Annotated in this window: 57 protein-coding genes, 1 rRNA gene and 1 pseudogene; 26 read left to right on the top strand and 33 right to left on the bottom strand. The window is 34.8% G+C overall.

What is annotated here, in order from left to right; all coding sequences use genetic code 11:
* Positions 1–91: ribosomal RNA gene (locus EC501_RS10290) — 16S ribosomal RNA — on the bottom strand; the annotation flags it as partial.
* Positions 92–415: 324 nt separating this feature from the next.
* A complete protein-coding gene (locus EC501_RS10285; protein WP_122972206.1) occupies positions 416–1,315 on the bottom strand; it encodes a DMT family transporter in 900 nt (299 codons plus the stop codon).
* Between the two features lie 109 nt (positions 1,316–1,424).
* On the opposite strand from EC501_RS10285, the gene EC501_RS10280 reads away from it, so the two are divergent.
* Complete coding sequence (locus EC501_RS10280; RefSeq protein WP_406928001.1) at positions 1,425–2,150, top strand: MgtC/SapB family protein; 726 nt, start codon at positions 1,425–1,427, stop codon at positions 2,148–2,150.
* Positions 2,151–2,163: 13 nt separating this feature from the next.
* Positions 2,164–3,174 carry a cation diffusion facilitator family transporter gene (locus EC501_RS10275; RefSeq protein WP_122972205.1) on the top strand — a complete coding sequence of 337 codons (1,011 nt, stop codon included), beginning with the start codon at positions 2,164–2,166 and terminating at the stop codon, positions 3,172–3,174.
* 46 nt (positions 3,175–3,220) lie between these two features.
* Here the strand turns inward: EC501_RS10275 and EC501_RS10270 are convergent, their stop codons facing one another.
* From EC501_RS10270 to pruA, 3 genes are all read right to left on the bottom strand, one after another.
* Positions 3,221–4,384, bottom strand: a complete 1,164-nt coding sequence (locus tag EC501_RS10270) for an iron-containing alcohol dehydrogenase (RefSeq protein WP_122972204.1) — start codon at positions 4,382–4,384, stop codon at positions 3,221–3,223.
* Between the two features lie 75 nt (positions 4,385–4,459).
* On the bottom strand, positions 4,460–5,704 hold the full coding sequence (locus EC501_RS10265; protein WP_122972203.1) for a Glu/Leu/Phe/Val family dehydrogenase: 1,245 nt from the start codon (positions 5,702–5,704) through the stop codon (positions 4,460–4,462).
* A 240-nt stretch (positions 5,705–5,944) separates the two neighbouring features.
* Positions 5,945–7,492, bottom strand: a complete 1,548-nt coding sequence (gene pruA / locus EC501_RS10260) for an L-glutamate gamma-semialdehyde dehydrogenase (protein WP_122972202.1) — start codon at positions 7,490–7,492, stop codon at positions 5,945–5,947.
* A gap of 170 nt (positions 7,493–7,662) precedes the next feature.
* On the opposite strand from pruA, the gene EC501_RS10255 reads away from it, so the two are divergent.
* Positions 7,663–8,970 (top strand): AAA-type ATPase lid domain-containing protein, encoded by a 1,308-nt coding sequence (locus EC501_RS10255; protein ID WP_122972201.1) that lies wholly within the window; start codon positions 7,663–7,665, stop codon positions 8,968–8,970.
* Between the two features lie 34 nt (positions 8,971–9,004).
* Here the strand turns inward: EC501_RS10255 and yugI are convergent, their stop codons facing one another.
* Positions 9,005–9,376: a S1 domain-containing post-transcriptional regulator GSP13 gene (yugI, locus tag EC501_RS10250; protein WP_122972200.1), complete on the bottom strand. Its 372-nt coding sequence runs from the start codon at positions 9,374–9,376 to the stop codon at positions 9,005–9,007.
* 233 nt (positions 9,377–9,609) lie between these two features.
* On the opposite strand from yugI, the gene EC501_RS10245 reads away from it, so the two are divergent.
* Positions 9,610–9,819 carry a helix-turn-helix domain-containing protein gene (locus EC501_RS10245; protein ID WP_122972199.1) on the top strand — a complete coding sequence of 70 codons (210 nt, stop codon included), beginning with the start codon at positions 9,610–9,612 and terminating at the stop codon, positions 9,817–9,819.
* A gap of 44 nt (positions 9,820–9,863) precedes the next feature.
* Here the strand turns inward: EC501_RS10245 and EC501_RS10240 are convergent, their stop codons facing one another.
* A complete protein-coding gene (locus EC501_RS10240; protein ID WP_174232680.1) occupies positions 9,864–10,124 on the bottom strand; it encodes a DUF1871 family protein in 261 nt (86 codons plus the stop codon).
* Between the two features lie 74 nt (positions 10,125–10,198).
* Here EC501_RS10240 and EC501_RS10235 point away from each other — a divergent pair, with 74 nt between their 5' ends.
* Positions 10,199–11,380 carry a MalY/PatB family protein gene (locus EC501_RS10235; protein WP_122972197.1) on the top strand — a complete coding sequence of 394 codons (1,182 nt, stop codon included), beginning with the start codon at positions 10,199–10,201 and terminating at the stop codon, positions 11,378–11,380.
* Between the two features lie 41 nt (positions 11,381–11,421).
* Here EC501_RS10235 and EC501_RS10230 read toward each other — a convergent pair whose 3' ends face one another.
* Entirely contained in the window at positions 11,422–11,640 is a 219-nt protein-coding gene (locus EC501_RS10230; protein WP_122972196.1) for a hypothetical protein, read from the bottom strand.
* A gap of 26 nt (positions 11,641–11,666) precedes the next feature.
* Positions 11,667–12,254, bottom strand: a complete 588-nt coding sequence (locus tag EC501_RS10225; RefSeq protein WP_122972195.1) for a peptidylprolyl isomerase — start codon at positions 12,252–12,254, stop codon at positions 11,667–11,669.
* Between the two features lie 219 nt (positions 12,255–12,473).
* Here EC501_RS10225 and EC501_RS10220 point away from each other — a divergent pair, with 219 nt between their 5' ends.
* Positions 12,474–13,691 (top strand): MFS transporter, encoded by a 1,218-nt coding sequence (locus EC501_RS10220; RefSeq protein ID WP_122972194.1) that lies wholly within the window; start codon positions 12,474–12,476, stop codon positions 13,689–13,691.
* Between the two features lie 102 nt (positions 13,692–13,793).
* The gene (locus tag EC501_RS10215; RefSeq protein WP_122972193.1) at positions 13,794–15,644 is read left to right on the top strand and encodes a transglycosylase domain-containing protein; all 1,851 of its coding nucleotides are present in this window, start codon (positions 13,794–13,796) and stop codon (positions 15,642–15,644) included.
* Between the two features lie 43 nt (positions 15,645–15,687).
* Here the strand turns inward: EC501_RS10215 and EC501_RS10210 are convergent, their stop codons facing one another.
* The gene (locus EC501_RS10210; RefSeq protein WP_122972192.1) at positions 15,688–16,245 is read right to left on the bottom strand and encodes a DUF5366 family protein; all 558 of its coding nucleotides are present in this window, start codon (positions 16,243–16,245) and stop codon (positions 15,688–15,690) included.
* A 172-nt stretch (positions 16,246–16,417) separates the two neighbouring features.
* On the opposite strand from EC501_RS10210, the gene EC501_RS10205 reads away from it, so the two are divergent.
* From EC501_RS10205 to mnhG, 7 genes are read left to right on the top strand one after another with little or no spacing between them, the layout of a single operon-like run.
* Entirely contained in the window at positions 16,418–18,829 is a 2,412-nt protein-coding gene (locus EC501_RS10205; protein ID WP_174232679.1) for a Na+/H+ antiporter subunit A, read from the top strand.
* Positions 18,826–19,248 (top strand): Na(+)/H(+) antiporter subunit B, encoded by a 423-nt coding sequence (locus tag EC501_RS10200; protein WP_122972190.1) that lies wholly within the window; start codon positions 18,826–18,828, stop codon positions 19,246–19,248. The genes EC501_RS10205 and EC501_RS10200 overlap by 4 nt, the downstream gene beginning before the upstream one ends.
* On the top strand, positions 19,248–19,589 hold the full coding sequence (locus tag EC501_RS10195) for a Na(+)/H(+) antiporter subunit C (RefSeq protein WP_122972189.1): 342 nt from the start codon (positions 19,248–19,250) through the stop codon (positions 19,587–19,589). The genes EC501_RS10200 and EC501_RS10195 overlap by 1 nt, the downstream gene beginning before the upstream one ends.
* Positions 19,582–21,072 (top strand): Na+/H+ antiporter subunit D, encoded by a 1,491-nt coding sequence (locus EC501_RS10190; RefSeq protein WP_122972188.1) that lies wholly within the window; start codon positions 19,582–19,584, stop codon positions 21,070–21,072. Before EC501_RS10195 ends, EC501_RS10190 begins: the two co-directional genes overlap by 8 nt.
* Positions 21,073–21,552 (top strand): Na+/H+ antiporter subunit E, encoded by a 480-nt coding sequence (locus tag EC501_RS10185; RefSeq protein ID WP_122972187.1) that lies wholly within the window; start codon positions 21,073–21,075, stop codon positions 21,550–21,552.
* Positions 21,549–21,830, top strand: coding sequence for a Na(+)/H(+) antiporter subunit F1 (locus tag EC501_RS10180; RefSeq protein WP_122972186.1), 282 nt, complete (start codon positions 21,549–21,551; stop codon positions 21,828–21,830). Before EC501_RS10185 ends, EC501_RS10180 begins: the two co-directional genes overlap by 4 nt.
* The gene (gene mnhG, locus EC501_RS10175) at positions 21,814–22,185 is read left to right on the top strand and encodes a monovalent cation/H(+) antiporter subunit G (RefSeq protein ID WP_122972185.1); all 372 of its coding nucleotides are present in this window, start codon (positions 21,814–21,816) and stop codon (positions 22,183–22,185) included. Before EC501_RS10180 ends, mnhG begins: the two co-directional genes overlap by 17 nt.
* A gap of 56 nt (positions 22,186–22,241) precedes the next feature.
* On the opposite strand, the gene EC501_RS10170 is transcribed toward mnhG, so the two are convergent.
* Together EC501_RS10170 and EC501_RS10165 are read right to left on the bottom strand one after the other, a co-directional pair.
* A complete protein-coding gene (locus tag EC501_RS10170; protein WP_241559314.1) occupies positions 22,242–22,442 on the bottom strand; it encodes a hypothetical protein in 201 nt (66 codons plus the stop codon).
* 74 nt (positions 22,443–22,516) lie between these two features.
* On the bottom strand, positions 22,517–24,025 hold the full coding sequence (locus EC501_RS10165) for a leucyl aminopeptidase (protein WP_122972183.1): 1,509 nt from the start codon (positions 24,023–24,025) through the stop codon (positions 22,517–22,519).
* Positions 24,026–24,163: 138 nt separating this feature from the next.
* Between EC501_RS10165 and EC501_RS10160 the strand changes: the two genes are divergently transcribed.
* A complete protein-coding gene (locus EC501_RS10160) occupies positions 24,164–24,649 on the top strand; it encodes a divergent PAP2 family protein (RefSeq protein WP_122972182.1) in 486 nt (161 codons plus the stop codon).
* Positions 24,650–24,809: 160 nt separating this feature from the next.
* On the opposite strand, the gene EC501_RS10155 is transcribed toward EC501_RS10160, so the two are convergent.
* The 4 genes from EC501_RS10155 to EC501_RS10140 form a co-directional block, all read right to left on the bottom strand.
* Positions 24,810–25,139, bottom strand: coding sequence for a YuiB family protein (locus tag EC501_RS10155; RefSeq protein ID WP_122972181.1), 330 nt, complete (start codon positions 25,137–25,139; stop codon positions 24,810–24,812).
* 104 nt (positions 25,140–25,243) lie between these two features.
* Complete coding sequence (locus tag EC501_RS10150) at positions 25,244–27,043, bottom strand: carbon starvation CstA family protein (RefSeq protein ID WP_122972180.1); 1,800 nt, start codon at positions 27,041–27,043, stop codon at positions 25,244–25,246.
* 175 nt (positions 27,044–27,218) lie between these two features.
* Complete coding sequence (locus EC501_RS10145) at positions 27,219–27,716, bottom strand: NUDIX hydrolase (RefSeq protein WP_122972179.1); 498 nt, start codon at positions 27,714–27,716, stop codon at positions 27,219–27,221.
* Positions 27,717–27,852: 136 nt separating this feature from the next.
* Positions 27,853–28,227 carry a HesB/IscA family protein gene (locus EC501_RS10140; protein ID WP_122972178.1) on the bottom strand — a complete coding sequence of 125 codons (375 nt, stop codon included), beginning with the start codon at positions 28,225–28,227 and terminating at the stop codon, positions 27,853–27,855.
* 206 nt (positions 28,228–28,433) lie between these two features.
* Here EC501_RS10140 and EC501_RS10135 point away from each other — a divergent pair, with 206 nt between their 5' ends.
* Positions 28,434–29,141: a DUF2225 domain-containing protein gene (locus EC501_RS10135; protein ID WP_122972177.1), complete on the top strand. Its 708-nt coding sequence runs from the start codon at positions 28,434–28,436 to the stop codon at positions 29,139–29,141.
* Positions 29,142–29,188: 47 nt separating this feature from the next.
* On the opposite strand, the gene EC501_RS10130 is transcribed toward EC501_RS10135, so the two are convergent.
* Positions 29,189–29,425, bottom strand: coding sequence for a NifU family protein (locus EC501_RS10130; RefSeq protein WP_122972176.1), 237 nt, complete (start codon positions 29,423–29,425; stop codon positions 29,189–29,191).
* A gap of 85 nt (positions 29,426–29,510) precedes the next feature.
* On the opposite strand from EC501_RS10130, the gene EC501_RS10125 reads away from it, so the two are divergent.
* A complete protein-coding gene (locus EC501_RS10125; RefSeq protein ID WP_122972175.1) occupies positions 29,511–29,840 on the top strand; it encodes a YuzD family protein in 330 nt (109 codons plus the stop codon).
* Positions 29,841–29,918: 78 nt separating this feature from the next.
* Here the strand turns inward: EC501_RS10125 and EC501_RS10120 are convergent, their stop codons facing one another.
* A complete protein-coding gene (locus tag EC501_RS10120) occupies positions 29,919–30,992 on the bottom strand; it encodes an NAD(P)/FAD-dependent oxidoreductase (protein WP_122972174.1) in 1,074 nt (357 codons plus the stop codon).
* 196 nt (positions 30,993–31,188) lie between these two features.
* Between EC501_RS10120 and EC501_RS10115 the strand changes: the two genes are divergently transcribed.
* The gene (locus EC501_RS10115) at positions 31,189–31,425 is read left to right on the top strand and encodes a YuzB family protein (protein ID WP_122972173.1); all 237 of its coding nucleotides are present in this window, start codon (positions 31,189–31,191) and stop codon (positions 31,423–31,425) included.
* 51 nt (positions 31,426–31,476) lie between these two features.
* On the opposite strand, the gene EC501_RS10110 is transcribed toward EC501_RS10115, so the two are convergent.
* Together EC501_RS10110 and EC501_RS10105 are read right to left on the bottom strand one after the other, a co-directional pair.
* A complete protein-coding gene (locus tag EC501_RS10110; protein ID WP_122972172.1) occupies positions 31,477–32,250 on the bottom strand; it encodes a TIGR01457 family HAD-type hydrolase in 774 nt (257 codons plus the stop codon).
* Positions 32,247–32,699 carry a DUF86 domain-containing protein gene (locus tag EC501_RS10105; RefSeq protein WP_122972171.1) on the bottom strand — a complete coding sequence of 151 codons (453 nt, stop codon included), beginning with the start codon at positions 32,697–32,699 and terminating at the stop codon, positions 32,247–32,249. Before EC501_RS10105 ends, EC501_RS10110 begins: the two co-directional genes overlap by 4 nt.
* Positions 32,700–32,790: 91 nt before the next feature.
* On the opposite strand from EC501_RS10105, the gene EC501_RS10100 reads away from it, so the two are divergent.
* Positions 32,791–33,057: a DUF3055 domain-containing protein gene (locus EC501_RS10100; RefSeq protein WP_122972170.1), complete on the top strand. Its 267-nt coding sequence runs from the start codon at positions 32,791–32,793 to the stop codon at positions 33,055–33,057.
* A 41-nt stretch (positions 33,058–33,098) separates the two neighbouring features.
* Here EC501_RS10100 and EC501_RS10095 read toward each other — a convergent pair whose 3' ends face one another.
* The 7 genes from EC501_RS10095 to EC501_RS10065 form a co-directional block, all read right to left on the bottom strand.
* Positions 33,099–33,452, bottom strand: a complete 354-nt coding sequence (locus EC501_RS10095; RefSeq protein WP_122972169.1) for a YutD family protein — start codon at positions 33,450–33,452, stop codon at positions 33,099–33,101.
* 128 nt (positions 33,453–33,580) lie between these two features.
* The gene (gene lipA / locus EC501_RS10090) at positions 33,581–34,498 is read right to left on the bottom strand and encodes a lipoyl synthase (protein WP_122972168.1); all 918 of its coding nucleotides are present in this window, start codon (positions 34,496–34,498) and stop codon (positions 33,581–33,583) included.
* Positions 34,499–34,624: 126 nt separating this feature from the next.
* Entirely contained in the window at positions 34,625–35,362 is a 738-nt protein-coding gene (yunB, locus tag EC501_RS10085; protein WP_406928197.1) for a sporulation protein YunB, read from the bottom strand.
* An 89-nt stretch (positions 35,363–35,451) separates the two neighbouring features.
* Complete coding sequence (locus tag EC501_RS10080) at positions 35,452–36,555, bottom strand: HD-GYP domain-containing protein (protein WP_122972167.1); 1,104 nt, start codon at positions 36,553–36,555, stop codon at positions 35,452–35,454.
* 56 nt (positions 36,556–36,611) lie between these two features.
* Positions 36,612–37,976 carry a bifunctional metallophosphatase/5'-nucleotidase gene (locus EC501_RS10075; RefSeq protein WP_122972166.1) on the bottom strand — a complete coding sequence of 455 codons (1,365 nt, stop codon included), beginning with the start codon at positions 37,974–37,976 and terminating at the stop codon, positions 36,612–36,614.
* Between the two features lie 103 nt (positions 37,977–38,079).
* On the bottom strand, positions 38,080–38,901 hold the full coding sequence (locus tag EC501_RS10070) for a sulfite exporter TauE/SafE family protein (protein ID WP_122972165.1): 822 nt from the start codon (positions 38,899–38,901) through the stop codon (positions 38,080–38,082).
* Positions 38,901–39,758, bottom strand: a complete 858-nt coding sequence (locus tag EC501_RS10065) for a DUF72 domain-containing protein (protein ID WP_122972164.1) — start codon at positions 39,756–39,758, stop codon at positions 38,901–38,903. Before EC501_RS10065 ends, EC501_RS10070 begins: the two co-directional genes overlap by 1 nt.
* A 418-nt stretch (positions 39,759–40,176) precedes the next feature.
* Here EC501_RS10065 and EC501_RS10060 point away from each other — a divergent pair, with 418 nt between their 5' ends.
* The 4 genes from EC501_RS10060 (at position 40,177) to EC501_RS10045 (ending at position 43,373) form a co-directional block, all read left to right on the top strand.
* A complete protein-coding gene (locus tag EC501_RS10060; protein WP_122972163.1) occupies positions 40,177–40,878 on the top strand; it encodes a phosphoadenylyl-sulfate reductase in 702 nt (233 codons plus the stop codon).
* Between the two features lie 31 nt (positions 40,879–40,909).
* A complete protein-coding gene (gene sat / locus EC501_RS10055) occupies positions 40,910–42,049 on the top strand; it encodes a sulfate adenylyltransferase (protein WP_122972162.1) in 1,140 nt (379 codons plus the stop codon).
* Positions 42,050–42,062: 13 nt separating this feature from the next.
* Positions 42,063–42,665 carry an adenylyl-sulfate kinase gene (gene cysC, locus EC501_RS10050; RefSeq protein WP_122972161.1) on the top strand — a complete coding sequence of 201 codons (603 nt, stop codon included), beginning with the start codon at positions 42,063–42,065 and terminating at the stop codon, positions 42,663–42,665.
* Between the two features lie 165 nt (positions 42,666–42,830).
* Complete coding sequence (locus EC501_RS10045; protein ID WP_122972160.1) at positions 42,831–43,373, top strand: hypothetical protein; 543 nt, start codon at positions 42,831–42,833, stop codon at positions 43,371–43,373.
* A 139-nt stretch (positions 43,374–43,512) separates the two neighbouring features.
* Here EC501_RS10045 and EC501_RS10040 read toward each other — a convergent pair whose 3' ends face one another.
* The 3 genes from EC501_RS10040 to EC501_RS10030 form a co-directional block, all read right to left on the bottom strand.
* Positions 43,513–46,107 (bottom strand): polynucleotide kinase-phosphatase, encoded by a 2,595-nt coding sequence (locus EC501_RS10040; RefSeq protein ID WP_122972159.1) that lies wholly within the window; start codon positions 46,105–46,107, stop codon positions 43,513–43,515.
* A 3-nt stretch (positions 46,108–46,110) separates the two neighbouring features.
* Entirely contained in the window at positions 46,111–47,463 is a 1,353-nt protein-coding gene (locus EC501_RS10035; RefSeq protein ID WP_122972158.1) for a 3' terminal RNA ribose 2'-O-methyltransferase Hen1, read from the bottom strand.
* 273 nt (positions 47,464–47,736) lie between these two features.
* Entirely contained in the window at positions 47,737–48,555 is an 819-nt protein-coding gene (locus EC501_RS10030; RefSeq protein ID WP_122972157.1) for a glycerophosphodiester phosphodiesterase family protein, read from the bottom strand.
* A gap of 278 nt (positions 48,556–48,833) precedes the next feature.
* Between EC501_RS10030 and EC501_RS10025 the strand changes: the two are divergent.
* Together EC501_RS10025 and EC501_RS10020 are read left to right on the top strand one after the other, a co-directional pair.
* Positions 48,834–48,986, top strand: a pseudogene (locus EC501_RS10025) (DinB family protein); the annotation flags it as partial.
* A 793-nt stretch (positions 48,987–49,779) separates the two neighbouring features.
* On the top strand, positions 49,780–50,502 hold the full coding sequence (locus EC501_RS10020; protein WP_122972155.1) for a hypothetical protein: 723 nt from the start codon (positions 49,780–49,782) through the stop codon (positions 50,500–50,502).
* Positions 50,503–50,708: 206 nt separating this feature from the next.
* On the opposite strand, the gene EC501_RS10015 is transcribed toward EC501_RS10020, so the two are convergent.
* Both EC501_RS10015 and EC501_RS10010 read right to left on the bottom strand, forming a co-directional pair.
* Positions 50,709–51,053, bottom strand: coding sequence for a YhjD family protein (locus EC501_RS10015; protein WP_122972154.1), 345 nt, complete (start codon positions 51,051–51,053; stop codon positions 50,709–50,711).
* Complete coding sequence (locus EC501_RS10010; RefSeq protein ID WP_122972153.1) at positions 51,050–51,271, bottom strand: transcriptional regulator; 222 nt, start codon at positions 51,269–51,271, stop codon at positions 51,050–51,052. The genes EC501_RS10015 and EC501_RS10010 overlap by 4 nt, the downstream gene beginning before the upstream one ends.
* A gap of 547 nt (positions 51,272–51,818) precedes the next feature.
* Between EC501_RS10010 and EC501_RS10005 the strand changes: the two genes are divergently transcribed.
* The gene (locus EC501_RS10005) at positions 51,819–52,064 is read left to right on the top strand and encodes a helix-turn-helix domain-containing protein (RefSeq protein ID WP_122972152.1); all 246 of its coding nucleotides are present in this window, start codon (positions 51,819–51,821) and stop codon (positions 52,062–52,064) included.
* A gap of 277 nt (positions 52,065–52,341) precedes the next feature.
* Here EC501_RS10005 and EC501_RS10000 read toward each other — a convergent pair whose 3' ends face one another.
* A complete protein-coding gene (locus EC501_RS10000; RefSeq protein ID WP_122972151.1) occupies positions 52,342–53,436 on the bottom strand; it encodes a hypothetical protein in 1,095 nt (364 codons plus the stop codon).
* Between the last annotated feature and the right edge of the window lie 213 nt (positions 53,437–53,649).

Here is a 53,649-nt window from a genome sequence, read left to right as displayed (position 1 = left end):
AAGGAGCAAGCTCCTTATCTGTTCGCTCGACTTGCATGTATTAGGCACGCCGCCAGCGTTCGTCCTGAGCCAGGATCAAACTCTCCATAAAAGAAAATTTGATAAAGCTCTAAATTTACACCGGCATCATAATGATGTCCAAAATTTTGTTTCAACTCTTAAGTTAAAACTGTATTTCATTAACGTTTTGTCGTTCAGTTTTCAAGGTTCATTTTGTCACCGTTTAAATAAGCAACTTTTATATTATAACATTCCAACAATGTTATTTCAAATATAATTTCACTTACTCTTCAAATAGTAACTTTTATATTATAAGTTATCCTTCACTATTAGTCAATTATTATTTTGAAATACTTTTTCAAAACATTCACGTCGTTAAGGACAAGTAATAATATACTATAACCAAGAAAACTAATCAAGCACTTTTTTTAAAAAACTTCTTTAATATTTTAATATCAAGTACAAAAAGGATAATACCAGCAATTACAATTAATCCTCCAACAATTTGGGTTGTCATTAGATCCTCTAAAAAAATAAAATAAGCTAAAATTGCAGCTCCAATTGGTTCGAATAATACCGCTACCGAAATAACATTTGTACTTACCCATTTTACCGCCCAATTAAATAACGTATGTCCTAATAAATTTGGGATGATTGCTAATAATAAAAACCAAACCCATGTCATCGATGGATAAGGACCGAAAGACTCTCCTTTTATGAGTACATAAAAGAATAGACAGATTGTACTTATTGAGTAGACTACCATCGTATATGTAATTAAAGAAATTCGTTTTCTTACATCTTGTCCAAATAATAAATAACCAGTTATAAGTCCACAAGCAATTAAAGCTAACATATCCCCATAAAGGGCATTTCCACTCACCCGAAAATCTCCCCAACTAATTAACACACTTCCCGAAATGGCTATTATCCCTGAAACAATTGTCTTTAGTGATAATTTTTCTTTAAAAAACAGATACGTACCGATAAAAGCAAATAACGGTTGTAATGTTACTAACACTGTAGAACTTGCTACGGACGTGTAGTTTAGTGACTCAAACCATAAAATGAAATGAAATGCTAAAAAAATACCTGCAATTGAGGAGAAAATCCAATCCCTTTTTGTTAAAATTTTTATTTCGCCTTTAAATTTATAAAAAAACAACGGACTCATAATTAATATGGAAAAAAGCATTCGGTAAAAAGCAATGACTCCAGCATCAGCTTCTGCTAACTTCACAAAAATTGCAGATAACGAAATTGAAATAACACCTATCAATATTGGAATGTATGGATGTATTTTTGGTTTTTCCAAAATTAGATAACCCCCTTGGATAAATTTTGCTATATTAATAAAATAAGACATTCATTCATATTCTGTCATTTATAACCAATGTTATCAACAAGAAAAAGGAGGACCATTATTGGGTATTCTATTTTTAAACGAACCTTTCTCCTACGAGATTATTGTGAAGCTTATTATCGCTGCAATATTAAGTCTAATAATAGGAATTGAAAGGGAATTAAAAAAGAAACCAGTTGGCTTAAAAACCAGTTTAGTTATCGCTACCTTCAGTTGTTTATTAACGATTATTTCGATTGAAACTGCATATAGTACACCTAGTCGGGACGATATTAATATTACAATGGACCCCCTACGACTCGCAGCACAAATTGTTAGCGGCATAGGTTTTTTAGGTGCAGGTGTCATTTTGCGTAAAGGTAATGATAGTATTACTGGATTAACAACAGCTGCAATGATATGGGGTGCAGCTGGGATCGGAATTGCCGTTGGAGCTGGTTTTTATATAGAAGCATTCGCTACAGTAGTCATTGTTGTAATAGGAATCGAACTAATTGCTCCTTTTTTATTAAAAATTGGTCCTAAAAGATTGCGTATGAAAGAACATGTTTTAAAAGTAAGGTTAACGGAAGAAGAAAATATTCAACACCTTCTTAACTTTATGAAAGAAAATGAAATGTATATAGATAATATTCGTATTAAAGATATACCTGTATCGACAGAGCTTTTTTTATACGAGGTAGATATTCGTTTTTCAACTTTATTCCGAACTGATACGCTCTATATCTATCATACATTGCATTCATTACCATATGTACAAAAAATTGAATTAGAAAATCTAGGATAATGGAGGAAATGTAATGGGTGAATTTTTCAAATTATTAAAGGGTGGGAATAAACCATCCCTTGTTGCAGCATTTGTAAACCTTTTTTTAGGAATTATTAAAGGAGTTGCCTATTTCTTTACAGGGAACGTAGCTATGTTTGCCGAGATGATGCATTCATTAGGTGATGCTGCTAACCAATTCTTCGTTTTTGTCGGTTCTGCCCTTTCTAAAAAAGCACCAACTAAACGCTTTCCTAACGGTTTCGGACGTGTTGTAAATTTAGTCTGTTTAGGCGCCGTATTAATCGTCGCAATTCTTTCTTATGAAACAATTAAAGAAGGGTGGCATCACTTTAGACATCCTGCTGAAAATTCTGAAGGAATATTAATCGCATTAGGTGTTTTATTTTTAGGGATTGTATTAGAAGCAGTTGTACTTCATAAAGCTGCAAAAGAAGTATTGCATGAAGTAGGTCAAGAACATGCTGGTTTAATGGCTATTCCAAAATCAATCGCTTATTTAAAACGTGCTAAACCTGCAACAAAGCTTGTGTGGATGGAAGACGCGGTTGCGACTAGCGGAAATGTACTTGCCTTTCTCGCTATTGTAATTGCTTATTATACCGGTTTCCACGCATTAGAAGGTATCGTTTCGATGATTATCGGTGCAATGATGTTCTATGTCGTCGGACGTGTATTTTTAGATAATGCCCGCGGAGCAATTGGCGAAACAGATGAAGAAATGTTTGTTCATATTGGAAATCTTGTGATGGAAGATCCGAATGTAACGGATATTAAAAGACTTGAAGTAGTTAAAGAAGGGGAATTTCTACATGTTGATCTCGTTGCAGAAACAGATCCTAACAAATCATTAGCCTATTTAGATGATGTACGAGATCATTTAGTTGAATTAATTATGAGTCAAAAGGGTGTTTCAAAAGTGACGATTTCCTTCGACGAAGAAGACGGCATTACGGAATGGAAACACCATTTGCAAGAAAAGAAAATTAACAACGCTAATTCAAAAGAAGATCCTTCGAAATAACATAAAGCCCCTTGCACTGAGAATCTTAGTTGCAAGGGGCTTTTCATTATAAAGACATTTCTAAAATAGCTCGGACATCTTCAGCTTGTAACGTTTTAAATCTACCGAATGGACCGTTTACCATCGATTTTTCAACAAGAACGTCTAATTTGGAATCATCAATATCGTAGTCCGCAAGACGACTTGGAGCACCTATCGATGTCCAAAACTCTCGTAATCGTTCAATACCTTCTAATGCCACTTCTTCTGCTGATTTACCTTCTGGATTTACATTAAATACCCGTGTTGCTAAACCTGCAAAACGTTCTGGATTAACCGAAACATTGTGTCGCATCCAGTTCGGGAAAATAATTGCTAGTCCACCACCATGAGGTATATCGTACACAGCAGAGACAGAGTGCTCTATATTATGTGTTGCCCAATCTCCACGGGAACCCATTGATAGGAATCCATTTAACCCTATAGTTCCTGCGAATAAAATCGTTTCGCGCAACTCATAGTTTTCTAGGTCTTCAATTAATTTTGGTGCAGTGTTAATCACTGTACGTAATACCCCTTCACACATCTCATCAGTAATAGGAGTATTCGTTGCATTATGGAAGTATTGCTCAAATACGTGAGACATAATATCGACCATACCATAGACTGTATGATTTTTCGGTACAGTGAATGTATAAGTTGGATCTAAAATAGAAAATTTAGGAAATACCAATGGATGACCCCATCCGTATTTTTCTTGTGTTTCTTCATTTGAGATAACAGAACCAGAATTCATCTCAGAACCAGTTGCCGCAAGTGTTAAAATTGTACCTAAAGGTAGAGCGTCCACTACATTTGTTTTCTTTACAACAATGTTCCATGCATCTTCATCTACTTTAGCGCCAGCAGCTATTAATTTGGAACAATCAATTACTGACCCGCCACCAACAGCTAGTACAAAATCGACGGATTCTTTTTTACAAATTTCTATTCCTTTACGTGCTGTTTCGACTCTAGGGTTAGGTTCCACACCACTAATTTCAAAAACATTCATATTTAATTCATTTAAAATGGTCATTACTTCATCATATAAACCATTTTTCTTAATGCTTCCCCCACCATAAACGACAAGAACGTTATGTCCGTATTGAGGTAATTCTTGTTTCAGTTGTTCGATTTGACCTTTACCGAAATGCAAACGTACTGGATTGTAGAATGTAAAATTGTTCAAAGTAGACTCCCCTTTATTAGAAAAATAAAAAAGCTATGTAAAGAACTGTTCTTTTACATAGCCCATTTTATATGATTATACCCATCCACGGAAGCGAGAAGCTTCAGCAGTACGACGAACACCAACCATATATGCTGCTAAACGCATGTTTATATTACGAGTTGTCGCAGTAGTATACACATTTTCAAATGCTTCTACCATTTTTCTGTGTAATTTTTCACTTACTTCTTCTGCTGTCCAATAGTAACCTTGGTTATTTTGAACCCATTCAAAGTAAGAAACCGTAACACCACCAGCAGATGCTAATACATCTGGTACTAATAAAATACCACGCTCTGTTAAAATCTTCGTTGCTTCAGCTGTAGTTGGTCCATTGGCAGCCTCTACTACAATACTAGCTTTAATATCATAAGCATTATCTGCAGTAATTTGATTTTCAATGGCTGCAGGAACTAAAATATCACAATCCAATTCCAATAATTCCTGATTCGTAATCGTATTTTCAAATAAAGTTGTAACAGTTCCAAAACTATCACGACGATCTAATAAATAATCAATATCTAAACCGTTTGGATCGTGTAATGCACCATAAGCATCAGAAATGCCGATTACTTTCGCACCTAAATCACTCATAAATTTCGCTAAGAAACTACCAGCATTACCAAAACCTTGGATAACAATTCTTGCATCTTTAATATCAATTCCACGTTTTTTTGCTGCCTCTTGGATAACGATTGTAACACCTTCAGCCGTTGCACGATCCCGTCCTTGAGAACCACCAAGAACGATTGGTTTACCTGTAATAAAACCAGGTGAGTTAAATTCATCCATTCGGCTATATTCATCCATCATCCACGCCATAATTTGTGCGTTCGTAAATACGTCTGGAGCAGGGATATCTTTTGTAGGTCCTACAATTTGCGAAATCGCACGTACATAACCACGACTTAAACGTTCTAGTTCTCCCATTGACATTTGACGGGGATCACAAATAATACCGCCTTTACCACCGCCATAAGGTAGATCAACAATTCCACACTTTAACGTCATCCACATTGAAAGTGCCTTTACTTCGTCTTCACTAACCATTGGGTGGAATCGTACGCCGCCCTTAGTTGGTCCAACTGCATCATTGTGTTGAGCTCGATATGCTGTAAAGACTTTAGTAGTACCATCATCCATTTTCACCGGAATACGAACACGTAACATACGAAGTGGTTCTTTTAAAAGCTCATACATCGATTCTTCATAACCCAGCTTGTTTAACGCTTCCTTAATTACATCTTGTGTTGAAGTAAAAAGATTTAAATTTTCAGCCATCTAGATTCGCCTCTTTAGTAATTATAATGATTTTATATCGCAAACATTGTAACATACTTTAATTGTTATTTGTTTATGAATATCTATACATTTTGTAATCATTTCTTTTTTATTAAATATGGGTCAATTATTATTAATTTAAAAGCATTTTTCATAAGAATATGAGGTTGAATTTTCTTAATGGTATCATACGATAAAAAAGCAGACGCCAAAACGTCTGCTTTTAAGTTTATAAACGAACTAAAGAGTTTCAGAAACCGTTTTTGCTTGCATGTGAAGCTGTAAATAATCTGGGCCACCTGCTTTTGAGTCCGTACCAGACATATTGAATCCACCGAAAGGTTGGTAACCTACTGTTGCTGCTGTACATCCGCGGTTAAAGTAAAGGTTCCCTACATGAAAATCTTCACGAGCTTTTTCTAGGTGGAAACGATTATTTGAAATAACTGCACCAGTTAAGCCATAAACAGTATTGTTTGCAATATCAATTGCTTCATCAAAGTCTTTTGCTTTTGTCATTGCAAGAACTGGACCAAAAATTTCTTCTTGCATAATACGAGCTTGTGGATCTACGTCGCTAAATACAGTTGGGTGAATGAAGTAACCTTTCGAATCATCATAGTTTCCTCCAGCTACTAAACGACCTTCCCCTTTACCAATCTCGATATATTCAGCAATCTTCTTAAACGCACCTGAATCATTAACAGGACCTACGAATGTTTCTTCGTTCGTTGGATCTCCAACGATTAATTCATTCGTTAACTCTACAACACGGTTTAATACTTTTTCGTAAGCTTGGTCACCTACAACTACCGCACGTGAACATGCTGAACATTTTTGACCACTAAAGCCGAATGCACTTGTTACGATAGATTGCGCAGCTAATTCTAAATCTGCATCATCGTCTACTACGATTGTATCTTTACCACCCATTTCAGCGATCACACGTTTAATCCAAATTTGCCCTTCATTTAATACAGACGCACGTTGGTTAATACGTAAACCTACATCGCGAGAACCTGTAAAGCTGATGAAACGAGTACGTGGGTGATCTACTAAGTAATCTCCTACTTCAGCACCTGAACCTGGAATGTAGTTTACAACTCCCGCTGGCATACCTGCTTCTTCAAGGATTTCCATAAATTTATAAGCAATTACTGGCGTTGTAGAAGCTGGTTTTAAAAGAACTGTATTACCTGTTACAGCAGCCGCAATTGTAGTACCTGCCATAATGGCAAATGGGAAATTCCAAGGAGAGATTACAACACCAACCCCAAGCGGAATATAACTGTATTTATTAATTTGTCCTGGATTTTCATTTAACGGTTGACCGTCTTTAATAGCTAACATTTGACGACCATAGTATTCTAAGAAATCGATACCTTCAGCGATGTCACCATCCGCTTGAGCCCATGGTTTACCAGCTTCTTTCGTCAACCAAGCACAAAGTTCGTATTTACGGCGACGAACGATAGCTGCTGCTTTAAATAAAACTTCAGCGCGAACTACAGGATCTACTTTTTTCCAAGTATTAAAAGTAGAATCAGCTACTTGCATTGCTTTTTCAGCTAATTCTTGATTTGCTTTTGAAACAGTACCAACTACTTCCGTTTTATTGGCAGGGTTATATGATGTGATTTTTTGTTCAGTTGTAATTCTTTCCCCACCAATAATTAACGGATAATCTTGTCCAAGTTCACTTTCCACTTTTTTCAAAGCTTCTAAATAAGCTTGTCGATTTGCTTCAACAGAAAAATCAGTTAATGGCTCAGATTTGTACGGAATCATGAAAAGTCCTCCTTTAATAGTTACGCTTAGAGTGCGTGTTTAGCTAGCAATTCATAAGTGCAAAAAATATTTGCACCAACTTAATATTTATATATATAATAATGCAAAAGATTGTTGCGTTTTTCAAGTTATAATTTTTATAAAAATCAAACTATTTGAGGTGAACCCTATTGAAGGTACAACTTAACCAATTGATAAAATTTTATGAATCCGCTATCGAACACGTTTCCGTAGGTATTCATGCGGTAGATCAAAACGGACATACGATTATTTATAATAATAAAATGAAAGAAATTGAAGGCTTTGATATAGAAGATGTTTCTGATCGTTCCATTTTAGAATTATTTGCTTTTAGACAAAACGAAAGTACTTTACTACGCGTCCTCCAAACCGGTATGAAGGAAATGAATGTTAAACAAACTTATTGGAATAAAGATGGCCACGAAATTACAACGATTAATGATACTTACCCTCTTTTGGACGATGGTAAAATTATAGGAGCTATCGAATTTGCCAGAGATATAACTTCTTTAGAAAAACTTGTATATCAGCCATTAAGAAGATATGGTGAACCGTTAACCTTTGAAATTATTACAGCCATATCCGAGCAAATGAAAACAGTTATAGAAAATGCTAAAAAAGCATCCCATGCCAGGATCCCCGTGTTATTAATAGGTGAAAATGGTACAGGTAAAGACTTAATTGCTGAAAGTATCCATTATGAATTAAGCCCACCTAATGATGAATTTATCACCTTATTTAGTAGACGAACTGAACAATCGGTCTTTGAAAAATTAGAAAACTATTTGTCGCAGGATAAAACATACACTTTTTTCTTTGAACGTATTGAATTTTTATCCATTCCTATGCAAAAACAATTGCTCAAATTATTACACAATTTATCAACTGAAAAGCATATGTTTATCGGAAGTATCGGAGACGATCCAATCGATTTAATTAGCGATGGACAATTATTGAAAGATCTTTATTATTATTTTGCATCAATGACGATTTATATTCCTCCGTTAAGTAAACGAAGAGAAGATATTAAACCGTTTGTCGATGATTATTTTAGCCGTCATCGTGAACGATTTGCTTCTAATATTAAAGGATTATCTCCAGACGTGATGAACTTATTCCAGCAATATGATTGGCCAGGAAATTTAAAGGAACTTGAATTACTTTTAGATGAGATCGCTTCTATGATTACAAACGAAAAAATAGTTACGTATGAAATGTTACCATTACATTTCCGTTTTAAAGTTCAACAACTGGACGATAAAACTCGAAATCCTAACTTTTTTATTGTACATTCCAATAAAGAACTATTACCGTTAGACGATTATTTACGAGAGGCAGAAAATTATTATTTGCAAAACGTCTTAAATATGTACGAAGGGAATATTACGAAAACAGCTAACGCCCTTGGAATGAGCAGACAAAACTTGCAGTATCGCCTTAGAAAGCTAAAAAAATAAGACAGAGGGAAATCACACCTTCCCTCTGTCTTATTTATTGTCCTGATTGTTCAATCCAATGTTGTAACTTTTCTTTTAACGATTTAAAACCATTCGCATCGTTTTCATCTACCCGGTCTTGTAAAGATTTTCGTGGTTGTTCCTTCTTCTTTTGAGGAGGGGCTTCTTGTAACGCACGAGTTGATAAACTTATTTTGTCCGAGTTCTCGTCAATATCTAAAATTTTAACTTGGATTGCTTCTCCTACTTTTAAAAAATCTGCAACGTCCTTTACATACCCATATGTTATCTCTGAAATATGAACGAGACCTTGTGTTTGTTCATCTAGTGCGACAAACGCCCCGTAAGGTTGAATTCCAGTTACCTTACCGGTTACTACTTCACCTACTTCGTATTTTTTTGCCATAAAGCAGTCCTACTTTCTTTATCTACGTAAATGTCATGTTAAATTATAACATATGTATAAAGAGGGAACAAAGAATCTCCCTAACCCACTGAATATTAATTATTTGAAGAAAAGTTTAAAAAAATGAACCGATTGTAAATTTCATATTTCAGACAAAATATTCTCATAATTTAGAAGAAAAAATAATTATAATATAGAATACCAGTTTAAATTGGAAAGGAAGTGCTTTAAAAGTGAAACAAAAATTTCATGAACAATTAAAATTTTTACGTGAAGAACGAAATTTAACCCTCGATGAGTTATCGAAATTAACTCAAGTTGGCGTTGAAAAATTAGCACTTTATGAAAAAGGAGAACTTATTCCTTCAGTACAAACTATTTTAAAACTTTCAACTGTATTAGAAGTTCCTGCTTCAAATTTAACAGACGGCATACAAGCATAAAAAAAAGGATTTCCTTTCAACTATAAAGGAAGTCCTTTTTCTTTTTATACGATACATTTTGCTTCAAATTTAATCGCAATTAATTTATAAGAAATCGCAACACAATTTTCAAAAGGTATCCATTGCTCAAAAGAATGCTCATATACAGTTTGAATTACTTTTGCCAGTTGACTAGGGTCATCAATTCCTTGAAGGGCAGCTACAACATCCGCTGCTTCTGTGTCATAGTTGTCACTACCAATATGAAATGGATCCCATTGTTTTAATAATTCAATGGCTGATTTATTCATTAATATATTTTCCAAAGTTTTCACCCTAAATTTACAATTTACTATGCTATTATATAATACATAATTAAAAAAAGAAATGAGTGATAACTTTGTTTAATTTTGATGAGCTCTATGATCGTAAAAACACGAATAGTCTTAAGTGGGACCAATTTAAGGACCGTCTAAAACTCACTTATAATGTGGAAGACGCTTCTGATATACTGCCAATGTGGGTTGCAGATATGGACTTTGCTATTCCTCAAGTAATCTCAGATGCTATTAAAGCGCGGCTAGACCACCCTATTTTTGGGTATTCCTATGTTAGTGATGCTTGTAAAGAGGCAATACAGGGTTGGTTTGAGCGTCGTCACAATTGGCACATTGACACGAATTCACTTATGTTCCATCAAGGGGTCGTACCTGCCCTTGCAACCATTCTTGAAACATTTACAGAGGCTGGGGATAAAATTTGTATTTCTACACCCGTTTATCCTGCCTTTTTCAACATCCCAAAAGCTCAACAACTCGAAGTAATTGAGTGTGAGTTAAATGTAACGGACAATACTTTTACTTATGATTTTAATCGCCTTGAAGAACAGTTTAAATTAGGAGTTAAAGTTTACATTCTATGCAGTCCACATAACCCAGGTGGTGTTGTTTGGTCAAAAGAAGAATTAGAAAAACTTGTACAACTTTGTATTAAATATGATGTATTACTTATTTCAGATGAAATTCATGCGGATATTGTATTTGAAGGATATCGACACGTTCCAACTTTAACTGTAAAGGATGCAGATAAAGCAAAAATTATTACTTGTATCGCTCCAACAAAAACCTTTAATATCGCTGGAATTCATGCTGCGATTATGGTTGTCCCAAATAAAGAGTTGCGTTTAAAACTTATGAAAGATAAGGAAGCTCATGGCCGTGACGATTTAAACTTACTAGCTGCTGCGGCTGTACAAGCAGCATATGAAAAGGGCGACGAATGGGTCGACGCAATGATTTCTTATGTATCGAACAATATGGATTATGTTGTGGAAGAGTTAAATAAAATCGACGGGATTAAAGTAACAAAACCTCAATCCACGTACCTAATTTGGATTGATTATCGTGATACAGGTTTAACGGAAAGTGAAATGATGCATCGTCTTCTTGAAAAAGGAAAATTAGCGATTGAACCTGGTACAAAATATAGTGAAGCAGGTAGAGGTTATTTACGAATGAACGTCGCTTGTTCCATGGAAACAGTAAAAGATGGAGTAGAACGGTTTAAGAAAGCTTTATTATAAAGTTCATAAAAGGGCAACCAACAACGGTTGCCCTTTTTTCATTACTTTTCTACTTTAGATTGTATGTTTTGTTGGCGCTCGCTTAAAATTCGCTGTTCCAAATCCTTTGTTTTTTGTTCTTGCTTTTTAGACAAACGTTTAAACCACATGAAGGCCAAAAAACATAGGATGACTAAAAATACCATTTCTATTGCGGCTGGGATGTATGAACTTTTATCCTCTGGGAAATATAAAAATCCTAGGATAACGAATCGATCCATTTTGTTGTCACACTTCTTTCATTGTATTATTCGACTACTGTAATCGATTCAATTTTAACATCTTCAAGCGGTTTGTCGCGCATATCTTTGTCAACGTTCGCAATTTTGTCAACAACGTCCATGCCTTCAACTACATGTCCAAATACAGTATGTTTGAAATCTAACCAAGGTGTTCCACCTTCGTTGGCATATGCTTCAATAATTTCTTTTGGATATCCAGCTTGCTCCATTTGTTGAATCATATTGTTCGGTGTATGTTGCATTTGAACGATAAAGAATTGGGAACCATTTGTGTTTGGACCTGCATTGGCCATTGAAAGGGCTCCTCGTAAGTTGAACAACTGTTCATTAAATTCATCTTCGAAAGAATTGCCCCAGATAGATTCACCACCCATCCCTGTTCCAGTTGGGTCACCACCTTGAATCATAAAATCTGAAATTACTCGGTGGAAAATGATACCATTATAATATCCGGATTTTGCGTGTCCTAAAAAGTTTTCTACCGTTTTTGGTGCATGTTCAGGGAAAAGTTTTATTTTGATTGAACCTAAAGTAGTATTCATTTCAACTAAAACTTCACCTGGGTTTAATTCTTTCGTTAATTGTGGAAACATGAAAAGTCTCTCCTTTTACAATAAAATATGTTCGATTTAGGTATTCCTTTATATAAATAAAAATCATTTAATACCTCGTACAGTTTATCATAGAACGTTTAAATTTTCCGCTAATATCCTTTTTGCCCTTTCTTCGGTTTCCGAAATACGTTATACTTGACAAAACATCAATTTCACGAAACAAATGATGGAGAATTATTAGGAAGAAAGTGAACAGAAATGTCGAACCGAAAACATAATTTTATCATTATTTTAATATCTAATTTTATCGTCGCGGGCTCCATGACGATGATTATGCCCTTTTTATCTCTCTATATAAATACTTTTGGAGATTTTTCAGAGAGCTATGTACAAAAATGGGCAGGATTAATTTTTGGCGCAACCTTTATAACCGCCTTTATTATGTCTCCAATTTGGGGACGTATTGCTGATAAATACGGTTATAAACCGATTATGATTATGAACTGCTTTGGTATTGCCCTAAGCATCTTTTTAATGGGTTACGTAACAAACGTAATTCAATTTTTTATTTTACGAATTATTATGGGATTAGTTACTGGATTTATCCCTACTTCTACTGCCTTCATTAGTAAACATACACCGAAAAATATTGCTGGCAAAACCTTAGGTACCCTACAAATTGGTAGCGTTGGCGGTTCTTTATTTGGACCGGTAATCGGCGGTACTATAGCGGATGCAGTCGGCTTTAATTACACGTTTATTTTCACTTCCATCGCCATTACGATTGCTGCCATTATTATCATTTTTGGCATTCATGAGCCTGAAATGATTCGAAAAGAAAAAAGTAATCTTTATTCAAGAAAAAATATTCTTTGGGCGATTTTCCACCACCCACTTATATTAAGCATAATGTTCGTTACTGCCTTAATTCAAATAGGGAATTTTAGTATCCAACCATTATTATCATTATACGTTTCCCATTTAACTACATCCGAACAAGTAGCCCTTTTATCTGGTATCACCTTTAGTGCTGCTGGGGTCGGGAATATTTTAATCGGACGATTTTTTGGTCGTTTAGGCGATTCAATTGGCTACGAAAAAGTATTAAAAGTATTACTACTAGTTAGTGTCCTATGTATTATCCCACAGGCCTTTGTCACTTCCCTATGGCAATTAATCGTACTGAGATTTTTATTAGGTATGTTCTCCGGTGGCCTTATTCCGATTACAACAGCTATTATTCGCCGGGAATCACCGATTGAAGTACAAGGAGAAATTATGGGATATAATCAAAGTTTCCGATTTTTAGGAAATGTCATTGGCCCGGTATTAGGTGGTTTTATAAGTGGGCTAGCGACTATTTCTACTGTCTTTTATTCCACTGGCTTCCTATTTTTCATTGCAGCGATTGTGGTCATTATCATACAAAGGTATCCAAAAAAATATTTAGATGATCTATTAAAAAGCCATGCATAATTTCGATTATTAATTTGGAGGGGAATCTATTAGAATCCTCTCCTTTTCTTTTTGAATATATGATATTCTTCTGTTAGGAAATATTTGGGGAGGACGAATTATATGAAACAAGTAGTAGGCTATATGATTACATTTTGTTGTTTCTCTCTTCTTTTGCTACTTGTGAACGAAATAACGGATGAAATGTCAGTAGCCCAAACCCATCAGGAGCAAATCGAAAGCGAAATTAAGCTCCCTACCATTGAAAAACAATTACCTGTAACAATGGTTGACCGAAATGGATTTGTATTTAATGAGGAATATACTGAGTGGAGACAGCCTATTCCATTAAAGGAAGTACCTGAAATCATTAAACAAATCTATTTACTAAGTGAAGATAAAGAATTTTATAACCATGTTGGATTCAATTTAGGAGCCATTACAAGGGCGGTGGTTGTCAATTCCTCCCAAGATTCCATGGAACAAGGTGGTAGTACAATAACGCAACAGCTTGTCCGACTACGTTATTTATCAGAGGAAAAAACCTATTCCCGTAAAATTACCGAGCTTTTTTATGCCTATGAGCTGGAACAGCAGTATGACAAAGATGAAATTTTTGAAATGTATTTGAATGAAATGTTTTTCGGTAATCAAGTATATGGCATTGGTGCTGCGAGCAGTTTTTATTTTCAAAAACCATTAGCTGAACTTTCCATCGCTGAAATGGCCTTTATAGCCGCAATTCCAAATAACCCTTCTTTATATAATCCATTGAACCATTTTGAAAATACAAAAAAGCGGCAAGAACGATTGCTTGATATTTTAGCCGAAAATAATGTGATTACAAAAGAAGAAGCCAATACATATAAACAAGAAAAAATTGTTTTAAATACAAAGGAAAAAATTCAAAAAAACCCTGCCTATAGTACGTATGTTTTAGCTGAATTAAAGGATTTAGTTGCAATAACTGAAGGCTATGAGCAATTGCTCAAAGAGTCAAAATCAGAAGAAGAAAAACAAAAAATTAACGAGCAAATTGACGAAAAAGTCAACCAATTACTTCAATCGGGGATCATCATTCATACAGCCCTTGATTCGAAAAAACAATTACAAGATGAACGAGCTATTAATAAAATTTTAGGAAACGGTAGCTTACAAAGTAGTGCCGTTGTCATCGACAATCAAACAAGGGAAATTGTTAGTCTATATGCAGGGAAGGATTATAAGAAATTTGATTTTCATAGAGCTTATCAAGGATTCCGCCAGCCCGGTTCCTCTTTCAAACCATTAGTCGTCTATGCACCTCTATTTGAGACAACGGATTATACACCAAAATCCATTGTAAGTGGTGGAAAATATTGTGTTGCAGACTTTTGTCCTGACAACTATGATGGAAAAGTTTATGGGAATGTTTCGATTTCTACGGCATTTAAGTATAGTTACAATACATCCGCGCTACGGCTGTTAGATACAATTGGTCTCAATACTGCCTTTCAATATATTGAGAAGTTCCACTTTCAATCCCTCGTTCCTGAAGACAAATCCTATGCTGCAGGACTAGGTGGGTTATCCTACGGTGTGACGACTCTTGAATTGGCAGATGCATATACTAGTTTTATAGATGGAACTTATGTAAGAGCAAAAAGTATTCGCCAAGTGACCGATCTAGAAGGCAACGTTCTTTATAGTTGGCCAACTAAAAAGGAAACAATTTGGTCTAACAAAACAGTCACATATATACGTTCATTATTAAAGGATGTTGTAACTAGTGGGACAGGAAGAGGAATAACAATAACTTCTTCCTATATCGGAGCAAAAACCGGCACAACAAATGACTATAAAGACTTTTGGTTAGCAGGATTGACAGATCAATACACAGCAGCTGTTTGGATTGGTTATGATAATCCGAAGTCTATGCAATCATTACAAGACGATAAAATCCATTTTAAAATTTTTAATACGATTATGAATTAAATAAAAGAAAGGAGGGATCTTTTTAAAGGTTCCTCCTTTCTTGTTAAATAGGTAAACTCGCTAATAAGCCATTATATAATTTTAATCCGACATACACGATAAGCGTAATTAAAATGGTCCAAATAATAATTTCAAAGATGATGAGACCAATTGTACCTGACAAGGTAAGAAATTGGCTCATTTTATAAATATTAAAAATAAAATAACTTAAAATCGTTAAAGTAAATAAAATGAGCAATATTGTGAACGATTGTACCCCTAAAACTGTTGATAGAGCACCAAAGAAGAAAATAACATAGCCGCCTCTAGCGACACTTATCATTTCTCCATTGCTATTTTTTGAAAACAGAAGCATTCCTACCTCATGAATCGTTTCACCAATTAGTTTTAATGCGGAAAAAAGCATAAAAAAACATAAGGTAAATGCAATTAATAAGAATATACGCAACTCAAAATCCGTTAAAAATTCCCGCATTCCTGCGTATATACCAATCGATACTAATAAGTCTATCGATTGTCCTACCATATAAATGCCAAAGGTTAAACTAAACAGAATAATTGAAAACAATGGTAAATATCCGTATATGTATGGGTTTTTCATTTTTATGTCCTCGATCCTTTTATCTACTGTATATATTATCGAAAATAACTGAATATTATCAAGTATAGGTTTTATCGAGTAAGATGAAATCTTTACTTTTAGATGTTACAATATGAACTATCCGAGAATTTTTTATGTTTTTTTAGCTTCAATTTTTGAAAGGAGGATTATTTTGTTTCAAGTATTTTGTATTTTTATACCGATACTAGCCGCCCTTTTTATGCCTTTCTTTTTTAAGAAAGTACGTCCTATACATACTGGTTGGTTTGTTTTAATTGTACCTGTTTTTTTAGTAACCTTTTATGCGATTTACGTTCCAATTATCGCAGATGGTGATACGGTTATATCCGAATTCGATTGGATCCCATCCCTCGGAATTTCCTTTGTATCCTATCTAGATGGGTTGAGTCTATTATTCTCAATCCTTATTTCAGGAATTGGCGCCCTTGTCGTGTTATATTCCATTTTTTATTTAGATCGTTCGAAAGAGCAGCTACATAATTTTTATATTTATTTATTAATGTTTATGTCGGCTATGCTCGGAGTCGTTCAATCAGACAATACAATTACTCTTTACTTATTTTGGGAGTTAACATCGATTTCTTCCTTTTTATTAATTGGCTATTGGTTCCATCGAGATAAATCTCGTTTCGGCGCACTAAAATCAATGATGATAACGGTTGCAGGCGGTATGATGATGCTAGGTGGATTTGTTTTACTATCCATCATAGGAAATACATTCTCGATTCGAGAATTGATCAACCAAGCACCAGAATTGGCCACAAATGATTTTTTCGTACTTGCCCTTATATTAATTTTACTAGGAGCATTTACTAAATCTGCCCAATTCCCATTTTATATTTGGTTGCCAGATGCAATGGAAGCGCCAACACCAGTTAGTGCTTACCTACACTCTGCAACAATGGTTAAAGCAGGGATTTATCTTGTAGCAAGATTTACTCCGATATTCGCCCAATCAGAAATATGGATTTGGTTAGTAGCTGGTATTGGATTACTCACTTTATTCTGGGGATCTTTCTTTGCGGTGAAACAAACAGACTTAAAAGGGATTCTTGCTTTCTCAACAGTTAGCCAACTTGGACTTATTATGTCCCTTTTAGGTGTTGGAGCGATTAGTTATCATGTGAACGGTGCGGAAGATACTGTATTTAAATATGCAGCCTTCGCAGCAATCTTTCATTTAATTAACCATGCTACATTTAAAGGCAGTTTGTTCATGATTGCCGGTATTGTAGATCATGAAACAGGTACTCGTGATATCCGAAGACTTGGTGGATTAATGAGCTTAATGCCTATAAGTTTTTCCGTTGCACTCATCGGAAGCTTCTCAATGGCTGGTTTACCACCGTTCAACGGCTTCTTGAGTAAAGAAATGTTCTTTACTGCTATGCTATCGATCACTCAGTTTGATTTGTTTAATTTCTCAACATGGAGCATATTGTTCCCAATTATTGCTTGGATCGCAAGTGTATTTACTTTTATTTATAGTTTCTACTTTGTCTTTAGAACCTTTACAGGAAAACTGAAGGTGGATCAATTACCTAAGAAGCCTCATGAGGCACCAATTGGGATGTTAATATCTCCACTTATTTTAGCGGCATTAGTGATTACGATATTCTTTATTCCAAATTTAGTAGCGGATACATTTGTAAAACCAGCCGTTATGGCGATTCAACCATACTTATATAGCAGTCCAGAGGAAGTAAATATCCACGTAACTGCTTGGCACGGGATTGAGTCACCAGAATTATGGATGACCGTTGGTGTCGTTATCCTTGGGTTATTACTGTTCTTAAGCCTTTCTAAATGGCAAAAGATGTATAATGCGTTACCTACTAAATTAACTTTAAATAATTTATATGATTTTATTATTTATGATCTTTGTGACCAATGGATTGGCCGATTTTCTGGTTTATATATGACAGGATCCATTCGTCGTTATTTAAGCATTATGCTTAGTAGCATGGCCATTATCGTCATCGGCACATTATTTATAAAAGATGCTTTTAAACTATCTTTCGAAGAAGCATCCACGATTCATGTGTATCAAATCATTTTAATTATTGTTTTAGTGATAGGTACAATAACAACGGTTTTCGCCAAATCAAGAATTACTTCCATCGTTGCATTAGGAGCGGTTGGATATACAGTTTCGTTATTCTTTGTTGTGTATAATGCACCAGATTTAGCCCTAACTCAACTTGTAATTGAAACTATTTCAGTTGCGTTATTCCTGTTGGCGTTCTATCATTTACCGAAATTTAAAAAAGAAGAGGAGCGCACACGTTTCAGATTTAGTAAAGCGTTCGTTTCCGTTGCAGTAGGTGCAATGGTTACTTTAGTTGCCCTATCTTCCCACTCGCAAAAACTGTTCCCTTCCATTTCCGAGTATTACAAAGAAACAGTGTACTCACTAGCAGGTGGAGGAAATATTGTAAACGTTATACTTGTTGACTATCGTGGTTTTGATACTTTATTTGAAATCGCCGTGTTGGCAATTGCAGGTATAGCAATTTACGCAATGATAAAATTAAGATTGAGCAGAAAGGAGAAAAAACTATGAAAACTAACGATGTTATAATGCAGTTTACTGCGAAAATTGTCTTTTTCATTATTTTCTTCTATGCTGTTCACATTTTCTTTGCAGGACATTATACACCTGGCGGAGGATTTGTAGGAGGTTTAGTAACATCAAGTGCGATTGTTCTACTAATTATTGCCTTTGATTTAAAAACCGTTCAATCCATTATCCCCATCAATTATATTTATTTAGTTGGGACTGGATTGATTCTCGCCTTAGGTACGGCTGCGTTTTCTATGTTTGTGGATAAACCATTTTTCACGCATTTCTTTGATTATTTCCACTTACCGATTCTAGGAAAAACATCCCTTCATACAGCAGCATTGTTTGATTTAGGGGTATATTTGGTTGTTGTTGGTGTGACGATGACCATTATTCAAACGATTGGGGAGGATGAATAATGGAAATAGTAATGGCTTTTGTATGCGGCTTATTATTTATGGCCGCCATTTACTTAATACTATCTAAAAGTCTTCTTCGTATTATTATTGGAACAGGTTTACTTAGTCACGGTGCCCATCTACTCATCTTAACTATGGGGGGCTTTAAAGGCAGTGCACCACCCGTTTTAAGTGATGGTATTACAGACTTTGTTGATCCTCTTCCACAGGCGTTAATTTTAACAGCTATCGTTATTAGCTTTGGCGTAACAGCATTCTTTTTAGTTCTTGCTTATCGTGCATATCAAGAAATTAAAACGGATGACATGACGTTAATGAAAGGAAGTGAAGACAATGAATAACTTTCTTTTATTACCAGTCATTATTCCATTTTTCTTCGGTATGTTATTAATATTTGGGCAAAAGAAATTAGCTTATCAACGAATAACGACATTGTTAGGACTTCTTCTTTCCATCCTTTGTGCATTTGGTTTAGTCGCCAATGTGTATGAAAATGGTCCACAAACCGTTACTCTTGGTAATTGGCCAGCACCATTTGGGATTACAATGGTATCCGATATGGTCTCTGCCTTACTCGTACTAACTACTTTAATTTTGACGTTCTTTATCGTATGGTACGGGTTTGAATCCATTGGAAAAGAACGTGAACAGTTTTTCTATTACCCCGCAGTCATGTTTATCATCGTGGGTGTCAATGGTGCTTTTACAACAGGGGATATATTTAACCTTTTTGTATTCTTTGAAGTGTTATTAATGGCTTCGTACCTTTTAATTGTCCTTGGAGGAGAAAAAGCACAGTTACAAGAATCGATTAAATACATACTAGTGAATGTTATTTCATCAGCATTCTTTGTTATAACCGTTGCTTTTCTTTATTCAGTAGTAGGAACACTTAATATGGCGGATATTTCCCAGAAAATCGCTGAAATTAATCAACCAGGAATTTTAACCGTCATTGCTGTACTGTTTTTATTAGTATTCGGTATGAAAGCGGCCATTTTCCCACTTTATTTTTGGTTACCTGGCGCATATTCTGCACCACCCATTCCTGTATTGGCTTTATTTGGTGCATTGCTTACAAAAGTCGGTGTATATGCTATTACACGTACATATACGTTATTTTTTACGCAAGAATTTGCTTACACCCATGAATTACTATTAATATTATCGATTCTTACAATCGTTGCTGGATGTATCGGTGCCCTTGCCCACTTTGATGTAAAACAAATTATTATCTACAACATTGTAATTGCAGTTGGGGTCATCTTATTTGGTGTAGCACAAATGAATGAAGCTGGTCTAGAAGGAGCTATGTTCTATTTAATCCATGACATGATCATTAAGGCAGCTTTATTTATGCTCATTGGTATCGTCATTTATGTAACAGGTACAACTAACTTACGAAAAATGGGCGGACTTATGAAGACATACCCAGCATTAGGTTGGTTTTACTTGATTGCAGCCCTCGGTTTGGCTGGGGTTCCTCCTTTAAGTGGATTTATTGGAAAATTACTGATCGTCCAAGGTGGATTTGAGGCGGGGAATATATGGACTAGCGTTTTCATCCTAGCTTCTAGTATTGTTGTTCTCCTATCTGTTATGCGTATTTTCATTTATGCCTTCTGGGGAGAACAAGGACAACTTGCAACTCATGTTGAGAAAAAGAAATATCATCGTCTCTTTTTCCCTACCATGTTGTTAGTAATCGTTTCCATTTTTTACGGAATCGGTACAGAATGGTTAACTCCATTTATTAAACAAGCAGCAAATGTTTTAATGGATCCTTCCATTTATATTGATGCGGTTATGAAAGGAGGAGAATAAATGTCCTTTCAAATTTTGTTAAATTTATTTTTAGCCTTTTTATGGATGTTTTTATCCTCTAACTATTCATTATCGAGATTTATAATTGGTTATTTATTAGGACTTCTCGTTATTATTGCATTACGGAAATTCTTTAAAACTAATCTTTATATTGATCGAGTATGGGCTGTCATTAAATTAATTGTTTTATTTATTAAAGAATTAATTTTAGCAAACGTTTCCGTATTAACCCTTGTTATTAAACCAAAGCTCGCTTTAAAACCAGCCATTTTTAAGTACAATACACAGTTAACGGAGGATTGGGAGATTACTCTATTATCAAGTTTAATCACTTTAACTCCAGGGACTGTTGTTGTCCATGTGTCCGATGATTCTAAATCATTATTTATCCATGTGATTGATAGTAATGATATAGATGAAACAATTGATTCCATTAAATATTCTTTTGAAAAAGCCATTTTGGAGGTGAGCCGTTCATGACATACTTTTTTTGGGGAGCAACCATCGTCGTCGTTTTATCGATTGTTGCCCTTCTCTACCGTCTTGTAAAAGGCCCAAATCCTTCTGACCGAGTTGTTGCATTGGATGCTATAGGTGTGGCACTCATTTGTTTAGTTGGACTCTTTTCCATCGTGTTCGATACGAGTTTCTTTTTAGAGATTATATTATTATTGGCGATTTTATCTTTCATCGGAACAATTGCCTTCTCTAAATTTATAGAGAAAGGAGATATTATTACCCGTGACAATTCTCGCTAATATCTTGATCGTATTTTTTATAGTAGCTGGTCTAGTATTTATCGTTGTATCAGCTATCGGTTTATTTCGCTTACCCGATCTTTATACACGAACACACGCTGCTTCTAAAAGCTCAACCCTCGGCGTTATGTGTATTTTAATCGGTGTATTCTTACACTTTTGGTTAATTAAAGATCATTTTAATCCGTCCATTCTTTTAGGGGTATTATTCCTTTTTATAACAGGCCCTGTGGGAGGACATATAATGAGTCGCTCTTCCTATATCGCCGGAATCAAACCATGGTCCGGAACGGTACGAGATGACTTAAAAGATGAAATTGAACGAATGAAAAAAGAACAAAATATTAAGGAATAGGCAATTCCGTCCTATGAAAAGGAAAAAGAAGCACGAAATGATTCGCGCTTCTTTTTTTAGTAGAATCTTCTATATGGTCTACGTCTACGTGGGTAAGGATATGGGTAAAATGGATAAGGTGGATAGGGATAATAAGGCCTACCATAAAAAGGTCTTCCAGGGTAAATAACATTACCTAATAATCCACCTAAAAAACCACCTAGAAAAGGATAACCAAATTGATTAAATCCACCATAGCCACCATAAAAATTTGTCACGATTATCTACCTCCTTCTCTTTAGTAACATATGTTAAAAAAGAGAGGAAACCTATGGGATATGCCCACTTGTAATTAGTTGTTTTGTTCGCCTAATCTTTCAACGAAAGTAGCTAATGTTCTAACCATTACGCCAGTTCCACCTTTTGGTCCTAAATCATATGATGATGAAGCATCTGATGTACCGGCAATATCTAAATGAATCCAAGGGGTATCCCCTACAAATTCACCTACAAATCCACCACCAAAAATCATATGACCATCACTACCAGGGGAATTATTTAAATCTGCAATATCCGATTTACGGATACGTTTTTTATCTCTTTCTGTAAGGGGCATTCCCCAAACAAATTCACCCGTTTCAATACTTGCCTCTATGAATGCATCAAAGAAGGCTTCATTATTTGTTAAAGAGCCAGTTTTATCATAACCTAATGCTGTAATAACTCCACCTGTTAATGTCGCAACATCAATTAAAGAAGTAGCTCCTTGTTGTTTCGCATAAGTAACTGCATCTGCCAACACAAGACGTCCTTCAGCATCCGTATTTAATACTTCTACCGTTTTCCCACTGTACGTTGTAATAACGTCATCTGGTTTAAAGGCTTCACCTGAAATCATATTGTCCGTTGAACCAATTACAGCAACAACGTTTTTGTTTGGACGGGATTCACCGATAATTTTCATCGCACCTAAAACAGCAGCTGCTCCTCCCATATCACCTTTCATACCGACCATGCCTGTTTTCGTCTTAATGGAATAGCCACCAGTATCATACGTTACTCCTTTACCGACTAATCCGATCGCATCTTCCCATTTCTCAGTTGCTTGATATTTAATCGTAATAAGGCGTGGTTCCTCTACAGAGCCTTTATTAACACTTAGAATACCGCCCATCCCTAATTCTTCTAATTCTTTCTTCGTTAAAATTTCAATTTCAAAGTCATATTGTTTCGCTAATTTTTCTGCATAATTCGCTAGTTCTGTTGCAGTTAATAAGTTTGGAGGTAAATTGACTAAATTACGGGCTTCATTTACAGCGTCTGCATAAATTTTACCTACTTCAAAACTTGCAGCAATTTCATCGATATCCGCCTTTGTCACAAAATGAACTGCATCCATATAAACTTCTACTTCATTTGACGATGTTTTATAGTGGGGTACTTGATAGAATCCTAGACCCGTTCCTTCAGCAAAAAGATACGCAATCGTTTGCTCGTCAATTGGGCTTGCTGTAAAGGACTCTAACCAAATTGTACATTCACTTGCCTTTAGAGCTCTCAACTCTTTCCCTACTAAACCAAACGTTTCTCTTAATTCGTTTTCTGTTAAAGTTTTTGTATCACCTAAACCAACGAATAAAACCCGTTTAATATGTTCATTTTGTCCTATGTAAGGAATTTTTGTCATTTTCTTACGTTCAGTTTGAATATCTCCCGAACGAATCCAATTCTCAACGTTTTCACCATAGAATGATACAAAATTACTCCATCCTTCAATATGGTCGCAATTTTTTTGTACTCCAACGATTAGTAATTCGGTCGTTACTTGCTCAAAATTTTTTGGTTCTTTAACAATTTTCATTTGATATCCCCCTTTATTTATAATTTTATTATAGTAAAGAGTTAGCTATTTATCGAATATTTCGAATTACGAATTGATTATAAATGTTTTGCTATCATTCGGTTATGCTATACTTGAAACAAAAAAGAAAGGTAGGGAATGTTTGTTTTGGGATTACTTCAAAATACCCCTTTACTTTTATCTATTTTTTCCATTTTATTTGCCCAATTCATAAAAGTACCAATCCATTTTGCTTTCACTAAAAAACTAGATTGGTCATTAATGACGTCAACGGGTGGTATGCCTAGCTCCCATTCTGCTGCAGTAACGAGTTTAGCAACAGCAGTCGGATTTGAAACAGGTCTTGATTCTCCTACCTTTGCAGTAGCGGCTATGTTTGCTGGAATCGTCATGTATGATGCCATTGGCGTACGTTATCAAGCTGGTCAACATGCAGCAATTATTAACCGTATGCGAAATGAATTAGCTGTTTTTTTCCGTGAAATTAAACATTGGCCTGAAAAGGATGAAAATGAAAAAATTCAAGAATTAAAAACTTTACTCGGTCATAAACCGAGCGAAGTATTTTCTGGTGCCATTACGGGAATTTTAATTTCTATCATTTTTTATACACTAGTCCTTTAATTAATGAATAAAAGCGTATTTGAGATATTATGCCCTCCCTTTTCTTTCGAGTGAAGAGTATTACCATTCTCAAATACGCTTTTCTTAAATAAAAAATGGCTAACTGCTAAAAAGGATAACAAAATAAAGAAGACTGACTCAAACATGAGCCAGTCCCTTTTTAGAACATTCGATATCCCGCTTTTCGAAGATAGATCATGACAAATCCAGCTACGATGGCCCCTGCAAATCCACCTATTAAAATGGAAATATCAACGACTTGTAATGCTTGAATTTTGTCTACTAACGCTGGGAAAGCTGTCCCAGGTTTAACAATATAATCTAAAAAACTTACTTCATCAATAATAAATACAACGACGATTGGATAAACGATAGCCATTAACCAAGTCATACGTAAAAGCATGTTTAATAAGAAACCGATTCCAAAAAACATGACGAAGAAAAGTACGACTGAGATGATTAATTGCACTAACGAAACTGAACCACTCATATTATGTATAACCTCCGTTTTCCTCTCATTAGTTTACATGATAAGAGGCTAGCTTTCAAATATAAAAAGTGGATGTCTCACAAACTGAGACACCCACTTTTAATCTATCCTGCTTTTACAACTCCACCATTTATAAAACGAGGACTATTCCACAGTTGAATCCATTTCTTCACAGCAGTTACGACGATGATTAACCCTAAAATAAGCATGATGATTGATAACACGCCATTTAATACGGAATAGCCTGATGCAGCACTATTCCAATAAACATTTTTCACCATCCATATTCCCGCAACATTCACTGTAATATATAAATAAATTAATGGAATGAGACAGGTCCACACATAAATTCGTTTCGTTGCCATTTTCAGAATTACTGTAGCTCCTACTACTAAACCAATAGATGCCATTAATTGATTGGAGACACCAAACAGTGCCCAAATCGGCCCAATTTCTCCTGAGTACAATAAATATCCCCATAGGAAACAAGCTAAAGCACTAGCAAAAATCGCACCAGGCAGCCAGTCTGTTCGCTTTAACGGTTTGACAACTTCCCCTACGAAATCTTGAATTAAATACCGCGCAACCCTTGTTCCCGCATCAATGGCAGTTAAAATAAACACCGCTTCAAACATAATGACAAATTGATAGAAGTAGGAAGATAAATTACTGAACCATGGAATACCTGTGAAGATTTGGGTCATCCCTACCGCCAGTGAAACGCCCCCACCAGTCCGTCCTTCCAAATCCATTCCAATACTTTGGGATAGTGTTGCTAAATTAACCGGTTCCATCCCTAAAGTAGCATATACTGCAGGTGCAGCATTAATTGCAAAGTAGTCCCCTGGATGTAATGCTGTTGCAGCAATTAACGCCATTACCCCAACTAAACTTTCAACAAGCATGGCACCAAAACCAACAACTCGAATGTCTTCCCATCGATTTAACATTTTAGGCGTTGTACCGGAACCGATAAATGCATGGAACCCGGATATCGCCCCACAAGCAATTGTAATCGAAACAAACGGCCAAACGGGACCTGCTACAATTGGTCCTCCACCATGAACAAATTCTGTTACAGCTGGGAATTGAATGATTGGATTTACAAAAAATACTCCAGCGATTAATGCAATGAATACACCAATTTTCATAAAGCTACTTAAATAGTCTCTAGGTGCTAGTAAAAACCATACAGGCAAAGCAGCAGCGAAAAAGGCATAGACAGGTAAAATAATCGCTAACGTTTGGCGATCAAAAGTTAAAAAATCACCAAGGGCCGTTCCTTGTATATAAGGACCAACAAACACACCTATAATTAATAAAATAAATCCAATAGCTGAAGTAACAAGTAAATTGCCCGTTTTCTTATACGCCACTCCAACTAGCATCGCAATCGGAATGGTAATAGCAACAGCAAAAGTTCCCCAAGGATTTCTTTCTAATGCACCGAGCACAACCATGGACAATCCTGCCATTGTAATCGTAATAATAAACAACATAGCAAGACCGGTACAGAACCCTGCAACGGGACCTAGTTCTTCCTTCATTACTTCTGAAAGCGATTTCCCATTTCGGCGCATAGATGCAAATAAAACGACAGCGTCATGAACTGCACCACCAATAACTGCCCCAATAAGAAGCCATAAAAGTCCAGGTAAATAACCAAATTGAGCTGCTAATACGGGCCCTACTAATGGCCCAGCTGCCGCAATAGCTGCGAAGTGATGACCGAAAGCTACCCATTTGTTTGTCGGTACATAGTCTTTCCCATCATTGTATACATGAGCTGGTGTAGGTTCCTTTTCATTAATTCTTAGAACTTTTTTCGTAAAGAAATAGCCATATAATCGGTAGCCAATAATTAAAACACACACGGCCCCAATTACAATGGATAAAGCATTCATAACTTCCCTCCATCCTTACCGGATATTTAAGTAAAAAACAGTATACTGGGCTTATGAATCTCTCTATTTTTTTAGATGTAAAGTAGCTCGAGCACTTTCCATAAAGATATGAAAGTACCATTTATAACATGCATACAACGATATGTACTTTAAACAAATTTACAAAATCGCCTTCCTATTTATGAAAGAATAATTTATAAGCAGTATATTGAAAAATATCTCCTGGGTTAACTCCCTCTATTTTATATAGTTGATGATTGGCCAGTTGCTGATGGGCCATTTCCTCTAACATAACGGAAGACTCTCCTTTTCTAGCAATTTCATCCTCTGTTAACCATTGAACGTCAGAAAGTTCTAGTTCCTGAATTTGAATCGGCTGATTCTCATCTTCCATGCGACAAAGGAAAATTGCCATATTATCGCTAATTTCTTCCCGAATCACTCCAGACCGAAAACCGATTAACCCTGTCACTTCACAATCTATACCTGTTTCTTCTTTCACTTCACGAACTACTGCCTGATCCGCCGTTTCTCCTGCTTGAACAAAGCCAGCTGGCAATGACCATACCCCTTTTAACCCGCTATATTTCTTTTTTACAACAAGCCATTTTCCTTCTGAATTCATAACCACGCCCGCTACTCCAAGCCAAACTTTCCCTCTATCCTTTTTCATACCTATTCCCCTTTTTTAGTAAAAACACTTTTCCATTTATTATACTCTTTTCCGTATAAATAGAAAAAATCTTCTTGAAGGACTATACCTACCAAGAAGATTTATATAAAAATTCCATTTTATGTTGTATTGCCTATTACTCACAAACTTCCGGTGTACCTTCAACTTTTGCTGTTCTAAATGAAGTACCACAGCCACATGATGCGATAGCGTTTGGATTGTCGATAGTGAAGCCACCACCCATTAAAGATTGCTTATAGTCAATTTTTGTTCCCATTAAGATTGGTGCATCTTCTCGGGAAACAAGAATTTTCAAACCGTGTTGTTCATCTACATAATCGTCGTCATTTTGAGTGTGATCAAAATTCATACCGTAAGAAAGACCACTACAACCGCCACCATGTACAGCTACTCGTAAAAAAGAACCTTCTTCTTCATTGTGCTGTTGCATTTCCTTCACACGAAATGATGCAGCCTCAGTTAACTCAATGACTTTCTTTTCACTTGTCATCCCATTCACCTTCCTTCTAGTTATAATCATATCAAGGAGAGAAACAAAAGAAAAGATATGTGCTTTTTGTTTCCTCAAACTTTTTCAATTCTATTTAACATTATGAACATTCATATTTACCGATAAATAGTCCATTAGATTCACTACATTAAAAACAAAAATAGATATAATAGTCATATATTATATAAAGATGAGGGGTCCAATCGATGGAATTGTCACCATTCTATGAGAAGAAAGTTGAATGTTTATGTTGCAAAAAATCATTTCCGACGTTTAAAGTACGATCTAAATCTGTTAAAGTACACCATACTGATAGCGATTTTTGTCCTACTTATTCTGATTCAACCGTTAATGCATTATACTACAATGTTTTTGTTTGTGAGCATTGCGGCTTTTCTTTTACAGAAGATTTTTCAAAATACTTTCAACCTGGAGTAAAGGAGGAAATTAGTGCCCAAATTTCCGATAAATGGACGAAACGATCGTTTAATAACGAAAGAACAAATACCCAAGCATTGGAAGCGTACAAGCTAGCCTTTATGTGTGGACTATTAAAAAAGGAGAAAGCCGTCACGTTAGCAGGTTTAACTTTGCGAATTGCTTGGCTTTATCGAAGTATACATAATCTCGAACAAGAAAAACGGTTTATAAAAATCGCACGAGATCAATACTTAACATCCTTTTCCAATGAAGATTACGTAGGTACTCAAATGTCAAATACCCGTATTTTGTATATGATAGCGGAGTTATCTAGAAGAATAGAAGATTACGACTTAGCCACTCGCTTTTTCTCAAAAGTAATCGAAAATCAACAAGCAAGTGGTGAAGCTAAACTTTTAAATATGGCAAAAGAACAATGGCAACTTGTTCGTTCAGCTCGGGAACAAAGTCGTGACCAATCTTCTGCCAACTAATGAAAAAAACTAACGTCTACATTCGTAAACGTTAGTTTTTTCATTCATTAAAATACTTGTTCAACTTCAACGATTCCAGGTACTTCTTCTAATAGAGCACGTTCAATACCTGCTTTTAAAGTAATTGTAGAACTTGGGCAGCTTCCGCATGCGCCTAATAAGCGTAAACGTACAACACCATCTTCAACATCCACTAATTCACAGTCTCCACCATCGCGTAGTAAAAATGGGCGTAATTTATCTAAAACTTCTTGTACTTGTTCTTTTTGTTCTAAATCTGTCATTTTTCTCGACTCCTTTCACTAAAATTATTATAATGTGAAGAAACAAAAAAATCCATAATTCCGTATTATGAAAGGTTGTTAAATTATGACAGAAAATCATCCCGTTATCGAAGTTTTTGGTGCAGAAGTCATTTGTGCCAGCTGTGTCAATGCTCCTTCTTCAAAAGATACATATGAATGGCTACAAGCTGCCATTAGCCGCAAATTCCCTGAGCAACCATTTACAATCCGCTATATCGATATTGAGCAACCTCTAGAAAGCACGCGAGATCAAGAATGGGCAGAACGTATTCAAAATGATGAATTTTTCTACCCACTTGTTCTCATCAATAATGAAGTCATCTGTGAAGGTTATATTCAAATTCAACCGGTCTTTTCAACATTAGAAAAACTTGGCTTTGTTCCAGCCGAATAAAATTTATTTATTGAAACAAAATCATTTTATAATGATTTTGTTTTTATTATGTTTGTTTTAATTGAAAATTATTTACCCTTATTGAGAATCGTTCTGACGTTTGTACATCCAAAGTAAACCTGATTTCATTAAGCGGGCAATCCGTCCTGTAACTGTTGTATCCGCTAAATGAACAAATCCTTGTTTTTTACCTAAAGAGCCCATAAAGCCTTTTAATTTAATTTCGGGCATTTTTTCAGGAAGAGGCTCGTTATTCCAACGATGTTTTAAAACTTTTACAATTCGTTCCCCTTGTTCTTCTGCAAGCTGGGCACTAGCAGGTAAATCAGATGATGCACAATCCCCTACTACAAAAACATGTTCATCATCAACTAAGTGGAAATATTGAGTAACGAGCGGACGACCTTTTTTATCTTTTTCCGCATCCATCTCACGAACGATTTTTACTGGTTGGACTCCAGCAGTCCAAACGACAGCATCTACTTCAATCACTTCGTCTTTATTATATAAACGAGTAGGTTCTACTTTCGTAATATTAGATTCTGCAATTACTTCTACATTATTTTTTATAAACCATTCTTTTACATACTTACTTAACTTTTCTGGGAAAGCTCGTAAAATACGTGGGGAACGGTCAAATAATTTAATTTTTAAATCCGAACGACTTTCACGTAATTCACTAGCAAGTTCAATTCCACTTAAACCTGCACCTACAATTCCTACGACAGAGCCTGGTGGTAATCCACAAAGCTTTTCAAAGGTTGTACGTGATTTCGCAATTGTTTGTATACTATAACTGTTTTCTTCTGCTCCAGGAACACCATGATAGTCGTCTTCACAACCTAATCCAATTACTAAATCATCATAAGGAATAAATTGGCCATCCTCTAAAATAACCTTTTTTTCCTTTCGATCAATTTTCGTAATTTCTCCATATACCGTTTCTAATCTCTCATTTTCTGGGAAGTTAACACGAACATTTTTATCCGTTGTTGTTCCAGCTGCAAGAGCATAAAATTCTGTTTTCAAACTATGGAATGGTGTACGATCAACTAATGTAATTTTTGTATCTTGTGGAAAGTTGTTCGGTAATAGGCGTAACAAAATACGCATATTGCCATAGCCCCCACCTAGTAATACTAGTCTTTTCATAAAAAAATACTCCCCTATATCTCTTTTGTAATTGTGTAAGCCATCGTTCACAATTTATCCATAAAGAGTATATCTTATTGTGAGATGTTTCACAATATATTTTAGAAATTTTTTGTGAAGAATTTCACAAAAATTTATTCTTTGACGAAACATGTAAAACAGAGTAGCATGTCACTAGAGTGAGGTGAAAATGCAGTTGAATCCATTAGTAGAGTTTTGCATTAGCAATCTAGCAAAAGGTGCTCAAGAAACTTATGACATATTAGAAAATGACCCAGATATTGATGTCCTTGAATATGGATGTTTAAGTTACTGTAGTTTGTGTGACCAAACTTTTTATGCTCTTGTAAATGGGGATATCGTAGAAGCCGATACACCCGATGAACTGACTAAAAAGATTTATCAATATATAGAGGAAAATCCCCTTTTCTAATAAAAGTATATCCATAAAGAAATCCGCGCACTGTTACGTACGCGGATTTCTTTATATTTTTACTTCATCTAAGTTTTCTACACAATAGGTTGGTTTTTGATCCTTCTGTAACACTATAGAAGTACTAGTTACTCCAGTGTTGACATGAATTGTATCACAGCCAAATCGAATACCACATAAAATATCTGTATCATAATTGTCACCAACCATGACCATATCCTCTTTTGCCAATCCAAACTCTTGCTGGATGACTTCAAGCATGACTGGGGAAGGTTTTCCAATATAAGTCGGTTCAACTGCAGCGACATTCGCTACTAAATTGACAAAGGAACCGTTACCAGGTAGGAACCCTAGTTCAGAAGGGAATCGGACATCTTCATTCGTCCCAATTAATTTTGCTCCACCTTGAACAGCGAGGGAAGCTTTTACTAATTTCATATAGTCTACCGTTCGATCAATGCCCATTACAACTACATCTGGTCTCGCTTCATCTGTGTCCACTATTCGTATTCCTTCTGCCTCTAATGCTGTACGAATTCCATCTGAACCGACCATAAAAATCGTCGCCTTATCAAAATGTTCTGCAACATATTTAGCCGTCGTTAATGCACTCGAATAAATGCGAAAAGTTGGTGTATCAATTCCAATATTGGCTAAAGCCTGTTGCAGTTGCTCCCTTGTTTTGGACGAATTGTTCGTTACGAAAAAATAATCGATATTTTCTTGTTGTAACTGATGAATAAAACGAACTGCTGAATCAATACCTTTTTTTCCTCGATACACTGTTCCGTCTAAATCGAAACAATAGGCTTTATAGTTTTTCATGCCTCATTCTCCGGTAAAAAGGCTGAAACAGGACCAAGTTCGTTTTCTAAGTAAGCCGCTACTAATGGAGAGAATTGTTTAATCGCATTTAAACTATCTGTTAGCACTTTTAACACATGTTCATTATCCACGTTAATAAATTCCCTTACGATCATTTTTCTCAAGCCTACAACGTCTTTTAAAGGCTTTTCCATTTCACTCGTTACAACTTTTTCATCGATTAATATATCGATGATGTCTTCATAACTACCAGGATCACGCATAATAAATCCATCTATAATATAATTCCCTACATCCATCATTGCTTCCATAGTATTATGGGCAATGCGTTGTAAAGCTAATTTTGAAATATCATCTTTTAGCCAATTCTCTTCTTTTTCAAAAATTGATAGTATCTCATCTAAATGTTTTAACGTAATTGTTATTTTATTTCGATCTACAAAATACATAATGGTTCCCCCATTCAAATCTAAAAAGGTTGATAGTACTTTCTCTTCTATAGTAACATATTCTAGAGAATTGGAAGGAGTACTATACAATATGGAGCGATTTTTCTTATATGATGATGTAGAAGATACAAAAACTAGATTTGTTAGTTTCACAGGGAAAAAATTACGATATGATTTAGCTATTATGCAGTCTACTCGATTTTTCGGAAAAGTGTTAGTACTAGACATGCAAATGGGGCGCTTTGCGATTATTGGACAAGATGATGTAGAAGAACCAGGCTACTTGGAACACGTTTTTAATAAATCGGAAGAAGAAGCGGAAGATTTAAGAGAATATTTAACAGAATTATTAGCATAAAAAAATGCCGTGTTGCTATAGGTTAGCATCACGGCATTCTATTATTGTTGTTCTATCTCTTCGGGAGTTTGTTCCACTTCTATAGACTCTACTTTGGAAATGGCTTCAACTTGACTTGGCGCTTTCCCAATTTTCTTTAAAATAAAGTAAGCACAGCCAAAATTACAATACTCAAATAAATAATCTTCAAAAGTACTGATTCTCGTATCAAAGGTTGCTTTTTGGTTTTTGTCGTCAAAAAAGCCTTTTAAACGAAGCTGTCCGTAACCCCAGTCACCAACGATATAATCATATTTTGTTAATATATCTGAGTATCTAGCTATAAAGGCATCCTGTTGAAATCCATCACGGACATTCTCGACTATTTCATAGGCATATCCTTCTGCTATAATCATCAAAACTCCCCCTTTCTATACAAATCATCTGGACCTATTTTACACTATCGACTGCTTACAGTGTAGAATATTGGTTCATCTTCTTTCCATTAATGCTTATCTCTTTCGTAAGATAAAGGGCAAAAATTTTATATTTCTGCTTGTAACTGTCTTGCCTTCGTTGCTTCATTTACTTGCTCATCAGCATGGTAACTACTACGTACTAATGGCCCTGCTTGGCAATGCTTAAATCCTTTTTCCATTGCAATTTTGCGTAATTTACCAAATTCTAATGGTGTATAATATTTTTTTACAGGTAAATGTTTTTTCGTCGGTTGTAAATATTGGCCAATCGTCATAATGTCTACATCATTCGCACGTAAATCGTCCATTACTTCTAAAATTTCATCCCATTCTTCACCAAGACCAATCATTAACGAAGATTTTGTCGGAATGTCCGGTTGCATTTCCTTTGCTCTTCTTAAAAATTCTAGAGAACGTTCGTATTTGGCACGGGCACGAACTCTTGGCGTTAAACGTCGAACCGTTTCGATATTATGATTTAAAATATCTGGTTTTGCATCCATTACCATTTTTAAATTTTCCTCTAGTCCACCTAAGTCTGAAGGTAATACTTCCACAGAAGTTTGAGGTGACTTACGGCGAATAGCGCGAACGGTTTCAGCTAGCACACCAGCTCCACCATCTTTCAAATCATCTCGGGCAACCATTGTAATGACGACATGTTTTAAATTCATAATTTGAACAGAATCTGCAACACGTTCTGGTTCAGCTAAATCGAGTTCATTTGGCAAACCGGTTTTAACTGCACAGAAACGACATGCTCGAGTACATACTGCCCCAAGTATCATCATAGTAGCCGTTCTTCTTTCGCCCCAACATTCATGGATATTTGGACAGCGCGCTTCTTCACATACAGTATGTAAATTTTTCTCGCGCATTAACTTTTTTAGACCTTTATATTCATCATTTGTGTTTAATTTAATTTTTAGCCATTCAGGTTTACGTAAAATTTGTTCTTTATCATTAGTTGGTTTACTTGTCATATTTTTCAGCCCCTATCAAAATAAAACAAAAATTATACATACTGATGACAATGTAACATACTAGGTCAAATGAATACAACTAACTTTCAAAAAAGTTAAAATTTACTTGGCGATAATTTTTTTGTGTTAATTATATGGAACTGGTACCTCAATGGATGGCTGTGCTCCATCTCCACCTTGTGTATAAATGTGAGGAACTTGGCCACGTACTAAACCTATCGCAACCGGAATCGTTTGTTGAACGGTTGATTGTTGACTAGCAAAAGGAATAATAATTTGAACAGTAACGGTTAGATGAATATTTACTTCAACTAAGGCATTATTTATCCCAAACTCTTTAAAGGATGTCGCCACATCACTATTTACATTTCCGATAATATGAAACCGAATGGGTACCCTCGGCCCTAAGTTTCCTAATAGCGGGAGATTTAGTGCTTGGGCAATAGGAACGAAAAAGACTATGCCGTCTCCCTTTTGAATTTCACTTACATCATATTCTACATTCTCCAAATCAGGTAATTGGGATAAATCCCCTTGCTCTGCTAATTCTAAATGTTCCTTCACGAGAGCAGTCGTTTCTGCACGAACTTGGTTAATAATTTCCGTATTAAATTTTGTCGTAACCATATAATCTGACTCTGAAGGTAAGTCTTCTATAATTTCATTTACATCAAGTACACTTGAAGTTCTTGAATTAATCGCCTTACTCACAACATGGGCTGCTATTTTATTCGTTTGAACTTCAGCATATTGAACATAAGTTGGCATTAATCGATTATTTAATATATATAAAAATAACGTAACGCAAACGGCAAAAGCAACGACGAACAAAGTAAATCTATTTGATTTTTTCCGTTTTTTCATTTTCTTCGGTTTGTAAAACATCATTCTCTTCGGCTGCCGAGAAATCAAAAAATCTCCTCCTGCTCCAATTTATGAACAGGAAGAGATAACTATTCAACATACTCAATATATTCGGATTCGACTTTCTCTATTTTAACATTTGGCTCATCGGCTAAATGAATGACATATGTATTGTTAATTCGTTCATGATTTTCTTCAAAAATTCGTAAAAAGGGTAACGCTGCATTTTTGGGATTTTGCTCAACTACGATCCCTCTACGACCATCAGATAACAATAAGATAGTCCCGTTTGGATAATGAACAACACTTTTTTTAAAAGCATCGACAACCCGTTCATCAAATATGGTGCCCCTTCCTTCTTCGATGATGGCAATTCCTTGCGAAGGTAACATTTTATTACGGTAAACACGGTTTGTTGTTACCGCATCAAAAACATCTGCAACCGCAATGATTTTAGCATAAGGGTGTATTTCAGAGTCCACTAGACCGCGAGGATATCCACTTCCATCAATTCGTTCATGATGCTGAAAGGCACAATGGGCAACAAGTAACGAAATCGTATGTATATTACGCAAAATATCAAATCCGGTTTTTGTATGTTGTTTCATAATTTCAAATTCTTCATCTGTTAATCGACTTTGTTTGAACAAAATTTCTGATGGAATTAACATCTTCCCTACATCATGTAATAATGCACCAATCCCAATTGTTTTTAAATCATTCCGTGAATACCCCAACTCTTTTGCAATCGCTAGGGAGTAGATAGACACTTGGAAAGAATGTTGGTAAATATATTCGTCATAGATCAATGTATCCGTTAGAACTGTTAAAATTTCATTACTACTTAAAATCGAGGTGAGCAAATTATCAACTAATTGACCAATTTCCTTTGACTTTTTATCTAAAACAAGTGCGGCGGATTTATTCGATAATCCTTTTAATTGGTTAAAGGATTCTGTTATTTGTTTAACAGACTTTTTCCTGACCGAAAGCGGAACCGTTTCCTCAATCTCGATTCCTTTTGAGATTTCATCTTCAATATACACATATTGAATTCCTAATTGTTTTAATCGATGCATTATAGGCTCCGTTACGACAACGTTTCTTTGTATTAACGGAAGCCCTGCTTCATTCCAGATGGTCCTCCCTATAACCATACCCTTTTTTAGGACATTGATTGATATTAAACGCATTCAAAATTCACCTCAATTCTATGTCAATCATCAACGAATTTACTTCCTATTAAAGGTCAATTATAGAGTTTCTTTCCATACTCAATTAATATATCCCGTAAAAATAGTGGTAAATAATATTTCTTTTTCGCATATTTAAAATTTGGGAAGAAGTATCCGAAGGTAAACATATCCAAAGTAGCAAGGGTATATAGTCGATTTGGATCAGCTAGTTCTCCTTGGATAAAAAGTTCTCTGCTCTTATTTAAGGAAAATCCATAGGTCAGCATTTTCCCAAAAATAGAACCTCTAAATCCAAGACCTTTTAATTCGAGCAATGGCCATTCTTCATTTTGCGCCTGTAAATAAACTTCTTTTATTTCTTTTCCCGTTAATTCGATAACACATATATTTATCGGATGGGGAAGAATTTTATGAATATCGAAATTTGTAACAATTCCCTTATTTAAGCCTTCGAGGAATATTCCTGCATTGAACATTGTACAGTCTGCTTCGGTAAAATCGAGTACTGCTTCTGAAAATAGTTGGGATAGTTGTGAGTAGTGAAACCATTCTTTATTGTAACTTCTTGTCGTTTGAAAGATCGGTGTCTTTAAAAGCCGTTTCCCTTCTTCCGCAAGATTAGAGAGAAACATCATCTCCTCTTCTGTTTCAGGAAGAATCGGATTTTCAATAACAATTTCTTCTTTTTTAATCAATTTCCGAGTTTTATGGTCGAACTGTATCGTTAAATGACCAGTATATACGCCAAACTTCCCACATCCCGTTAATAACACGTTATTAACGACTTTGCCCCTTTCAAATAGATGATGGGTATGGGAGCCAAAAATAACATCGATATTTGGACATTCATTGGCTAATAGTTCATCTTCTGTAACACCTAGATGGGATAAGCAAACGACAATATCAACCTCTTTTTTTAACTGATTAGCCAATTGAACTAAAATTTTTCTTGGCTCTGTCACTTGCCAATTCAATTCTCGATAAAAGGCATCAAATAATGCCGTTGCCCCTATAACCCCAATTTTCGTTCCATACTTTGTTTGTAAAATCGTATAGGATTTCAACCATTCTGGTTTTTCCCCTTCCATTGGCTCAATATTTGCTACGACCACTTCAAAATTCGCTTCATCATAAAGTGAATATAATTCTTCAAAGGATAATGTAATCCCCTCATTATTACCGATAGTTACAACATCATATTCAGCTTCATTTAATAGTTTTATATTTCCTTTTCCAAGGGTTGCTTCTGTATATATATTTGAACGATCGAGATGATCACCAATATCGAATAAAAAGCTTGGTTCTCCTAATTTGGCAAATTCAATGCGCTGGCTTTTTATGAACGACTGCATTCGCCGCCAATATTCAAAATGACTATGTATATCATTCGTATGAAAAATATGAATTGTCTCAAGCATTACGGATCACCATCTCTCATAATTTCAAATTTGCTTTCCCCTATTTGGCCTACCGAATTAAGGCGCTGAAAAAAGTACTTCGTTTAACGTTCTAACCTGAACTTTAAAATAAGCCTTCCAATATGGAACGGATTCCGATAAACATCATCACAATTTGTAAAATAAATACGACCGTTTTGGATTCCAATTTTTTATTTAAAAATGCCCCTATTTTCGCACCGATATAAGCGCAAATAATTACCGGGAGCGTATATTCCCAAGGAATATCCCCTAAATAAATATGACTTGCCGTGTTGACTAACGATGATAAAAATACCATAAACATGGATGTTGCCACAGCTACATGGGGAGGAAAGCGGAACAATAGCACCATTGCAGGAACAATTAACGAACCTCCTCCAATGCCGAATAATCCTGAAATTAAACCAACGATAAAAGTAAATAGGAGGGCAAACCAAATAGGGTAGCCATAAACAAACTCCTGTCCGTTATTATCTACAAAGTGTCGTTTCACACCATTTTGTAAAAACCAATTAATTGGCTTTAATTTATCCCTTACTATTAATAAAGAGGATAAAACAATTAATATGATTCCAAAAAAGATATTAAAGGAATCAAGTCCTAATCCTTGATTTAACCAGGCGCCTAGGATTGTACCTGGAATACTACCTAAAAAAAAGATAAAACCACTTTTTAAATCAACTTGCTTATTTTTCATATAAGAAGTTGTCGAAGATATTCCGATAAATACCATCATAATAACAGACAAACCAACGACACTTTGGGGTGTGATGTTAGGAAAGTAGTTAAGATTAATCCCAACGAACAATGTAGCGGGAATTAAAATGACGCCTCCACCTAATCCGACGAGTGATCCAATTAATCCTGCAAATAGAGCAATGACTCCTAGTAAAATATATTCCATTAAAATTCTCCTTCAAAAAAATCTAATTGCTTTGGAGAAAGTCCCTCAAAGTGAACATCTAACATTTGCTGTATTGTTTTAGCATTCTTTGCTGCATGATGACCAGAATTATTGTTGAATAATACAAACACTTCTTCACACTTTTGTTCCAATTGCAATATTTTATTTGCTAAATCCGAAAGTTCCTCCTCGTTATAATCATATAAGAAGCGAACTTCCCTCCAATTTTCTGTTGAACCGGAATTTCGCCACCCAAACACATTACGACCATGTATTCTAACTAATGCACGTTTTGCCGTCACTTCCGGGACAAATGGGACAGAACCGACTCCTGCCTGTGGTTCATCACAAACGGTATGTATAAACCCATTGTCTTTTAAAAATCGAATCGTTTCGTTTTTTCTTTCCGCACTATACCAAGTTTTATTTCGAAACTCGATGGCAACAGGAAAATCGCTAAGTTGTTCTTTTATATACCGTATATATTGTACATGCTTCGTAGAACAATCAAACCATGGTGGGAATTGCACTAAAACCATCGCCAATTTATTAGCATTTTGAAATGTCTCTGCACATTGTCTAAAAGCTTCAAACATTTCGTTTCTAGATTCATACGGATTTTCTTCCCGTAAATGGCCTGTCATCCCTTGATAAGCTTTCACAATAAATTGAAAGGAATCGGGTGTTTCCTTTAGCCATTTTTCAATATTTTGTCTCGATGGGATTGCATAAAAGGAAGTATCGACTTCCACAATCGGAAAATGTCCGCTGTAATCAAATAATTTTTCGTTTTTAGTAGAATTCGTACGATAAATAGATGGATGATCGCCCCATCCAGTTAGACCAATTTTTATCATATCTATCCCCTATTTTGCTTTTTATTATTTTCAGTATTGAGCTATGGATATACACACTTTAAAGTATAAACGATTTAAGAAAAAAAGTTCACTAACGTATCTCCGTAAGTGCACTTTTAGCATGATTTTTAATGAAAATGGTTGTTACAGTTTGTAAAAACAGACATGTTTTGATATTCATTGAAATTTTAAAGATTTCAATAAATTTAAAATTGACTATTTCTAGTAATATAGTATACTTTAAAACAAAGTAAGGATTTTAAGTTGAGGAAAAATCATTCCAGATTTAAAATCATCATTCAACAATCAGCTAAATAATCGTCATAAAATGCTAACTAGACAACTAGAGGCGTTTTAATGGAACCCATCATATGATGGTACATTAAAACGTTTTTATTTTATTTTGAGGGGGAAAATTATGCTTACTTATGATACTTGGGAAGACTCTTTAGTTCAGTTTGATGTAGATGACGAATATAAAGGTGCACTCAATGTTTTAAAATGGGCTTATCAACATTATGGCGATGAAGTTGTTTATGCTTGTAGCTTTGGCATAGAAGGAATCGTCTTAATCGATTTAATTGCGAAAGTAAAACCGGATGCAAAAATCGTATTTTTAGATACAGATGTTCACTTTAAAGAAACCTACGAAACAATTGAAAAAGTAAAAGAAAAATATCCTGAATTAAATATCGAAATGAAAAAACCCGCCCTTACTTTAGAAGAACAAGCAAAACAATTTGGCGACGAGTTATGGAAAACAAATCCAAATAAATGTTGTGAAATTCGAAAGCTTACACCTTTACGAGAAACGTTAACAGGGGCAAAAGCTTGGATTTCGGGTTTACGTAGAGATCAATCAGAAACGAGAAAAAATACCGAGTTCCTGAATCAAGATAAAAAGTTCCAATCAGTTAAAATCTGTCCTCTTATCCATTGGTCATGGAAAGATGTTTGGAGATATGTAAGTAAACATGACTTAACTTACAATCCCTTACATGACCAAGGTTACCCAAGCATCGGATGTTTCCATTGTACAAAACCAGCTTTTACAATGGATGACTTACGCTCGGGAAGATGGCAAGGTTTAAATAAAACAGAATGTGGATTACACGATTAATATCAACGAATCGATTAGGAGGCAATAAAACATGAGCATACAACCACACGGAGGAGTTTTAATTCAAGCTTACAATCCAAATGAACCTATTGAAGCAATCGAAAAAGAAATCCAGCTAGATGCAACCGCATTAAGCGATCTTGAACTAATCGGTATTGGTGCATACAGCCCTCTTGATGGCTTTTTAACGAAAGCGGATTATGAAAGTGTCGTAAAAAACATGCGTCTTGCTTCTGGTCTTGTTTGGAGTATTCCTATTACTTTACCAGTTGACGACGAAACGGTAAAAAATTTAATAATTGGTGATAAAGCAAAATTAACTTATAAAGGGGACGTATACGGAACTATCGAAGTGAATGATATTTTCACACCAGATAAAACGCTAGAAGCCCAACTAGTATACGGCACTGATGACTTAAAACATCCTGGTGTGAAGAAACTACTTGATCGACCAAATACGTATGTTGGTGGAAAAATAACTTTAGTTAAAAAAGCGGAGAAATTGTTCCCTACTTATACGTTTGAACCGAAAGAAACACGGGCATTATTCGAGGAAAAAGGTTGGAAAACGATTGTTGGATTCCAAACAAGAAACCCCGTTCACCGCGCCCATGAATATATTCAAAAAGTAGCGTTAGAAATCGTGGACGGTCTTTTCTTAAATCCATTAGTAGGTGAGACAAAATCCGATGATATTCCAGCTAAAATTCGAATGGAAAGTTATGAAGTTTTATTAGACCAATATTATCCGAAAGAGCGAGTTCAGTTAGGAGTATTTCTTGCTGCCATGCGTTATGCAGGTCCACGGGAAGCAATTTTCCATGCCCTCGTTCGTAAAAACTATGGTTGCACTCACTTTATTGTAGGTCGTGACCATGCAGGAGTTGGAGATTATTACGGCACATATGATGCGCAAAAGATTTTTGAAAACTTCGCACCGGAAGAAATCGGCATTACGCCATTAAAATTTGAACATAGTTTCTATTGCACGAGCTGTGAAGGGATGGCTACGACAAAAACGTGCCCACACGATGCATCTTCTCGCATCATTTTATCTGGTACAAAGGTGCGTGAAATGTTAAGAAATGGAGAAGTTCCTCCAAGTACATTTAGTCGAAAAGAAGTCATCGAAGTATTAATCCGAGGACTACGCGAAGAAATCCATTCCTAAAACGAGGTGTAATATGAGTTCAAATATTGTATGGCATGAAGCATCGATCAATAAATCTGAAAGAAGAGAAAAAAATCATCATCATAGCTTTATCCTTTGGTTTACAGGCCTTTCCGCTTCAGGAAAGTCATCCATCGCCAATTCATTGGCAAGAAGATTATTTGAACAAGGGAATCAATCCTTTGTTTTAGATGGAGACAATATTCGTCACGGTCTAAATAAAGATTTAGGATTTGATGAAGATTCCCGAAAGGAAAATATTCGCCGCATTGGAGAAGTATCAAAACTTTTCGTAGAAAGCGGACAAATTGTATTAACAGCCTTTATCTCTCCTTATAAAGAAGACCGTAATGTTGTACGATCTTTAGTGGAAGAGGGCGAATTCATCGAAGTATATGTGAAATGTTCTGTAGAAGAATGTGAACGAAGAGATCCAAAGGGACTTTATGAAAAAGCCCGCAAAAATGAAATTAAAAACTTCACTGGCATTAGTGCTCCTTATGAAGCACCCGATAATCCTGAAATTGTAGTAGACAGTGAGCAATATTCAATTGAAGAATGTACTGAACAGTTAATCAACTTTTTAGTTGAGAAAGGGTACATCGAGAAAGTTTAATTTATAAATCAATGAACTGCTTAATTAGCATTCTCTAATTAGGCAGTTTTTGTTATTTCAGGGGGAATTTACAGCAATAAAAGCATATAATTTGTAATGACATTTCATAGGAAATTTGGTATAGTCAATAAGTATTGTAAAATTTATATTAGGAGTATTGTACTTATGAAAAAACTATTATTCGGTCTTTTATTACTATTAACACTTGCTCTCGCTGCTTGTGGAAGTACTTCGGAAAATGTATCAGGAAAAGTGGATACTGATAAAGCTACTTCAACTGAACAAGAAGCAACAGAAGAAGAAGCAGTAGAAGCGTCAGAAGAAGCTTCTAACGATGAAAATGAAATTAATCAATTAATCGTTGATAATGAAAATGTAAAAGCTACCCTTGTGAAAATCGTTAAGAAATCAGATGACATTTGGGGCAATACGATTGAAGTTGTATTCGACGTAGAAAATAAACGTTCTGATACAATTGAAGTTCAAGCAAATACGGTTTCTGCTGACGGTCGTATGGTAGATGAAACTCTTTTATCGATGAGTCAAGAAGTGGCTCCAGGAAAAGCAGCTACGGCTACATTAACAATTAATGAGTACGAAGGATATGATTTTCCTGCGCTAGAGTCTGACTTTGAAATGACATTACATATATTCTCTTGGGATGATTACGATTATACTGAAGACCATCCTGTTAAAGTAACATTTTAAGTAAAGAATTAAAGGTCGCTCACACTTCGTTTGTATGAGTGGCTTTTTTTATTATAAATTGAACCAATCAAACAAATAACAAAAGATCGAGTGCTAGACACCCGATCTCCTATTCAAATATAAATCAGCTGTTTTTTCTTTATAATCTTGGATCGACCGGATCTGATTCCATGGAAAGAGTTCCAAGTACACATTCATGTACTCGTTCAATCGATTCACCATTGACGAATCTTTGAATACCTTCTAACCCCAGCGCAAATTCCCTTAAAGCGAGCTTTTGTTTCTTACCAACGTTTCGTTTCTTTAATCGGTTCAAGTTTTCTTGTTCCAAGTAATCCATTCCATAAATGATATGGAGATATTTTCTACCGCGCACTTTAATAGCCGGTTGTACTAGCTTCCCCTTTGATTTTGCAATAAACGGCTCTGGCTTAATGACAATACCTTCGTGGCCATCCTTTGTTATCGTGTTCCACCAATTGGTTACCTCTTTTTCACTTGCTACATCTTCAATTACCATATATTCCGTTTCAATAAAAAGATTGTCCATCGAAGCGAATTCTTTGTTTTTCTCCATATGCCATGTATGTGGCTTATGGAAGAAGGTTTCATTACTATGGGCAAGTAGATGGAAAGGCGCAATTTGGATTTCATCAATTTCATTGATCTCCCAACAATATTTTTGGAAAACCTCTTTGAAGACATGGGCATTGGCCAGTTTATCCTTGTACTCTTCAAGCCATTTCACTAATCCCTCATTTTGCCCTACTGCCCTTTCGATTTTGCTTTTTAGTAAACGACGATCTAAAATCGCATTTTCTGACACATGGGCATATAAACTGCTAATCAATTCTTTTGCTTTCAAATTCCATGGCATTATTTCAGCATCTAATAAAACAAATTCCGTTCCATACTGATGAAAATAATCCTTTGAAGTAAAAGCTTTGTTTATTTTGGAAAGAATTTTGGCCTCTGTTTCTTCATCAAAAAACTTTCTACCGGTACGTGTATAAATTACACCAAGGATTTCTCGGCCAACATATTTGAGACTTGCCTCTTTATCTTTAAATAAAAATAATATTCCTCTACTTCCCATATGTTTCTTTTCAGCAACCATCCGTTCAATCCCCATACTTCGGTAGTAATCGATTGCTTCTTTTGGATGTTCTAAATAATCATCTAATGCTGAAGGCTTTGGTGTTGGACTCATTGTTGGTGGAATATAAATCATCTCTTCAATCGGTACTGTAAAATGAGACACTAAATCAATAGATGGAATTGCATACTCCTTTGGTATTTTAATTTCTCCAAAGGTTTCGGTTAAAACGGAATATCCATTTAAAAATTTAGCAATATTTGGAGGATTTAACCGTTTCTTTTTTAACTCCATTAAAGGATTTGATTTTCCTTCTGAATAGTCTTTTTTAGCTTGTACAGAAACAAACTCCCTTTCCGGATATCGATAGGCTGTTAATGCCCCACCAAAGACGACGCCTTGATCAATATTAACGGTATTGTTCATAATCAATGGTTTCGGTTTTGGGTCATGTCCCCATACGATCAAAGTCTTTGTTTTATGATGAATTGTCCAATCTTTTCGAATCGGTTTTCCAGTTTCATCTAGTCCCTCATTATCGCCATATCGACAAAAGTCACTTATATGGGCCGATTGTTTGCCAATAAATTCATCTTTAATCCCCGCATGGGCACATACCAATGTAGGTACTCCATTTTTCGTTAATACATAATGGGATGGGGCTGCCAAAAGGAATTGTTTTAGCTTATGTTTCAATTGCTCCACTTTTTCTATCCCATAGGCTTCTTCAAATTGAATGAACTCTTCCTCTACAAGATCATCGCCATAATTTAACGTCACTTTTCGACCGTCTAACCAGCGGGCAATTTTCCATCCGTGGTTACTATCAATCATATAGGCAAGACCCTTTTCAACATGTCGTAAGAAAAATTCCATCGTTTGTAATGACTTAGGGCCACGGCTCATAATATCGCCAAGGGATAAAAATTTTCTTCCCTCTGGATGTACATAATAATCTTCGTCATTTTTCATGTAACCTAATTTTTGAAGCACTTGTATCAATTCATTATAACAGCCATGAATATCCCCAATAATATCGATACCATTGCCAACATCTAAATGAACAGGGTTTGTATTTTCTCTAAAAATCTCCACTTGATCTGTATCGGAGAGAAAGTACGTTTTATCGTAACCTTCTTTTTTCATAAATCGTTTTTCCCTTTTAAACACTTGATGCTGCTGCTTAATTCTTCTACTTCCCCGTGGATTTTCCCGATTTTTATCCCTTTCAAGTAAAACAGTTTGATCCACATCTAATACAATGGATACAATTGGTACATGATGCTTATTGGCGATCGATATGTACTTTTTCCGATCATCTGAATATAAATGAGTCGCATCCACAAAGGTTAGTTTATTAAGCCGGCATCGTGTTTCAATCATCGTATCCATTAGCTTAAACGCTTCTGCTGATATTTTTTGATATGCATCAAATAATCCTTCTTCCTCATCATTCGGCCTTTGTGTCCAATCGATAAATTCAACATCACTTACTAATACTCGACATTCATCAGAGCTTACAATTTCGGAAGGAAGTATTTGACCATTATTCACTAATTGTTTTAGCAAAGTAGTTTTACCACTATTGGAAGGGCCTACAAGTAAAACAATGCCTGCATAAGGTAAACGAATATTCATTTTTTACAACTCCTTTCTCGTAAAAATACACATTTGAGTAGGATAACCGTACAGTTCATGTTCTTCACCGATACCATCAAATGTGACATTATATTCACTTGCTTCGCTTTGTGTTTCACACCAATCGGAAAATTCTTCCCTCGTCCACTCAAATCGGTGATCCGAATGACGGTGTGCCCCGTCCCCTAATTGATAGACTTCGTTATACTCCTTGTTAGGAGTTGTAATTAGTAATACCTTTGGCCGATAGTCATGTAAAATCGTTCTCATTATTTTCGGTAAGCGATATGCATCGATATGTTCAATTACTTCACACAAAATGATGATATCTTTATTTTTTAATCGCTCATCATAGTAAAAAAGAGAACCGATTATTTGTTTCGGCATAACGAAATTCTCTTTTTCCTGTACTTTTTCGAAGCGTTTTAGCGCTTTTATCGATTCGGATTCAGACGGTTCCACAGCTAAAATTTCCTTCACGCCATCTACGAAGCCTAACTTAACTGAGAGTTTCCCTTCCCCCGAACCGAGATCTACAATCGTATCTCGATTTTTGAATTCATTCACCTTTTGAATGATTTTTTCATACCGCAGATCATTTAATCTCACTTTCTGTTCTACTTCCGTATTTTGTTTCTCTTCACTTTGCCTTTCTACTAAGCTATACACTTCTTTAAATCGTAAAGCCTGCTTTAAAATGAATTGCCTTTGTGGATGGGTATCCAACCACCCTTCACCATAACGTTCAATCTTTTTGATTTCTTTTTCATCGATATAATAGTGTTTATAATTATCCAATACTGGGATGAGTACAAAAAGCTGACGAAGACCTTTTTGAAGTGTCGTCAAACCTTTTAATGTAATATATCTTGCTGTACTTTTCTTTTTAATATTTACACGATAATTGACCTCACCATATGTAATGGCTACTTCATACCCTAATGGTTGAAAAAGTTCTTCAATCTCTAGATTTGATAGATTCGAAGCTAAAGGCCCAAAACTAAACTCCAGTGGGAAAGAATGGTTTACCCAAGAAATATAATCTTCTTTCGGCTTCCCATTTAACGCTGTACCAAGAGCCGTCCTTAAAAAGGTACAAAAAATACTACTCACAACAAACTCCCGATCGTTAATGTAAGATGTAATATCATAGATTTCAGACTGATTGGATGATAGTCCGATTGGATCAGGTGTTACAAAAAAGGTGACCTCTACTTCCTCTTCCGCAAATTGACTATAAAACATTCGAATGAAATGACCATTTACACTTCTTTCATACAAATTATTTGGATTTTTTGCCAATAAATAAGAGATGACTTTTGCATCTTGTCCAGTCGCTCGTATCGTTAACTGCATCGTAATGAACACCTACTTTTTTAGTGAATTGTTCCAGTTTTATACAATATATCATACGTAAAAAAATATATCTTTTATTTTCAAATTTAATTGAAAACTTGATTTGGGATGGAGTGAGTGGGATAAAAAGTACTGCTGTAAATGGATTCAAATTTTGATATAAATAAAAAAACCTCCACCATTGTGGAGGTTATAATATAAAAGCATTCCTTAAGAGTGTTCTTTTATTTATTAAATGAATGAGCTATTCATATAAATTAAAAATTTCATTGATTACTCACTTTCTTCACGGCTTAAAATTTCCTCTGTATTTTCAAGATAATCGGTAAAAACAGTATCTACATCATATGATAATATTTTCTTCATATACTCTTTTTCGTTTTTACGATCAAACCATACGTCAACTTCTAACCCTGCTTTATGCATCCTTTCTACAAATTCTCGATCAACTTTAGGTGCATATGGGCCAACGCCAATAGCGTAATTTTTAATTTCCTTCTCGTCAACTTCCAACATTTTATCAGGATAAATTAATTGGATTAATGGTATCTCCTTGTCGATACGATGAATGGCTTTTAAGCTGTCAGGAGAAAAAGATTCGATTACTACTTGATCTTGCAATCCTTCTTCCTCAATTAATTTTACTAATTTTTCTTCCATTATTGGCTCGTTATTTACTAGTCTAGTTTCTATATAATAATTCGTCTTCTTACCAAAGGTTTCAAAAATCTCTTCAAGGGTTGGAATTGTTTCCTTTTTATAACGATTTTCAAACCACGAACCTGCATCTAGCTTTTTCAATTCATCTAAATTAAAATTCGAAACTTTTCCTTTCCCATTCGTTGTTCTTTCGATTGTATCGTCATGCATAGATACAAGATAACCATCTTTTGTCATTCGTAAATCAATTTCAATGAAATCTGCACCCAGTTCTATAGCTTTCTTATATGCTGTGATTGTATGTTCAGGTGCTATGTTATTAGCACCTCTATGTGCAATCAACTGAACAGTTCGTTCTTGGTTGTTCTTAACAACAAAAATAAAGCTTCCTACCGCTAAAATGAGAATTAGGTAAATAATATATTTTTTCATAGAATTAACTTATCACTAAGTTTCAAATAGTTCTATAGAAATTAATCATATTTTATTGGATTCATAGATATTTAATTGTCGTGGAAAAACTTCCAGTTCTCATGCAAAGTTGTATTCTACGTTTTATTTTGTGATTAAAGGTTGTAAAGTTGCACCATTTAAGATGTGCGGTAAAATTAAACTTTTTTGTAAAAAATCTAATTCTAATTTACACAAGCAAGAGTATACTTGAACTTATGATGCATAGAAAGCAAAACTAATTATTGAGGAGAATTTTTATGTTCCAAACCTTATCTGATTTTTTGAGATCTTTGGAATTCGAAGCGAGCTTTACACAGAACCTACTAAATAATCTAACTGATGAATCACTTAAACAAGAAATAACAGCACAAAATTGGACGTTAGGACACATTGCTTGGCATCCCTTATCTCTCTACCTTTCAGGAAGATAGAAATAAAAATGCATTAAGATTCTCTCTATCCGTAAATCCAGGAGCCTGCCTGTGCGTGGCTTAAAATCAATACGTTTATCGTCTGTACATAGCCGTTTTTCTGAACAACTTATACATTCTTCATCAACTCATTCTTTATAAATGATTAAATCATTTTAGAAAATTTCTGTACATGATAAAAGAGACAGAATTGTAAAGTTTAATAGGGACAGATGGTGGATTAACAGTGAAACTTACCACAATTTCATATAAGGTGCCCCCTATTTTCTTGCACATAAAAAAGACCGAACGCAATTGCACTCGGTCTTTATCATTTGAATTTTTTGAGTTCCTAGCTTCCTAAAAACCCTCGAAATCATTGATTGTATTGGAATTAACCAATAGAACCTTCCATTTCGAATTTGATTAATTTGTAATAAAATTGGAATGAATACGAATAAGAAAATACTGTTAATTAAAGGTTTTATATTACTTTTTAGAAATAAGATAAAATAATCCAAAATACATTCGTGGGTTATTTGTGGGTGTAATCGTATTTTTTACGTTCTTTTACACATGAAATATATATTCTAATATCTAGTTATATAATGTTAGATTCTCCTTATACTTTTGCTATGTAGGTATTCGCTTTTTTATACATATGTATACCTACAATTGATGTGGTATCATCAAAACATCATCATTTTTGTGATGATATAGTAAAAAATATGTGATATTGTTATCAATTACCTTTATAGTTATTTATGTACAAAATAATAATGAGGTGAAAAATTTGAGTGCTTTTTTAGGTGTAATAGGATTTTTAGGAATAATAGTAGGAATCATTTTATTAATTCTAGGATTAATTAGAAAGAAAAAAATGAAAGGTGGACTTGTATTAGCTCTATCTTTTGTAGTATTTATAATTGCATTGTTTATTCCATCACCAGATTCGAAGAATACTACAAAACAAGCTGTAGAAAGTGAAACTAAAGAAGTAGCTGAAACATCAGAAAAAACTGAGGAACCAAAAGAAGAATCTACAGAAAAACCTTCGCAAGACGAGGTGACTTATTATCAAACTGAAGTGTTACCAGCCATTGATGACTTTCAGGCTGAATATGATAGAATTTGGAATGATTTATGGGTAACAACATTTAATGGTGTATCAGATGGTTCAGTAGACGTGTACACTGCTTATCGAAATATGACTTTCATTGAGACAAACTATAATGTGCTAAGCGATAATATAGCGGAATTTGAAGGGGGAAATTTATCAAAAGAGAATAAAAAGTTATTAGAAAGCTATAAAGAAAAGTTAATTGAATCTGCAGATTATCGTGCAATAGCAAGTAGAAGCGCTGCAGAAATGTTTGATGAAGGTAATTTAAAACCATCTAAAGTTGAAGAAATTAAATCAATAATTTCTTCTGGTGATGTAGAATTAATGCAGGCTATGGCAAATAGACTATCTATTGAAGAGAATTTAGGATTAACACAACAAACAACTGATTAATCAATAGAAAAAAGTCACTCATTGAGTGGCTTTTTTTGTACTTAAAAGTATGAACAATATTTAGTTAGGTTACACTTGATTTACATCTCAAACACTTTTCCAAAAATAAGAAATCGACTAAACAATTCTTCAAATTAAAAAGAGAAAATTGAAAAGTCCTAGGAAGATAGTCGAAGCATTTTTAGTCACTCATTCGAGTGGCTTTTTTATTGCACATTCAATAATCTTTTTATCTCATCATCAACCTTATTTTTAAGTGCAATATTTAAGTATCTACGATTATGTTCAGTCCCCTTATCCATAATCACATATTCCGTAATATCTTTATCGATTCGTATTTCTGCTTGAACTTTAATACCACTCTTACCCAATTGGGATTTCACTTCTCTTAATTCATTTTGAACTACAATTATTTGTTGTTCCATCCACATAGCTAATGGACGATTCATTTTAATATCATTTAAATGATTTAGATCGCGCTCTAAAGTCCGTTTTGTCAAATCGAGGATAATGTGTTTATGAATTAAGTCTGCAGCATTAAAGTCAATCAAATCACTTCACGCTCTTTTCGGATAACTGGTACCAATGCAAGAACATTATCGATAAAAAATACTCGATTAGCATGTTTTAAAAAGCAATAAGCATTAAATTTATCATCAGATACATTCGTTACTTTAATACGTCTTTTAGTGATTTCACCATTTTTAGCGATGTACATCATATCTACTAACTGATTACGTTGCATTACTTTGTTTAACTGTTCTTTCATTGATACCACCCCCACAAGGAACATATGTTCTATTTTTAAGTAAATTATAGAACAAATATTCCCTTTTATCAATAAGAATGATAACTACAATTGGATTTATTGATGTAATTTTTTCAAAAAAGTAAAAGAATTTATAACAATCTGTTGACTCGAGTTAATATCGAGTGTATAATAAAAGTATAGAAAGGAGGTGAAAAAATGGAGGATTTAAGAAATATAGTCCTCATCATTGCCGGTATAATCGCAAGTATCAAAGGCACACTTGATATTTGCGATTGGTTGAAAAAGGACAATGATAAGGACTAACACTAAAGAAGGGGGCTGAAACTTCAGCCTTCCTTCACTCTTAAATTTTATCACATCCTCCATAAAATTATGAACAGAATATCTTCAACAGATTGGTTAGTTTTTATTTTAGTGGCAATTTTTTTAGTGGACCTTGATTTTAACAACATGAATTTCTTAAAATGGATTGGTTTTGGTGTATCCATTCTATGGCTCGTATTATTCATTTTTAAACATTTATTCAAGAAAAGAGGTTAAAATTTTGGAATATAACATTCAAAACAAAGATGACTTTAAAAAGTATGTAAAAAATGAAGTTTTAACATCATCAGAGGTTATAGAGGAATTACAAATATCACGCCAAGCTCTAAACTCACTTGTTAAACGCGGTAAATTAGTGCCCATAAAAGAACTAAGTAGAGATAGACTCTTTTTAAGAGAAGATATTGAAAATCGAAAAGCTTCTGCACAGGAATTGAACAAAAAATACAGACCATATGAAGAATAAACGAAAAAGACCAAGCCAATTTTATAATTGCTTGGTCTTTAAATGCATAAAATAGTACGAAATAGTACTTTTAATTCTTGAAAAATCGCATAATTAATGCGATTATTAAGATAATCTAAGGAAGGAGCTGGAACTAAGATGAAATTTGTTCAGGTATTATACGGTTACTTTTTGCTTATGTCTGTTGTTTACCTGGTTACTAAAGTAATTTCATTTTTTGTTCCTATTGAGTTCGTGCATTTTTTCGTAATTCTACTAGCGCTAGCTCTCATGATTTTTAAGGTTGCTCCGCATCCCGAACGTCATCATTACCCATTTGCTTTTCAACTGAAGAAATCAACTTTCCTGCATCGAAATCAGTAATTTTAAGCCGTTCTCTGACCAGTTCGGCTTCTTTTTTTGTTTCTTCGTTTTCCAATTCGCGACGCAATCGTTCATTTTCTAATTGTTTTGTAATTTTTTCTTCTTCCATAATCTCAATTTCTTTTTCTGTCTTTTTTATTTCCATTTGGCCTTTCTTATAGGCTTGAATAGATGGCACTATTCCTTTAAATTTAATACCGAAAAAATCTACATCGCCTACGACAATTCCACTTAATATAGAGACCGTTGTAACTACAGCTACCCAGTCTGATGATAATAATTCAATTAAACCAGGGCTTTGTACATTAGATCTTACAATTAACTCATGCCCACTTTTATTAGATTGTTTTTTAATAATAGAATATAAATCATACCATTCGTTCGAATTAAGTCCTTCCTCCTTAGAGATTTTTAATGTCCCGTGGCAAAGCCCCTCTTGAACATAAATGGGAGATAATAATTGATTTATATATTCCTTCTCTTCTTTCAAATCAAATATAGTCTGGTGTGCTGATAGTATCCAATATAACTTTTCTGAGATTTCATTTCTCGAAACTTCTTTTATCCATTCGATATTTCTTCTTTTAAAAAATGGATTAACAGCATAATTAACCTCTACTTTAGATTCAATTTCTTCTTTTGATATTTCGTATGGATTACTTTTAATAATACCAATTATAAAACTTGTTGACTTTTTCGAAGGCACCATAACTATATCGCCTATTTTCATTTCCTGAATAAACTTAAATGTCCTACTCGTACCGTGAGATATTTGTTGTGCCGTCCAATCCTTGTATATATCTTTGTACAGCGTTTTATAATGGTCTATTGTAATACCTGCAATACTACTATCTCCACTATTAATCAATGATTCTAATGTAACTTCATTATCTGATACAGCAATAAAATTGTTTAGTAAGAAGTCTTCGTAATATTTTCCACCATCCGCTCTGACAAGCCAATAACCTATATCGTCTGGTATATGTAAAACACTTATCAAATCACTCATCATATTGCCCCTATCTATTAATTAGTCTATTAAATTAATATACCAAAGATTTAGATATTTTTTAACATAACATAAAAAAACCGCCCTCCACATGATATGCCCCGTAAAAGTTAGACACCAATCTAACTTTTACGGGGTGTTTTTTATGACTAAAATTACAAAAGATGAAAAAATACGAATATTATTACGTTATGTAAATGGACAAGAAAGTGT

Source organism: Lysinibacillus halotolerans, assembly GCF_003711845.1.
In the GTDB taxonomy this organism is placed as follows: domain Bacteria; phylum Bacillota; class Bacilli; order Bacillales_A; family Planococcaceae; genus Ureibacillus; species Ureibacillus halotolerans.
This window is presented reverse-complemented; position numbering and strand designations above follow the sequence as displayed.

Excerpts from the sequence above, each read along its gene's own strand:
- EC501_RS10275 (WP_122972205.1), top strand. The coding sequence starts at position 2,164 with ATGGGTGAATTTTTCAAATTATTAAAGGGTGGGAATAAACCATCCCTT.
- EC501_RS10265 (WP_122972203.1), bottom strand. The coding sequence starts at position 5,704 with ATGGCTGAAAATTTAAATCTTTTTACTTCAACACAAGATGTAATTAAG.
- pruA (WP_122972202.1), bottom strand. The coding sequence starts at position 7,492 with ATGATTCCGTACAAATCTGAGCCATTAACTGATTTTTCTGTTGAAGCA.
- yugI (WP_122972200.1), bottom strand. The coding sequence starts at position 9,376 with ATGGCAAAAAAATACGAAGTAGGTGAAGTAGTAACCGGTAAGGTAACT.
- EC501_RS10230 (WP_122972196.1), bottom strand. The coding sequence starts at position 11,640 with ATGGATCGATTCGTTATCCTAGGATTTTTATATTTCCCAGAGGATAAA.
- EC501_RS10225 (WP_122972195.1), bottom strand. The coding sequence starts at position 12,254 with ATGTTTCCACAATTAACGAAAGAATTAAACCCAGGTGAAGTTTTAGTT.
- EC501_RS10220 (WP_122972194.1), top strand. The coding sequence starts at position 12,474 with ATGTCGAACCGAAAACATAATTTTATCATTATTTTAATATCTAATTTT.
- EC501_RS10215 (WP_122972193.1), top strand. The coding sequence starts at position 13,794 with ATGAAACAAGTAGTAGGCTATATGATTACATTTTGTTGTTTCTCTCTT.
- EC501_RS10210 (WP_122972192.1), bottom strand. The coding sequence starts at position 16,245 with ATGAAAAACCCATACATATACGGATATTTACCATTGTTTTCAATTATT.
- EC501_RS10200 (WP_122972190.1), top strand. The coding sequence starts at position 18,826 with ATGAAAACTAACGATGTTATAATGCAGTTTACTGCGAAAATTGTCTTT.
- EC501_RS10195 (WP_122972189.1), top strand. The coding sequence starts at position 19,248 with ATGGAAATAGTAATGGCTTTTGTATGCGGCTTATTATTTATGGCCGCC.
- EC501_RS10190 (WP_122972188.1), top strand. The coding sequence starts at position 19,582 with ATGAATAACTTTCTTTTATTACCAGTCATTATTCCATTTTTCTTCGGT.
- EC501_RS10185 (WP_122972187.1), top strand. The coding sequence starts at position 21,073 with ATGTCCTTTCAAATTTTGTTAAATTTATTTTTAGCCTTTTTATGGATG.
- EC501_RS10180 (WP_122972186.1), top strand. The coding sequence starts at position 21,549 with ATGACATACTTTTTTTGGGGAGCAACCATCGTCGTCGTTTTATCGATT.
- EC501_RS10165 (WP_122972183.1), bottom strand. The coding sequence starts at position 24,025 with ATGAAAATTGTTAAAGAACCAAAAAATTTTGAGCAAGTAACGACCGAA.
- EC501_RS10160 (WP_122972182.1), top strand. The coding sequence starts at position 24,164 with ATGTTTGTTTTGGGATTACTTCAAAATACCCCTTTACTTTTATCTATT.
- EC501_RS10155 (WP_122972181.1), bottom strand. The coding sequence starts at position 25,139 with ATGAGTGGTTCAGTTTCGTTAGTGCAATTAATCATCTCAGTCGTACTT.
- EC501_RS10150 (WP_122972180.1), bottom strand. The coding sequence starts at position 27,043 with ATGAATGCTTTATCCATTGTAATTGGGGCCGTGTGTGTTTTAATTATT.
- EC501_RS10145 (WP_122972179.1), bottom strand. The coding sequence starts at position 27,716 with ATGAAAAAGGATAGAGGGAAAGTTTGGCTTGGAGTAGCGGGCGTGGTT.
- EC501_RS10140 (WP_122972178.1), bottom strand. The coding sequence starts at position 28,227 with ATGACAAGTGAAAAGAAAGTCATTGAGTTAACTGAGGCTGCATCATTT.
- EC501_RS10135 (WP_122972177.1), top strand. The coding sequence starts at position 28,434 with ATGGAATTGTCACCATTCTATGAGAAGAAAGTTGAATGTTTATGTTGC.
- EC501_RS10130 (WP_122972176.1), bottom strand. The coding sequence starts at position 29,425 with ATGACAGATTTAGAACAAAAAGAACAAGTACAAGAAGTTTTAGATAAA.
- EC501_RS10125 (WP_122972175.1), top strand. The coding sequence starts at position 29,511 with ATGACAGAAAATCATCCCGTTATCGAAGTTTTTGGTGCAGAAGTCATT.
- EC501_RS10120 (WP_122972174.1), bottom strand. The coding sequence starts at position 30,992 with ATGAAAAGACTAGTATTACTAGGTGGGGGCTATGGCAATATGCGTATT.
- EC501_RS10110 (WP_122972172.1), bottom strand. The coding sequence starts at position 32,250 with ATGAAAAACTATAAAGCCTATTGTTTCGATTTAGACGGAACAGTGTAT.
- EC501_RS10105 (WP_122972171.1), bottom strand. The coding sequence starts at position 32,699 with ATGTATTTTGTAGATCGAAATAAAATAACAATTACGTTAAAACATTTA.
- EC501_RS10100 (WP_122972170.1), top strand. The coding sequence starts at position 32,791 with ATGGAGCGATTTTTCTTATATGATGATGTAGAAGATACAAAAACTAGA.
- EC501_RS10095 (WP_122972169.1), bottom strand. The coding sequence starts at position 33,452 with ATGATTATAGCAGAAGGATATGCCTATGAAATAGTCGAGAATGTCCGT.
- lipA (WP_122972168.1), bottom strand. The coding sequence starts at position 34,498 with ATGACAAGTAAACCAACTAATGATAAAGAACAAATTTTACGTAAACCT.
- yunB (WP_406928197.1), bottom strand. The coding sequence starts at position 35,362 with ATGAAAAAACGGAAAAAATCAAATAGATTTACTTTGTTCGTCGTTGCT.
- EC501_RS10080 (WP_122972167.1), bottom strand. The coding sequence starts at position 36,555 with ATGCGTTTAATATCAATCAATGTCCTAAAAAAGGGTATGGTTATAGGG.
- EC501_RS10075 (WP_122972166.1), bottom strand. The coding sequence starts at position 37,976 with ATGCTTGAGACAATTCATATTTTTCATACGAATGATATACATAGTCAT.
- EC501_RS10070 (WP_122972165.1), bottom strand. The coding sequence starts at position 38,901 with ATGGAATATATTTTACTAGGAGTCATTGCTCTATTTGCAGGATTAATT.
- EC501_RS10065 (WP_122972164.1), bottom strand. The coding sequence starts at position 39,758 with ATGATAAAAATTGGTCTAACTGGATGGGGCGATCATCCATCTATTTAT.
- EC501_RS10060 (WP_122972163.1), top strand. The coding sequence starts at position 40,177 with ATGCTTACTTATGATACTTGGGAAGACTCTTTAGTTCAGTTTGATGTA.
- sat (WP_122972162.1), top strand. The coding sequence starts at position 40,910 with ATGAGCATACAACCACACGGAGGAGTTTTAATTCAAGCTTACAATCCA.
- cysC (WP_122972161.1), top strand. The coding sequence starts at position 42,063 with ATGAGTTCAAATATTGTATGGCATGAAGCATCGATCAATAAATCTGAA.
- EC501_RS10045 (WP_122972160.1), top strand. The coding sequence starts at position 42,831 with ATGAAAAAACTATTATTCGGTCTTTTATTACTATTAACACTTGCTCTC.
- EC501_RS10040 (WP_122972159.1), bottom strand. The coding sequence starts at position 46,107 with ATGAATATTCGTTTACCTTATGCAGGCATTGTTTTACTTGTAGGCCCT.
- EC501_RS10035 (WP_122972158.1), bottom strand. The coding sequence starts at position 47,463 with ATGCAGTTAACGATACGAGCGACTGGACAAGATGCAAAAGTCATCTCT.
- EC501_RS10030 (WP_122972157.1), bottom strand. The coding sequence starts at position 48,555 with ATGAAAAAATATATTATTTACCTAATTCTCATTTTAGCGGTAGGAAGC.
- EC501_RS10010 (WP_122972153.1), bottom strand. The coding sequence starts at position 51,271 with ATGAAAGAACAGTTAAACAAAGTAATGCAACGTAATCAGTTAGTAGAT.
- EC501_RS10000 (WP_122972151.1), bottom strand. The coding sequence starts at position 53,436 with ATGAGTGATTTGATAAGTGTTTTACATATACCAGACGATATAGGTTAT.